A 56,844-nucleotide genomic window follows, 5' to 3' on the forward strand; every position below is an offset into this window, starting at 1 on the left:
GTCTGGCGGGCACAGGACGTCGAGAAGTGGATCGCCGAGCACCGGCCGTACCTTGACGAGGATGACGTTTAGGGCGGGGCCCACTCTCCACACCGACCCAGTCCCCAAGATCAGGTTGAGACGGGGGCGCTGCCCGATCCCGCCTCCGCACCCTGTGAGCGGGCGGAGTAACTCGGGGCAGACGGAAGCCGTGTCGCGCCGGCACGCCGAGGCAATGGCGTGGCAACTCGCAGGCCCAGACGCAACAACGCCCCCGGCGTGCTGTTGGGGGCCTCGTACGTGGCGGCGCGTCAGAGCGTCTTGACCAGTAGGACGAAGGACTGCCACGCCTGCGGCTCGAACCTCAACGCGAGCCCGTCCGGGTCTTTGCTGTCCCGGACACCGACCACGTCGGCCAGGTTGTCGGCCACCTCGACGCAGTTGCCCTGGTTGCTGCTACGGGTGCTCTTGCGCCACTGGGCGCCGGTCAGGTCACGCATCGCTACGCCTCGGTCGCTGGTGCACGTGCGGACGGCAATGGAAGCCATGCCTCGCCAGCCGCCGATTACGCCCCCTTCCGACGCACTCGCCGGCACGTCCGACGATCATCGGACGCAGGCCGACGTGGGACGGACCGACCGCCATCAACTGGAATCAGGCAGGGGTGCTGACGACCCCTGCGCAGGAGTGGCGGGCCAACGGGGGCCGCTGGTGATTACGCGTGCCGCGCCTCGTCCCCATGTCCCTCAGCGTCCACTGCGGCTGTGCCGTGCCTGCGCCCACCCGTGGCCATGCGGACCCGCCCGGCTCACTCTCACTGCGGAGTACGCCGAGGACCCGGTCGCGCTGTGCGTCTACCTGTGTGCGCAGCTCCACGAGGCCGTGTCAGACCTGCACAAGCTGAACCCGTACTCCGGGAAGAGGCTCGGGCGCTAGCACTCCCGCCCGACCGTGTCGACTCACCGTTGGCGGGCCGCCCATATGACCTGCGCGATGCCGGTGTCTCGCTTTGGCTCCAATGCGGGCTGCAGGCATCCGCTAAACCGTGTGTGAGGCCGCCTTGGTGGCGAAAGGCGGGCTGGGATCAGGGAGGAAACTGGGCCATACTGGCACCCATGAATATCACAGGTCGTGTCCGAACACACTTCGAGCGTGGCCAGGTATCAATAGCCGAGGTTCGTGCCGGTTTGTGGACCGCCATCGATGACGGAAGTTACACGGGATCTGGAGAAAAGTATCAGGCGGCGATCTTGGAGCAATACAAGATCTACGTCGAGATGACGGATCGAATCACTGCACGTCGCGGCCTTACCAACACGTTCTTCCTCACGGTGAACACCGCCATCGTCGCCGGTGCCGGTGCGTTTACGCAGACCCTAGCTCGAGGTCCCAGATTCTTCCTCATTGTTCCGCTGATAATGCTGCTTGTGCAGTGTGGCGCGTGGTTCTGGATACTAAGGTCCTATCGGCAGCTAAGCTCGGCAAAATACCGAGTGATCGGCGCCCTAGAAGAAAGGCTGCCCGCCTCGCCGTACTGGCTGGCCGAGTGGAAGGCGGTCGGCTCCGGCAAAGATAAAGCGCTGTATTGGCCGGTCACGCATCTGGAGCAATGGGTTCCACTCGCGTTCGTTTTTGCTTATTTGATCGTGTTTTGTGTCGCGCTGGCGACATAGCGACTGAAGCCGGATCAATATGCGGTTCGAGCGTCTGGCTTGCAGGCGGAGTTGATGTGCTGATACGAGGCTAATCTCGCGGCGCTGCGGTCAGGGAAATAGACCAGAATCTGGTAGGAGATCTTTCGATGGTGTCCCCAAAATGACAATGCCAACTCTCTGTTTGGTGTAACGTCGCTGAACCTGTCTAAGTCCGCCCACCATTGAAACCACCAACAACCATCCTCAACAGGGCCAAATCGGCAAGTTAGGAAGGACCAGCGTGGAACATCTCTTCTTCGGGTACAGCGCTAAGCCCAGCATCTTGAGAGAAACGATGCATAGCGTTGCGTCCGGTTTGACCGATGGCGCACATATAGCGCATTCAGTCTCCTGGGAAGATCTACTTGTCGACGGCCGGCTGATCGTAAACGAGGTCGAAAAGGCCATTGATCGTTGCACTGTTGGCCTATTTGAGTTGTCCACGCTTAGCCACAACGTGCTGTTCGAGTTGGGCCTGGCAATTGGCAAACGGAAACGGGTAGCGATTCTGATTGATTCCCAAGATGCCGGCGCCATCAAGGCTCTTCGGGATTTTGCACTACTTGTTACAACAGGAACCACTTCCTATCGCAACGCAGAAGACCTAAGTAAGGAAATTCAGAGAATATTGGATGCGCCGCCATTGTCCCTTTGGGACGATCTGACGGATGGTGCCGAACTTCCGCCACCCGATGAGTCAAAGTTGTTTTACATGCCCAGTTTCAAAGAAGACGAGGCGAGCCGAAGGCTTTCCCGCACCCTTGATTCCTACGAAAAGTTCGCCGTCACCAACGTGGATCTCGACGAATACGGCGGGACGCCATTGGCATGGTTTGCCGAGGAGCTATTCATGTCCAGGGTAGCGGTTTTCCACATGACCCCGGAACGGGCGTTCCTTTCCGATACGGCCAATGCCCGTGCGTCGCTGTTAGCGGGAATCGCTCGTGGACTTGGACGAGAGGTGCTTATAGTCATCGAAGACACCGCCAAGACAGCGATTGACTATCGAGACCTAGCACTTCGCTACAGGAACGCCGCAGACCTAGAAAAGCGAGCGGTGGGTTGGATGGAGAATCTTCGCCCACCAACCCAAAGGGCTGCCACGCGAGTTCGGAAGCATCTGAGTGTTGAGCTCGCCGCTCTCCGTTTCGGTAATCATGTCGCGGAGAGTGATCAGGAAGGTCTTGATCACTATTTCGTGGAGACGCGCGACTTTCGCGACGTTGTAGATGCGGCAGCCACGATTTTTACTGGGAAGAAGGGCACGGGAAAGACCGCCAACATGCTTCAGGCAGCCGAAGCACTGCGGTCCGACGCGAGAAACCTCGTTTGTGTCGTTAAACCGGCGAGCTATGAGCTTGAGGGTCTCCTGGAAGTACTGAAGAAAATCGAATCTAGACACTTGGGGGATTACCTGATCGAAGGGCTTTGGAAGTATCTCCTGTATACCGAAGTAGCCGCGCGGGCGGTAGAAGAGGCCGAAAGCCGTCCTGCCGGTGTACCAAGCGGTTCGCCCCTCGACCAACTTCGGCAATGTCTCGAAGACCAACACCGGGGTTCTGAAGCGAGCTTCTCGATACGTCTTGAACGCCTCGTCAAGTCGTTGGATGGCGCCTTGTCCAAAGGAGTCGACGAACACGACATAGAATCATCGCGGCAAAGCGTGAATGCTGCTCTTTACGGAGACACCCTGAAGACGCTTCGCAACTTGATCGGCAGTGCGCTATTCGAGCGAAACCGGATCGCAATTCTTGTCGACAATTTGGATAAGGCGTGGCATAGAGGCGCGGACCTAGAGCTACTCTCACGGCTCCTACTTGGACTACTAACGGTGGTTGGGAGAATTGTCGACGAGTTTAAGAAAGAAAGCTCTCGCAAGACTAGCGTGAACGTGACGCTCACAGTTTTTTTGCGCAGCGACATATACGCGTTCGTACGTGACCATGCACGTGAACCTGACAAGATTGCTACCACCGAGATCGAATGGAGGGATACTGAGCTACTCGCGCGGGTGTTAGAAGACCGGTTTCTGGCTTCGAGGACGAAAAGCCAGAATGCCAGCGATCTTTGGGATAATGCATTCGTTCGCACAGTTAGAGGCATTCCAACGCGGGACTATATGCTGTCACGCGTTCAGCCCCGACCGCGAGACCTGGTGTTTTTTGCGAACGCGGCGGTTTTGAGAGCAAGTAACGCGAAACATGAACGAGTGCAGGAGAACGACATTCTTGAGGCCGAAAACGCCTACAGCACTTTCGCGTTTGAGGCATTACTGGTGGAGGGTGTTGCGACACAGATCGATTTGGAGCCCGTACTAATAGAGTTCGCTGGGGAAAACTCGATAATTAATGAGCCTCGCTTAACCCGAATTCTCAAGGCTTCGTCGTCTATTAGCAGCAAGGACAACCTCGTGGTGATCCTCCGTCGCCTGGGCTTCCTCGGCATAGAGACGAGCGAGTCAGCTTTCGACTATGGAGGAACAGAGGGAGAAATGAGAAGGGCAAACGTGCTAGCGCGTAAACTGACTAAAGCGTTTCGTAAGCCACAGAGATACCAGATCCATCCAGCATACCGACCCTATCTTGAGATAGGTGAGATTTGATCGAGTTCATCTCTTTGTGGCTCAGAAACTTACCTACGTTGTTCGTACGCACCGATTGAGATAAGCATTCACTGCATGGCGAGTCGTTGTTGCCGTTTTGTGGACGCCGTCGTGCGCCGGCCGCTGGTCGGCGAATGCAGCGCGTGGCCCCCTCCCTCATCCTTACTGTCTGCCGTCGACAACCTCCCCCGGGGAGTGAGCCGCCGCTCGGCGCCGCCCACGTCAAGCAGGCCTTGACGGACATACGGACACTCGTGCGCCGGGCGATAAGCTGCTCGGCTTGCCCGCGCCGATGGCGGGTACCCGGCTGATCTTGAACTGCCGAGCACACGGACCGCCGTTTGCGACCCAGGAATGGAGCATTCGAAACAAGAAGCGGCAGGTCACCCGCATACGATCATGATTGCATCAGCTCATTGGGAAGCCGATAGTCGTGCCCGCTCCGGTGGCCCGGTCCTGAACCAGGGCCGGGCCACCGAACGGGCTCCTGCCTACGCCGACGAGGCAGGAGTTTGTGCCGGCACGGAGGCCGGTCCCGGCGCCGGCGTCCCGGCCAACGGCACGGTGACGCTGACGAAATTGCCGTCCCGCTCCATCGGCCCCGGCCGGCCCAGGCGTTGCAGCGTACGCAGCATGCCGACGTTGTCGGCCTGGGTGTGCGCGACCAGCGCGGCATGCTGGGACCAGCCGGCGTGCGCGGCCAGCCGGCGCAGCAGCGAGGTGCCGAGCCCCCGGCGCTGCCAACCGTCTTCCAGCAGCAGCGCCACCTCGCCGAGTTGCCCTTCGGCGATCAGGTTGGCCATCGCGACAACCCGCTCGGGATCAGCGGCCACGGCCAGCAGCGTCACCCCGTGTGCCGGCTCGAGCAGCCGGTTGAGCAGCGCCCGCGAGGGTGCGGAGGAGCCGCTCAGGTAGCGACGGTGCAGGGTGCCGGCCGAGCAGCGGTCGTGCATCGCCAGCACCGCGGGCAGGTCGTCGCTGGTCGCCGGTCGCAGGGTCAGCTCCGACCCGTCGGCGAGCATCACGGCGATCTGGTCGGTGCTGCGGCGCCCGATCGTCGCGGCCAACTCGACCAGGGCCTGGGCCCGGGCGTACTCGGCCGGGGTGAAACCGGGTGCGGCCCGGACGATCTCGAAGGAGCCGCCGGCGGGGTCCGGCAGCTTCATCGCGTCGTCGTGGAAGCCCTGCGACGGCGAGCCGGAGGTCGGTCGCCAGGTGACCGCGGTGGCGCCGAGGAGCACGCCGAGCACGTCACCGAGTGACTCGGGGTCGCGGACGAGTCGGTTCGCCAGCCCCAGCGTGCGGGTCGGCTGGTCCGCCAGCCCACGCGCCTCGGCCCGGGTCACCCACGGGTCACGCCCGCGTCCCCGCTCGACCGCCGCGACCAGTTCCGTCTCGGTCATCGCGTCGGGCGCGTCGACGAGGAAGTCGTCGACGGCGCCCACCTCCGTCGTGTGCACCTGCACCGCCAGGATGTTGACCGATTTCAGGGCCAGGCTCGCGGCGAGCACGGCCAGAAAGCCCGGCCGGTCGTCGACGGTCGCCCTGATCCGCCAGAGTGCCATGGGGTGTCCCCCTTCCACGCGTACCGCCTCGGGCCGCCCGCCGCCGGGCCCAACAAACCCGGTTCTGCGGCCCTACCTCTCAGGAGACCACCTTGTCCCAGCTCTAGCCTGGCTCTTTCCTGTTTCTCCCAGATTGCTCAGCCGTGACTTTTCATGATCGAAAAGTCGGGCGGCGCCGCGCTGACCAGGTCGAGCCGGTCGCCGAGGACGGTCGCGGCGGCCCGGACGAGCTGGGCGATCCGGTCGACCTCGCTGATGTGGAAGGCCGCCGCGGGCAGCCCGTCGCCGTCGTTGCGGACCACCATGAGCACCAGCCCCGCCCGACCGAAGGGGGCGACCGCGTAGCGCTCCCCGTCCGGTCCGTCCATGGCCCGGGCCCGCAGCGGGGTCACCTCGGGCAGCCGCAACGGCTGCGGCGTGCGCCAGCTCGCGTAGGTCACGGCCGGCTCGCACTCCGCCGGGTCGAGCTGCGCCCCGAAGGGGTCGGGCGGCCCGGCGACCGCGGGGTCGAACCGCGCCGCCCGGGGGGCGGCGCCGTTGCGCAGCGCCCAGTCCGCCGGCACGACCGCGGCCACCGCCCAGTCCGCGGCCAGCAGTCCGGGTACGGCGTCGACGAGCGTGGCCAGACCGTCCGTGGGATTGGCGGCGACCTGGCCGAGCAGTTCCGCGTCCTGCCCGCCGTTGCCGGGCGCGCCGATCGCCCGCCAGACGCCGTCCACCTGCACTCCGGGGATCGCGCCGAGGCCGCTGAGGAGCCGCTCCATGCGTGCCACACCCGGCCACACCACCGTGAAGTCGTCGATGGCCCGCCCTCCCAGCCGCTCAAGGACCACGACCTGGACGATGTCGGCGCCGGCGACACCGAGCGTGCGGGCGACCTGCCCGAGCGCTCCCGGCCGGTCCGGCAGCGTCACGCGAACCCTCAACAACATGTCAGCCCCTTCCTGTCGACAGGTCGACGCGCCCCCGCCGACCGACACCCAGCCTGGCCGTTGACCATTTCGCCCCTGTTGCGGCGGCATGTCCCGGCCGCAAAAAAACCGCACGCCACGCAGGTCATGCCCCCCATGGCAGTGCCCACTCACCGCGGTGCCGCACCTTGCCGTGGCCGGCTCTCGTCCGACGTCGCACCCGGGGCGAGGGCGGCAACGACCGGCACTCCGGACGGGGCGGCAACGACCGCACTTGACACTGCGACCTCGGTCCCATCAACTGTTCGGATGACCTACCGCCCGGTAACGGATCCCGTGCCAGCGGCGCCCGGACCGCCGCGCCGTCGTGTGCCGACGCGCGCGCCGGTCGGCGTCCCGACTCACGGATCGGGCCGCTGATGCCGGAGTCCGCGCAGCCCCCGGCGGGACTCGATCTCGACCGGCTCGCCGGCCACCTGGCCCGGCACCGCCCCGATCTGGTCGACGGCGCGCTGACCGCCCGGCTGATCGCCGGCGGCAAGTCCAACCTGACGTACGTCGTGCGCGGCGGCGCCCGCGAGTTCGTGCTGCGCCGCCCGCCGCTCGGTCACGTGCTCGCCACCGCCCACGACATGGGGCGCGAATACCGCGTCATCTCGGCGCTGGCCCCGACCGCCGTGCCGGTGCCGCAGACCCTGCTGCTCTGCGACGACGACTCCGTGCTCGGCGCGCCGTTCTACCTGATGGAGCGGGTCAGCGGCGTGGTCTACCGCACCCGGACGCAGACCGATGAGCTGAGCGCGGAGCAGCGCCGGGCACTCGCCTTCGCGATGATGGACACCCTGGCCGCGCTGCACACCGTCGCCCCGGACTCCGTCGGCCTGGCCGACTTCGGCCGCCCGGAGGGCTATCTCGCCCGGCAGGTCCGCCGCTGGGGCGGCCAACTCGACCGCTCGCGCAGCCGCCCCCTGCCCGGCATCGACGAGTTGCGCGAAGGGCTCGGCGCGACCGTGCCGGAAAGCTCGTCGACGGCGCGGCTGGTGCACGGCGACTACCGGCTCGACAACCTGATGGCCGACCCCGCGACGATGACCGTCCGGGCGGTGCTCGACTGGGAGATGGCCACGCTCGGCGACCCGCTCGCCGACCTCGGGCTGCTGCTGACGTACTGGGATGTGCTCGGCGGCGGCGACGCGGCGACGAACAACCCGGTCGCCGACGGGCTCGGCCCGCGCGCCGGCTTCCCTGCCGGGTCCGAGCTGATCGACCGGTACGCGGCCGGCAGCGGCATCGACATCGGCCCGCTGCACTGGCATATCGCGCTCGGCTGCTTCAAGCTCGCGGTGATCTGCGAGGGCATCCATTACCGCTACACGTTGGGCCAGACGCTCGGTGAGGGCTTCGACCGGATCGGCGACATGGTGGAGCCCCTCGTCGCGCACGGGCTGACCGCCCTCAAGGAGGACTAGATGGACTTCAGCTTCGACGCCCGCACCTCGGAGCTCTACGACGAGCTGCACGAGTTCCTCGTCGACCGGGTCTACCCGGCGGAGTCGGTGCACGCCGAGCAGGTGGCGGCGGCGGGCGACCCGTGGGCGCGCCCGCCGGTGATGGACGAGCTCAAGGCCGAGGCGCGCAACCGCGGCCTGTGGAATCTGTTCCTGCCCGACGCCCGCCACGGCGCCGGCCTGACCAACCTGCAGTACGCGCCGCTCGCCGAGCTGACCGGCCGCAGCCCGCACCTCGCGCCCGAGGCGCTCAACTGCGCGGCGCCGGACACCGGCAACATGGAGCTGCTCTCGGAGTTCGGCTCGCCGGCCCAGCAGGAGCGCTGGCTGCGTCCGCTGCTCGAAGGCGAGATCCGCTCGGCGTTCTGCATGACCGAGCCCGAGGTCGCCTCCTCCGACGCCACCAACATCGCCACCCGGATCCGCCGCGACGGCGACGAATACGTGATCAGCGGCCGCAAGTGGTGGTCGTCGGGGGCGATGGACCCGCGCTGCGAGATCTTCATCGTGATGGGGAAGACCGACCCCGACGCCGACCGGCACCGCCAGCAGAGCATGGTGCTGGTGCCGCGGGACGCCCCCGGCGTGACGGTGCACCGCGGCATGACGGTCTTCGGCTTCAGCGACGGCGCGCACGGCGGCCACGCGGAGATCAGCTTCGACGAGGTACGGGTCCCCGCCGGCCACCTGGTGGCCGGCGAGGGGGACGGGTTCGCGATCGCCCAGGCACGCCTCGGTCCGGGGCGCATCCACCACTGCATGCGGTTGATCGGCATGGCCGAGCGGGCGTTGGAGCTGCTCTGCCAGCGCACCTCCGACCGGATCGCGTTCGGGCGGGCCCTCGCCGAGCAGGGCGTGATCCGCGACTGGATCGCCGAGTCGCGCGTCCGGATCGAGCAGGCCCGGCTGCTGGTGCTCAAGACCGCCTGGCTGATGGACACGGTCGGCAACAAGGGCGCGCACACCGAGATCCAGGCCATCAAGATCGCCACTCCGGCAATGGCCGAGTGGGTGATCGACAAGGCAATCCAGGGCTACGGCGCGGCCGGGGTCAGCCAGGACACCCCGCTCGCCGCTCTCTGGGCGCAGGCCCGCACGCTGCGCCTGGCCGACGGCCCCGACGAGGTGCACCGGGCGTCGCTGGCCCGCCGCGAGCTGCGCCGCTGGGCCAGCTGACCCCCATGATCCCGACGATCTTGGAGTTATGGCTCGTTTCTGTCTGATTTGTGGAGCCATAACTCCAAGATCGTCAAGGATGCGGTTCAGTACGTGAAGCGCCCGACGAGCTGTTGGAGATCGCCGCTCATCCGCGCCAGGTCCTGGGCCGCGCGGCGTGACTCGATGACGCCGGCGCTCGTGCTCTGGGCCGCTGTGGCCACGCCGGTGATGTTCGACGCGATCTCGGACACGCCGGTGGCGGCCTCGGCCACGTTGCGGCTCATCTCGTTGGTGGTGACGCTCTGCTCCTCGACCGCGGCGGTCGAGTCACTCTGGATGGCCTGGAGGGGGGCGGGCGCGGCGGGCCTACCAGCCGCGGCGTCTTCCCCGGACACGATCCCCGGCAAATCTTGCATTTACCGTGGCGGACAAAAGGGATTACCCGCAGCATAAACGCGCCCGAAATTACGAGATCGGCGAGCCGGGGCCGGCCTGGTCAGGCGGATGCGCGGGGCACCATGTGGGTGTCGAGCAGCACGTACGGCGCGGCGAGCTCCTCGCGCCGGATCCGCGACACGAGCAGGCGCGCCATCTGCCGCCCCATCTCCTCCACCGGCTGATGCACCGTGGTCAACGGCGGGTCGGCCTGCTTGGCGATCGCCGCGTCCTCGAAGCCCACCACGGCCACGTCCTCCGGCACCCGCCGGCCGGCCTCGCGCAGCGCCCGCAGCGCACCGCACGCCATCAGGTCGGAGGCGACGAAGACCGCGTCGAGCTCCGGGCAGACCTCCAGGAGCCGGCGCATCCCGGCCGCGCCGCTCCCCTCGCTGAAGTCCCCGTAGGCGATGAGCTCCTCGCTCACCACGCCCCCGCGCTGCCGCAGCGCCTCGCGGTAACCGGTCAACCGCGCCAGGCCCGCGCCCATGTCCTGCGGTCCGGCGATGGTCGCGATCCGGCGGCGACCGCGCGCGAAGAGGTATTCGACCGCCTCGCGTGCGCCGCCGGCGTTGTCCACGTCAACGAAGTACGCCGGCTGCGCGCCGGGCTCCAACATCCGCGCGGGGCGCCCGCCCAGCACGGTCGGCAGCCCCCGCTCCTCCAGCAGGGTGGGGAGCGGATCGGCGTCGTGCAGGGAGAGCAGCAGCACGCCGTCGACGTGCTGGTTGGTGAGGTGATGCTCGACCCGCTCCCGCTCGGCCGGGGACTGGGCCATCGCGAGCCAGAGCTGCATCGGGGTGTCGAGCAGCCCCGAACTGATGCCGCGGACGATGCCGGCGAAGAACGGCTCCCCGAAGACCCGCTCCTCGGACTCGGAGACGACCAGCGCCACCGAGTCGGTCCGCTGGGTGACCAGCGCCCGCGCCGCCCGGTTGGGCACGTAGCCCAGCTCGGCGATCGCCGCTTGCACCGCCGCGCGCGCCTCCGGGCTGACCTGGGGCGAGCCGTTGACGACGCGGGAGACGGTGCCCCGCCCGACGCCGGCGCGGGCGGCGACCGCGTCGAGCGTGGGGCGCCCGAGCGAGCGGGTGCGCTGGGTTGTCATCGTCTGCTCCTCCGACGCTGTGCGGGCCGGCGCCAGCCCCGCGCGGGAGCTGGCGCCGTAAGCCCCATCAAAAACGGTGACCACGCCTATTGTGCGGCCAGACCGTTACGTCGGATCACCTCGGCGTACCACCTGGCACTGGACTTGGGGATGCGGAGCTGGCTGTCGTAGTCGACGTAGACCATGCCGAACCGCTTCGTGTACCCCCACGACCATTCGAAATTATCCATCAGCGACCACGCGAAGTAGCCGCGTAGCGGTATCCCGGCGGCGATCGCCTCGTGGCAGGCGCGCAGGTGGGAGTCGAAGTACGCGAGCCGGTCCGGGTCGTCGACCTCGCCGTCGACGACCTCGTCGACGAAGGCCGAGCCGTTCTCCGTGATGTAGAGCGGTAGCTCCGGGTATTCGCGGTTGACCCGCTGCAGGACCTCCACCAGCCCCGGCGCGTCGATCTCCCAGTCCATGTCGGTGACGGGGACGCCCCGGGTGACGAACCGGACGTGCTCGCTGCCGGGCCAGTTGGAGGGGGCCCGCCAGTACGGCTCCGGCTGCGCGCCCTCGACGGGCGCGGCGACCACGTGCCGACTGTAGTAGTTGACGCCGAGCACCGACAGCGGCGTCGAGATGGTCGTGAGGTCACCGTCGCGGACGTGCGAGAAGTCGGTCACCTCGCGCAGGTCCTCGATCACGTCGGCCGGGTAGGCGCCGTGCAGGATCGGGTCGAGGAAGACCCGGTTCGCCAGCCCGTCGATCCGACGCGCGGCGTCGGCGTCCGCCGGGGTGTCGGTCTGCGGCGACACCGCGTACAGGTTGAGGGTGATCCCCAGGTCGTGCTCGGGCCGCGCCGCGCGGAGCGCCTGCACGGCGAGGCCGTGCCCGAGCATCAGGTGGTGCGCGGCCCGCACCGAAGCCGCGGCGTCACTGCGGCCCGGGGCGTGCGCACCGGAGCCGTACCCGAGGAAGGCCGAGCACCACGGCTCGTTGAACGTCGTCCAGTAGCGCACCCGGTCGCCGAGGGCCGCGTGGGTGAGCTCGGCGTAGTCGGCGAAGCGGGCCGCGGTGTCCCGCAGCGGCCAGCCGCCCGCGTCCTCCAGAGGCTGCGGCAGGTCCCAGTGGTAGAGGGTCAACCACGGCTCGATGCCGTGGTCGAGCAGGTCGTCGACGAGGCGGCGGTAGAAGTCCAGGCCGGCCTGGTTGGCCGGGCCGGAGCCGCCGGGCTGCACCCGGGGCCAGGAGACGGAGAAGCGGTACGACTTCAGGCCCAGCTCGGCCATGAGCTTCACGTCGTCGCGGAACCGGTGGTAGTGGTCGCAGGCGACGTCGCCGGTGTGCCCTTGCACGACGCGGCCGGGCGTGTGGCTGAAGGTGTCCCAGATCGACGGCGTCCGGCCGTCCTCGGTCGCCGCACCCTCGATCTGGTAGGCCGCCGTGGCCGCGCCCCACAGGAAGCCGGTCGGGAAGGTGACCTGCCCACCCTTGTCGAGGAGTTGCGCGGTCTGCGAGCTGGCTGGGTTGGTCACGACTTGACGGCGCCTTCCATGATGCCGCCGATGATCTGGCGGCCGAAGAGGATGAACACGATGAACAGCGGCAGCGTGGCGATCAATGTCCCGGCGAAGATCTGCGAGGTGTCGGCGAAGTATGCCGAGTTGAGCGTACGCAGCGAGATCTGGACGGTCGGGTTGGCCGGGTCGGCCAGCACGACGAAGGGCCAGAAGAACTGGTTCCACTGCTCCATGAAGGTGAGTAGACCGAGCACGGCGGCCGCCGGGCGCAGCGCCGGCACGACCACGTGCCAGTAGATGCGCCAGGTGGAACAACCGTCGACCCGGGCCGCCTCGATCAGCTCGTTCGGGACGGCCTGCTCGGCGTACTGGCGCATCATGAAGATCCCGAAGCCGCTGATCAGAAACGGCACCGTCACCGCCGGCATGGTGTTGAGCCACTCCAGCTTCGCCATCAGCAGGTAGAGCGGCAGGACCCCGAGCTGGATCGGCACCATCATCGAGGCAAGGATGATCAATAAGAGCGCGTTCTTGCCGCGGAACCGGAGCTTGGCGAAGGCGAAGCCGGCGAGCGAGCCGAAGAAGACGGTCGCGGCGGTGATCGTGCCGGCGACCAGGACCGAGTTGAGCAGGCCCTGGACGATGTTGGCATCGGTATTGCCGAGCACCCGCCGGACGTTCTCGCCGAGGTTGCCGCCCGGCAGGAACGGCGGCGGCCAGGAATTGGCCGCGTCGTTGGAACGCGACGCGATCACGATCATCCAGTAGAACGGGAAGAGCGACAGGATCACGCCGAGGACGAGCCCGATCCAGGTCAGCGGGCTCGCCTTCCAGAGCCGCTCCGCGCCGTGCGCCGCGCGCCGCGACGCCGCGCCCGGGTTGACCGGCACCGGGGCGAAGGTGGTGGTGGTCATCGCGCCTCCCTCACGTGTCCGAGCTGATCCGACGGGCCAGCAGGTAGTTGACGATCGAGACCACCGCGATCAGCAGGAACAGCACGAGCGCGACGGCCCCCGCGTAGCCCCAGCGGAACCGGTTGTTCATCACGTCGAGCAGGTACATCGTGATCGTCTGGAACTGGCCCTCGGAGCCACCGGAGAGTCCGCCCGACCCACTCGTGAACAGCAGCGGCTCGGTGAAGAGCTGGAGCCCGCCGATGGTCGAGATGATGACCGTGAAGATGATCGTCGGGCGCAACTGCGGAATGGTGATGGTCCAGAACTGCCGGGTCCGGGAGGCCCCGTCGAGCGAGGCGGCCTCGTACATGTCCTTGCTGATCGACTGCATGGCGGCGAGGTAGATCAGGGCGTTGTAGCCGACCCACCGCCAGTCGACCATTGTGGAGATGGCGAACCAGGAGGCGTACCGGTTGGCCCGCCAGTCGAGCGGGGCGATGCCGACGAGGTCGAGCCCCCAGTTGACCAGGCCGAAGTCGCGCCCGTAGATGATGCTGAAGATCAATGCGACCACCGCGGTGGAGGTGATGATCGGCATCGCGATCGCCATCCGGAAGAAGGTCTGCCCCCGGATCCGCCGGTTGAGCGCGTTGGCCAGCATCAGCGCCAGCATCAGCTGCGGCACCGTGGCGAGGACGAACATGCCGAACGTGTTGACGACGGCGTTCCAGAACTGCGGATCCTCGGTGATCAGCTCAATGAAGTTGTCCAGCCCGACGAAGCTGATCGTCGCGTTCATCGGCGACCGGTCGGTGAGCGCGATCCACGCGGTGTAGACGATCGGGTAGGCGCCGAAGATCGCGAAGAGGACGAAGAACGGCAGGACGTAGAGGTAGGGCGAGAATCTGAGGTCAAGCCGGGTCAGCGAGCGGCGTGGGGCGCGCTGACGCCCGGGCTGCCGCCCCGCGCGGCGGCCGTGCCGACCGGCCGGCACGGCCGTGTCGAGGTCCAGGCTCATCAGGGGTCCTTCAGCTAGATGGCGGCGGTCCACCGGGTCCGGGGTCGCGGGTGGCGCCGGCAATGGGTCTGCCGGCGCCACCGCTCACCCCCCGTGACGGGTTACTTGCCGGCGGCCGCACCCTTGCTGAGCGCGTCCTGCCACGCCGCGTTCGCGGCCTTGCCCTGCTCTACCGAGCGCAGCGCGTTCTCCACGGCGTCCCGTACGGCCTGGTTCTTCGGCCCGAGGTAGACCGGCTTCAGGCTGCTCGCGCCCTCGCCGAAGATCCTGCCGGTCGGCGCGTCACTGAAGTACGGGTTCGTGGTGGCCAGCACCGCGGGGTCCTGGAGCGCCTGCGGCGAGGAGGGCAGGTTGCCGAGCTTCTTGAACACCTCGGTCTGGCTCTGCGTCGTGGTCAGGAACTTGGCCAGCTCCGCCGCTTCCTTCTGGTGCTTGCTCGACTTCGGCACCGCCAGGAACGACCCGCCCCAGTTGCCGCCGTTGCCCGGCGCCCTGGCGATGTCCCACTTGCCGGCCGCGCCGTCGCCGGCCTGCCCCTTGATGACACCGGTCATCCAGGCCGGGCAGCCGATGGTGGCGAAGGTGGCGTTCTTGAACCCGGCGTTCCATTCGTCGGAGAAGGAGCGCAGGTTGTTGGAGAGCTTCGCGTCGACCATCTTGGTGGTCAGGTCGAACGCCGTTTTGATGTCCGGGTTGCTCGCCAGGACCAGCTTGTTGCTCTTGTCGTAGTAGGTGTGGCCGCTGCCCGCGCCGGCGATCTGGCTGAGCATGGTGTTGTAGACGTTGGTCGCCGAGTCGAGGAACTTGTGCTTGCTGTCGGCGGCGGCGAACCGCCGGCCGGTGTCGATGAAGGCGTCCCAGGTCTGCCAGAGCTTGGCGACCTCCTCGCGGTCGGTCGGCAGGCCGGCGGCCTTGAACAGGTCGCTGCGGTAGCAGATCGCCATCGAGCCGACGTCGGTGCCGAGGCCCAGGACGGCGCCGTCGGGCGTGGTCCCCTGCTCCCACTTCCAGGGCAGGTAGTTGCCCTTCAGCTCGTTCGCGCCGTGGTCGGCGAGGTTCACGAACTTCGCCGCCTGCGCGTAGAACTGGACGATCGTGCCCTCCTCGAGCGCGACGATGTCGCCGGCCCCCGCGCCGGCCGTGATCTGCTGGGTCAACCGGGTGTTGTAGTCACCCAACCCCAGGCCCTTGCCCCGCTCCTGGATGGTGATGTTGGGGTGGGCCTTCTTGTACTCCTCGTAGAGCGTCTCGTACCCGAAGCCCTGGTCACCGAAGACGTCCACGGTGAGGGTGATCTTCTCGTTCGGGTCGGCGGACGACGGGTCGTCGCCGCAGGCCGCGGTCGCGCCGAGGACGGCGAGGGCGGCGGCTGCGAGCGCGGCGACGCGCCGGCGGCGGGGGATGACACTCATCGTGACCCCTCTCAGGTCTGTGCGTATGCGTGGTGGGGGTGGTCCGGTGCGGGAGGTCGCGCCCAGTAGGCGGATCGCCACACGATGCGGGAGCGCTCCCATGAGATTGCCGGCGCGTTTCCGGGGAGTCAAGGGTGACGTGGGAGCGTTCCCATTTCGTTACCGCGACCACGTCCACATCAACACGTGTCTCTTCACGGGTTGATCAAAGGATGCGCCGCAGGGCGGGCCGACGCCCGACTGTCAGCAGAAGCGACGCAGGAGGGTGGTGACGCGGTCGGGCTCGAACGCCCCCACCTGGAACGGCCGTCCGATCCAGCCGCGCATCGGCTCGTGCTCCGGGTGCCCGGGGTCGGCCAACGCCGCCAGGAACTCCCCGTAGCCGAACGCCCCGCCGACATCCTCCGGCGGGCAGGCCCACTCCCCGTCCACGCAGATCGGGTAGCGCTCGTCCGGCTCCGCGCCGAACACGTCCTCCACCACGACCTCGTGCTCCCACCAGTCGCCGAAGTCGTACGTGTAGAGGAACCGGCTCCCCTTCGCGGCCACCGCGTCCAGCCGGACGTCGAGCTCATCACGGAGCGCGAGCTCGCCATCGGCGTCCGGCTCCCCGAACTGCAGGCCGTCGATGTCGAACGAGTGCAGGTGGTAGTCCTGCCAACCCATCGACTGCTGGATGACCCGGTGCAGCCGGTCCAGCGTGTACCCGCCCGGCACGAGAACCCGCCGCCACACCCGCGGCGTGGCATCCGGCAACGACACCTGCAGCTGGAAGATCTGACGAGGCATCTCACCCATCCTCTGGCATAAGGTCAGTACATGATCTGCCGTGCGTGCCGCGAGAGACGACACGACGAATGTCCGGGCCGGAAATGGTGCGACTGCCAGCACCGTACCCCCGCACCGACGCCTCCCGTCACAGGTCCGGCGGGCGAATGACCGACTCCCCGATCCGGCAGGTCTGGCCGGGTCGCACGAGCGGCCCGCTCGACGACGAGGCGATCGCCGAGCTGTACGGGAGAGCCGCCCACCTCCGGGTCAACTTCGTCACCAGCCTCGACGGCGCGGCCCACCTGGACGGCTACTCCGCCGGCCTCTCCGGCGGACCCGACAAACGCGTCTTCGCCGTACTGCGGATGCTCTGCGACGCGCTCGTCGTCGGGGCCGGCACGCTGCGTCACGAGGGCTACCGGGCGCTGCGGCTCGACGACCGGCGCCGCGGCTGGCGGCGCGAGCGCGGGCTCACCGAGTTTCCGACCCTGGTGGTCGTCTCCGGGACGCTGGACCTCGATCCGGCGCAGGCGGCGTTCGCCGAGGCGCCGGTCCGCCCGCTCGTGCTCACCCACGCCGGGGCGCCGGCGCACCGACGGGCCGCCCTGGCGCCGGTCGCCGACGTACTCACCCTCGGCGAGGACGCCCTCGACCTGCCCGCCGCGCTGCGCGCGCTGCACGAGCGGGGACACCGGCAGCTGCTCTGCGAGGGCGGACCGGCGCTGCTCGGCGCGCTCACCGCCGCCGACCTGGTCGACGAGCTCTGCCTGACGGTCTCCCCGCTGCTGGCCGGCCCCGGCGCCAGCCGGATCACCACCGGCCCGCCGGGCCCACCACGGGCGATGACCCTGCGGCACGTGCTCACCGCCGACGACGTCCTGCTGCTCCGGCACAGCCGCTGAACCGACCACGTGTAGTGGACAGGACCGCCAATGACCACAAGAAGTGGTGGAAACATGTGCGCTGCGTCGCGTCGGATTGCGTCGCTGTCGTACTTGTCAGGCAGGATGCTCAGCGTGCGCCCTGACCAGAGCCTTCCCCTGACCGGATCCCGGCGATGAGCGAAGCCGTCCTGCCCGCGCCACCGACCGAGCCGACCGGCGACGCGTCGCCCGGCCAGCCCGTCGGTCGCGTGCTGGGCACCGCCGACGCCACCCCCCTGCAGTTCTGGACCGCGGTCGCGCCCGGCAGCTTCCTGCAGCTCGACGACGTGGTGGTCACCCGCCGCGAGATCCCCGGTCGCGGGACCGTGACCATCGCGGGCGTGGTGACCCAGGTGCGGGCCCGGCACGAGGGGGCGCAGTTCGACTCCGACGTCTTCGCCATCGCCGACGGCACGCTCCCCGCGCAGGTGCAGGAGGCCGCCGAGATCACCGCCACCCGGGTCGACCCCGAGATCTACGTGCCCCCGGCGCCCGGCGCGCTGGTGCACCGCGCCGAAGGGGACGCGCGGGCCCGGGCGCTGCACTTCGACCGGATGGAACGGCGCATCCCGATGGGCACCGGTCGCGACGGCGTCCCGGTCTACCTCAACGCGGACTTCCTCGACGGCCAGCGCGGCGCGCACGTCTCCATCTCCGGCATCTCCGGCGTGGCCACCAAGACCAGCTTCGCCACCTTCCTGCTCTACTCGGTCTTCCGTTCCGGGGTGCTCGGCGGCGACGCGGTCAACGCCAAAGCGTTGATCTTCAATGTCAAGGGCGAGGACCTGCTCTTCCTCGACCACCCCAACACCCGCCTCGACGCGGCCACCACCGCCGCCTACGCCAAGCTGGGGCTCCCCGCGGGCCCCTTCCCGGACGTCCGCGTCTACGCACCGCCGCGCGCCGGCGACTCCTCCGGCACCCCCGACGTGAGCAGCCGCCTGGCCGGCGTGGACAGCTTCTACTGGACCCTCACCGAGTTCTGCGCGGACCGCCTGCTCCCCTACGTCTTCGCCGACGCCGACGACGAACGCCAGCAGTACACGATGGTCGTGCACTCGGTCGCCGCCCACCTGGCCCGCGTCGCGCAGCCCGCCGACGGCGGGGTCAGCATCGACGGCACCCGCCTCGGCTCCTACCCCGACCTGGTCGACTACGTCGTCGAGCAGCTCAACGACGAGGAGTCGCGCTTCGAGTGGGCCGGTTCGGCGGTCGGGCTCGGCACCATCAACGCCTTCGCCCGCCGGCTCATCGGCAGCAAGAAGGACCTCGCCCGGCTGATCCGCGGCGACCTCGCCACCCGCCGCCCGCACGCGATCAACACCGCCGAGAGCGCCCAGGTCACCGTCGTCGACCTGCACAACCTGCCCGACCGGGCGCAGCGCTTCGTGGTCGGGGTGACCCTCAAGAGCGAGTTCGAGCGCAAGGAGAAGGCCGGCACCGCGAAACCGTTGCTCTTCGTCGTGCTCGACGAGCTCAACAAGTACGCCCCCCGGGAAGGCTCCTCGCCGATCAAGGAGGTGCTGCTCGATATCGCCGAGCGGGGCCGCTCGCTCGGCGTGATCCTGATCGGCGCACAGCAGACCGCGAGCGAGGTCGAACGCCGGATCGTCACCAACTCGGCGATCCGCGTCGTCGGCCGCCTCGACCCGGCCGAGGCGACCCGCCCCGAATACGGCTTCCTCCCCGCCGTGCAGCGGCAGCGCGCGCTCCTCGCCAAGCCCGGCACGATGTTCGTCAACCAACCCGACATCCCGGTCCCGCTCTGCCTGGAGTTCCCCTTCCCCGCCTGGGCGACCCGGGTCTCCGAGGCCGGGGCGGCCCCGTCCGAGACGCTCCGCTCCATCGTCCAGGCGGCCGACCCGTTCGCCGTCGTCGGCAGCGGTCCCGGCCTCTCCGACGACGACATCCCGTTCTGAGGCTGATCGTGAAGATTCTGCACACCTCCGACTGGCACGTCGGAAAGGTGCTCAAAGGACACTCCCGGGTGGAGGAGCACGTCGCGGTCCTCGCCCAGGTGGTCGAGATCGCCCGCGCCGAGCGTCCCGACCTCGTCATCGTCGCCGGCGACCTCTACGACACCGGAACCCCCACCTCCGACGCCACGAAACTGGTCACCCGCGCGCTCTCCGCGCTGCGCGGCACCGGCGCCCAGGTCGTCGCGATCGGCGGCAACCACGACAACGGGCCGGCGATGGACGCGCTGCGCCCGTGGGCGGAGGCCGCCGGCATCGTGCTGCGCGGCACCGTCCGCGACAACGCCGACGACCACGTCATCGAGGGGGTGACCGCCGGCGGCGAACGGTGGCGGGTCGTCGCGCTACCGTTCCTGTCGCAGCGCTACGCCGTACGGGCCACCGAGATGTACGACCTGACCGCGGCCGAGGCGACCCAGACCTACGCCGACCACGTCTCGCGGCTCGTCAGGCGGCTGACCGAGCGGTTCGGCGAGCCCGACGTGGTCAACCTGATCACCGCCCACCTGACCGTGGTCGGGGGTCTGATGGGCGGTGGCGAACGCGAGGCGCACAGCGTGCTCGGCTACGCCGTGCCATCCACGGTCTTCCCCACCAACGCCCACTACGTGGCGCTCGGCCACCTGCACCGCGCGCAGCAGGTGCTCGGCCCCTGTCCGATCCGCTACAGCGGCAGCCCCCTCGCCGTCGACTTCGGCGAGGAGGAGAACACCCCGTCGGTCGCCATCGTCGAGGTCACCGCCACGACCGCGGCCCGGATGCGCGACGTGCCGGTCACCGCCGCCACGCCGCTGCGCACCGTACGCGGCACGCTCGATGAGCTGGCCGCCAACGCGCACCCGGAGGCGTGGCTGCGCGTCTTCGTACGCGAGGCGCCCCGCGCGGGGCTGCGCGAGGAGGTCCAGGCGCTGCTGCCCCGGGCGTTGGAGGTGCGCATCGACCCGGAGATGGTGCCCTCCACCAACGCCGGAAGCCGTTCCGCGCAGCGCGCCGGCCGCTCTCCCCGCGAGCTGTTCGCCGACTACCTCGAGCAGCGCGGGCACGCCGACGACGGCGTACGCGGGCTGTTCGACACGCTCTACGAGGAGGTGAGCTCGTCGTGAGACCGCTGCGACTGGATCTCGCCGGGTTCACCGTCTTCCGCGACGAGACCACCATCGACTTCACCGACGCCGACTTCTTCGCCCTGGTCGGGCCGACCGGATCGGGCAAGTCGACCGTCCTCGACGCGATCTGCTTCGCCCTCTACGGCCAGGTGCCGCGCTGGGGCAGCAGCCGGGGCATCGCCAACGCGCTCGCGCCCTCGGCCACCGAGGCACGCGTACGGCTGGTCTTCGAGTGCGCCGGCGCCCGCTACGTCGCCACCCGTGTCGTGCGCCGCGACGGGCGGGGCAACGTCAAGACCGGCAACGCCGGGCTGCAGCTGATGCCCGCCGGCTTCGACGTCACCAAGCTCGACACCGGGATGAGCCCCGACGACCTCGGCGAGGTGCTCGCCGGCACCCCCGCCGAGATGGAGCAGGCAGTCCTCGACGCGGTCGGGTTGCCGTACGAGCAGTTCACCAGTTGTGTGCTGCTGCCGCAGGGGCAGTTCGCCGACTTTCTGCACGCGAAGCCGGCCACCCGCCAGCAGATCCTGATCAACCTGCTCGGTCTCGAGGTCTACGAGGAGATCCAGAAGCGGGCGGCGACCCGGGCGATGCACGCCGACGCGCAGCTCACCGCCGTCGACCAGGTGCTCGACGGGCTCACCGGGGCCGGCGACGAACACGTGGCGGCGGCCGACGCGCGGGCCGATGCGATGCGCGCCCTCGCCGACGCCGTCGAGTCCGCCGTACCCGCGCTACGGGAAGCCCAGCAGAACGCCGCCGACGCCGCCGCCGCGCTGACCGCGCTCGACGCGGAGATCGCGCAGCTGAGCGCCGTCCGACCCCCCGCCGACGTGGCCGCCGTCGCCCGCACGGTCACCGAGGCGCGGGCGATGGCCGCCGACGCGGGCACCGCGGTGGCCGCCGCCGAGGACGGCGAGGAGAAGCTGCGCGCCGCGCTGACCGGCGCGGGCGACGCCGCCGCCCTGCGGCTGCGGCTGCAGGCGCACGCCGACCGTGAGCGGCTGGCCACCGAGGCCGCGGCGCTCACCAAGGGCGTGGCCGGGGCCGGGTCCGAGCACGCCGACGCGGTGGCGGCGCTCGACCGGGCGCGCGCCGACGCGGCGCGGACGGTGGAGCAGCTCGAGGCGGCCCGCCGCGCGTACCAGGAGGCCCAGAGCGCCGACCGGGCCGCGGCGCTGCGGGCGCAGCTCGTCGCGGGCGCCGCCTGCCCGGTCTGCACCCAGCCGGTGCACACCGTGCCGCCGACCCCGGCCGGCTCCGCGGTCGCCGCCGCCGAGGCGGCGGGGCATGCCGCCCGCGCCGACAACGACGCGGCGCAGAAGGTGATGGCCGAGCGGGAACGGGCGGCACGCGACCTCGAACGCGTACTCGACCGGGCGCGCGCCCAGCACGAGCAGTTGGCGGCCCGCAGCGCGGAACTCGACCGGCAGCTCGCCGATTCCCCCGGCCCGGCGGTGCTGCGCCGTGAGCTGGATGCGATCGCGGCGCTGCAACGCGAACTCGACGACGCGGGCAGCGCGGTCCGGGCGGCGCGCGAGGCGCAACGGCGCGCGCAGGCCGGGGTCGAGATGGCCGAGGACCGGATGCGGACCGCGTGGCGGGAGTTCGACACGGCCCGCGACCGGATGGCCCGGCTCGGACCGCCGAGCGCCGACCGCGATGACGTCGCGGCGGCCTGGGCGGCGCTGCGCGATTGGACGGACGCCGAGGTGGCGCGCCGCCGTGCCGACCGTGTCGACGCGGCCGGCGGCGTCGACACGGCACAGGCGGCCGCGGGCGCGGCCGGTGAGCGGATCGCGACGCTGTTCACCGCGGCCGGACTCACCACGCCGGCCGGCGGCGCCGACGGCGCGGGCTACTCGCGTGCCGCCGCGGTCGCCGTCGAACGGGCCGAGGCCGAGCAGCGGCGCCTCACCGAGCGGCGCGAGCAGGCCCGGCGCCTCGCCGATCAGCGGGCCGTTCACGAGCGGGACAGCCAGGTCGCCAAGGCGCTGGCCGGGCACCTGCGGGCCAACAACTTCGAACGCTGGCTGCTGGAAGAGGCGCTCGACCTGCTCGTCGACGGCGCGTCGCGGATCCTGCGCGACCTGTCGTCCGGGCAGTACGACCTCGTCCACGACAAGGGCGAGTTCTATGTCGTGGACCATCACGACGCCGGCCTGCGCCGGGCGGTGCGCACGCTCTCCGGCGGCGAGACGTTCCAGGCCTCGCTCGCCCTGGCGCTGGCCCTCTCCGAGCAGCTCGCCGGCATGTCCACCACCGCCGCCAGCCTGGAGTCGATCGTGCTCGACGAGGGATTCGGCACGCTCGACTCCGCCACCCTCGACACGGTCGCGACGACGCTGGAGAGCCTCGCCGCCCGCGGCGACCGGATGGTCGGCGTGGTGACCCACGTGGCGGCGCTCGCCGAACGGGTCCCGGTCCGGTTCGAGGTACGCAAGGACGCGCGGACCGCCCACGTCGAACGGACCGGCCTGTGAGCGGCCGGCTCTTCGTCGACGCCTGGGACCCGGCGTACGGGGCATCGTTCGAGGCGACACCGGGTGGCCCGGCGGCACCGAGCAGCGCGCAGGTCGACGCCGGCGTCGAGCTACCGACCAACGCCTGGCGGCCGCTCACCGCGCCTCCCGACGTGCGGGCGCCGGACGTGGTACTCCTGGTCGACGGCGTCCGCCGCATCGACGCCGGGTTGTGGACGCAGGAGGACGACGGCGTCTCCTATCCGGGCCTCGCCGCCTCCTACGCGGCGGGCGTGGTCCGGTGCGACCTGCGGCGAGGGGCGGCGGAGCTGGCCGGGACGCGGGTCGCGCGCGGTCTCTTCACCGCCAGCCCGTCGGCCACCGACGTGGTCGCCGGGCAGATCCGCTACGCGGTGCAGCGCGTCTCGGGCACCGGCGAGCTGAGCAAGCTGCCGGCGGCGGTGCAGGGGCCGCTCACCGCGCTGGAGGTGGAGGTCTCCCACGCGGCGCGGGTGGACGGCGACCTGCTGGTGGTCGATGGCCCGCTGCGTAACCGACGGCAGCTGCCCCGTGCCATCGGCTACATCAAGACCCAGCACAGCCAGTACCTCCCCGCGGAACTCTCCACTGTGGTCACGTCGCTGCGAGCGGGCCAGCGCTCCCCCGTCTTCGCGCTCGGCACGGCGTGGGGTGGCTGGTCGTGGTACCTGCGGCTGCCCGGATCCGCGGGGGCGCCCTGGGCGGGCATCGTCCGGGTCGAGTGCTCCGCCGAGCTGACCCCGCAGGCGGCGATCGGGCTGGCCGACCTGTCGCTGGTGACGCTTCCCCGGTTCGCCTCGACGCCGTACAAGGACCCGAGGGCGCCGCAGAACCTGATCCCTATCGCCGGGCTGGAGCGCCGACTGCGGGGGCTGCTGGGGGACGCGCGGCTGCTGCACCGCGCGCTGAGCGTGGCGGCCGCCCGGAGCGCCCCGACGGCCGCTGACCGCTGACCGCTGCCGGACGTCGCGACCCGGACCATCGCGCACCACAATTCCCTAGTCGATCAAGGGCTTTCGCGTCGATCAAGGACGTATTCACACGATCCGAGATCAACTCGTGAGAATACGTCCTTGATCGACGGGGAGGCGGCGCGGGCGAGGCGGTGGCGGGTCGGTCCGTGACGCGCGCCGGCATACTGCTGGAATGGCACGCAAACGCGGGACGGAACGCGAGCTCATCCCCGTGGAGTCGGGCCTGGCCGAGCTGCGCCCCGACCCCGATCGGCCGCGCTCGTTCACCCTGCTGCTCGACGGCGCCCCGCAGTCCCACGTCGACCTCGACGACCCCACGCATCTGGAGTTCGAGTACATCCGGCGGATGGCCGCCGCCATCGATCTCGTCGCGCCGCCACGCCAGCCGCTGCGGGTGCTGCACCTCGGCGGCGGCGCGCTGACCCTGCCGCGCTACATCGCGACGACGCGTCCCGGCTCCACCCAGCGGGTCGTCGAGATCGACGGGGCGCTGGTCGAGCTGGTTCGGCGGGCACTGCCCTGGCCGGCCGACCCCCGGCTGCGGGTACGCATCGGGGACGCGCGCGCGGCCGTCGCGTCGGCCCGCGACGGCAGCTACGACCTGATCGTGTCCGACGTCTTCGCCGGCGCCCGTACGCCGGCGGCGTTGACGTCCGTGGAGTTCGTGCGCGAGGCGGCCCGGGCGCTCACCCCCGACGGCTTCCTGCTCGTCAATCTCGCCGACGGACCGCCGCTGCGGCACGCCCGCGCGCAGGTCGCCACGGTCCGCGCCGCGCTGCCGCGGATCTGCCTCGTCACCGACGCGGCCGTGCTGCGCAACCGGCGGTTCGGCAATCTCGTGCTGGTCGCCGGCCGAGTCGAACCACCCGTCGCCGCGCTGACCCGGCGGGCCGCCGGCGACTGGTTTCCGGGCCGTGTGCTGTACGACACGGAGTTGGAGCGGTTCATCGGCGGTGCGCGGATCACCACCGATGCGAGCGCGCAGCCATCACTGCCACCACCTCAGGGAACATTCGGCATCGCGCTTTGATCCGATCGCGGCTGCGCGCCGTACCCCTCGGTGGCCCCGGCCGCGGGCCGGCTCACTCACGTCGACGGAGGTCTACCATGCAGGCGGTAGCCAGCGGCTGGCACGGTGACCGACTCAGGTCGGCCCCGGTCTGGAGCACTCCGCAGCAGCGCGCCGCAGAGCGCTGGCAGACTCTCGACGGAAGGCGGGACGACCGCGATGATGTCCCGGTGACGTCCGGAACGGCTCGCCGCCGCCATCAAGCCGCGCCCCCCGAAACGAGCCATGAGGACAACCTGGTCCGGATGCTCTACGAGGAGCACGCGCGACCGCTGCTGATGTTCGTGCTCCGGCTCACCGGGGGCGACCGGCAACGGGCCGAGGACATCGTGCAGGAGACGCTGCTGCGCGCCTGGCGCAACGCGCATCGGCTCGGCGCCCAGGGCCAGCAGTCGCTCCGCCCCTGGCTGGTCACCGTGGCCCGGCGGATCGCCATCGACGACCACCGCAGCGAGCGGGCCCGGCCGGCCGAGGAATACGACCGTGACCTGGAGAGCTTCGCGGAGAGCGACAGCACCGATCGGGTGCTGCGGACGATGACGGTCACCGACGCGATGCGCACGCTGAGCCAGCCGCATCGCGAGATTCTCGTCCAGACGTACTTCCGGGGTCGGACCGTTCCAGAGGCCGCCGAGGAGCTCGGATTGCCGCTGGGCACCGCGAAATCGCGGGTCTACTACGCCTTGCGTTCGCTGCGGTCCGCCCTGCAGAAGCAGGGGGTGACGGAATGAGCCGCGCGGAGCACTGGGATGTCGGCGCGTACGCGTTGGGCGTGCTCGACGAGGCCGACGTGGAGCGCTTCGAGGGACACCTCGCGGGGTGCTGGGCCTGCGCCGCGGAGCTGGAGTCCATGCTCCCCGTCGTGGACCTGCTCTCCGACGTGGAGCTCACGGAGCTGGAGGAGTCGGAGCCACCGGGCCCGGACAGCGCGATGCTGAACCGGATGATCACGGTGGTCGCCGAGGATCGGCGTCGGCTGCGCAGCCGACGGCTGCTCGCCGCGGCGGCCGGCGTGGTGGCGATGGCCAGCCTCACCGGAGCGTCCCTCTTCGCCGGCGGGCAGTGGTTCGGCGAGTCGCCCGGCGGCGTCGTGGCCCAACCGCAGCCCACCGTGACCTCCGCGATCCCCCCGGAGTGGCGTAACGGTAAGCCCGGTCCCGGCATCGGCGGCCCGGAGGTGCCGGACGGGGCCGAGCGGTTCAGCGGCATCGACAACAGCAGCGGCGTCCGCGCCGACCTGGTGCTGGAGGCGGCGGCGTGGGGCACCCAGGTGTCGTTCGCGCTCAGCAAGCTGCCCGGGCCGATGCAGTGTCGACTCGTGGTGATGCGGGCCAGCGGCATCGCCGAGGTCCTGTCGACCTGGTCGGTGCCGGCGGCCGGCTACGGCACCGACGGTCAACCGATGCCGCTGCTGCTGCAGGCCGCGACGGCCGCGCCACGCGACGACATCGATCGGGTGCAGGTGCAGTCGGTGGATGCGAACGGCGTGGCGAAGGCACTGGTGACGGTGCCCGTCTGACGCGTTTTCCCTTCTCAGACGCTCGACCGAATTCGGGGCGCGTGGGCGGTCGCCCGCGCGCCCCGGAATCGTAGCCACCAGCATTGGGCGGCATTCGCGGCGACCACCGCGCAGACCCCCGCGATCTGCCACACGCAGCGGGCATCCGATCGGTTCAACGACCGGGTGTGAAATTGTCCACTGTCTATCAGGTAATCCGCCGGCAGGTGAGCTGCGTATTTCCCGTTGAGACCGAACGTGGACGATTGAGGGAGCGCACGTGGCACTGGTAAAGCGAACCGTCATCCTCGCCGGCACGCTGGCGGCCATGACTCTGGCGGGCTGCGCGCCGGCAGGTTACAACGCGGACGACGCCAGCGGCGCCGAGGCCCAGCCCGTGGCGAACGCGGCCGCGGAGGCGAGCGCGTCACCCGAGGCGGCCGCGGAGGCCCCGTCGGACGTCAAGCTCACCGACCAACTCGTGAACAAGTCCGTCGCCCGGATGGGCAAGGTGGTCACCGACGGGGAGGGGTGGACCCTCTACCGCTTCGACAAGGACACCAACAAGCCGCCCGCCACGAACTGCGCCGGCGAATGCGCCAAGATCTGGCCGCCGGCACTGACCGACGGCAACCCGGCTCTCTCCGGCATCGCCTCCGACAAGGTCGGCACGGTGAACCGGCAGGACGGTACGAAGCAGCTCACCCTCGACGGCTGGCCCGTCTACCGCTACGCGGGCGACGAGAAGCCGGGGCAGTGGAAGGGCCAGGGCGTCGGCGGCACGTGGTTCGTGGTGGCGCCGGACGGCAAGAAGAACCTCTCCTGCCTGCCGACCGGCACGCCGAAGGCGGTCGCCCCGCCGGCGGAGAGCGGCACCGGTGGCGACAGCGGTGCGAGCTCGGGCGGGTACACGTACTGACAGCACATCCCGTCCGCCACGACGCGGCGGCCGGCCGTTGCCAGGGAGGGCGCGGCCGGTCGTCGCCGCGTCATGGGTGGACGCCGATTACGCAGAAACAATCGCCGGACCACGGCGAGCGACATCAGGAAGAATGACACCCGGCCGGCCCGGCGATGACGGTTTTCGGCGGGGATCTGAACTCGGAACATCATCCGAACGGCTGATGCCGCGAGGTCGTCCACCTCGACATAAGTTTCTGTTAAGTGACACCTAAGACTTGCCTATTTTATTTGTAGCGAGTTGACGATTGTCCCGTCGCCTCAATACGGTTTTCTCCAGCAATCGTCAACCCATTGCCTGGGAGGTGGGAACATGGTGCCGGCATCACGGCTGCCGCGCGGGATGCGCTGGACCGCGACCGTCCTCGCCGGAATCGCCGGCGGGCTTCTCGGCGTCGTCCTCGTGGCTCCCGCGACGGCCGGGGCCGCACCCGTCGCAGCGGCGCGGGCGGCCGCCGAACCGATCAGCTCGGCGGACCAGGACCTGCTGGTCAAGGTCAAGCTCGCGGGCTTGTGGGAGCAGCCGGCCGGCCAGATGGCCGCGGAGAAGGGCGCCAACAAGCGGGTCCGCGAGATCGGCGCCGAGATCGCGAAGCAGCACGCCGAACTGGACAGGCTCACGGAGGTCGCCGCCGCGAAGGTGGGTGTGCCGCTGCCGGACGAGCCCAACGTCGATCAGCGGTTCTGGCTGCGGGAGATGACGGAGGCGTCCGGGGCACAGTTCGACACGATCTTCGTCGACCGGCTCCGCGCCGCGCACGGCAAGGTCTTCCCGGCGATCGCCACGGTCCGCTCCGGCACCCGCAACGACGTCGTCCGTGGGCTGGCGCAGGCCGCCAACGGCTTCGTGCTCAACCACCTGACCCTGCTGGAGAGCACCGGGCTGGTCGACTACCAGGGCCTGCCCCGGCCGGCCGGGCCGGCCGGGGCGCAGTACGGCACCGACGGGACCCTGCTGGAAGGGGCCGTCGCGCGGGCCAACTCCGACGGCATCAACGGCTCCATCATGACGGTCGTGCTGATCGCCGCGCTCGTCGCGGGCGCGGCCACCACGTTCCGCCTGATCCGCTCCCGCTGAACAGTTCCTGATTCTGCATCTGGTTCGGACGGCCGCATCCCTCGCCGTCCGGGAAGAAAGAGGTGGCACCACGTGAACAGATCACGACGGCAGGACATGTCGTACAGCGGCGAGAGTCGGTCGGCCCGCGGACGCATCGCGGCCGCCAAGCCGCGTACCCGCATCATCGCGGTCGCCGCCACACTGGCCGTCTTCGGTGGCATCGTCGCCGTGACGCAGGTGTCCAACGCCGGCACCCGGGGGCAACGCCCCCGGGGCGCGGTGTGCGCGACCCCCGGCGCGCCCGGCGCGACGGAGAGCCCGGCGCCGACCGTCGCGCCCGGCACCCCGCGCCCCGGCGCGAGCGCGGGAACGTACGCCGGCGAACGAGCGGGCGTGCGCCACCACATCGGTGACGGGCAGGAGCCGGCCAACGCGGAGACGCTGGCGCGGCGTGGCCGCGGGCAGGGCAACTGCACCCCGGCTCCGGGCAGCGGAAACCCCGGCTCGACCACCAGCCCCGGCACGGGCAGCGGCAACCCGGGCACCGGCAATCCGGGCGGCGGGCTGGAGATCCTCGGCAACAACTGCGAGGGCAGCCAGCGCCAGGCGCACGACGGCTTCCAGAACGGCGACCGCTGCGTGAGCACCCAGTTCGGTGAGGTCGGCAACGCCGACAAGAACCCGACGCTGCTGATCTCCTCCGCCCCGCAGCGGGTCCGGGTCAACCAGGCGTTCACGATCCGGGTCAGCACCCGCAACCTGGTCCGCGACCGGTTCCTGGCGGCCGGGCAGGGCGGCTACTACAAGGAGAGCTCGTTCCTCGACGCGAACGGCCTGGTGCGCGGGCACTTCCACAGCGCCTGCCGGATGCTGGACAGCACCCGCACCGCGCCCGACCCGGCCCCGGTGCCGGCGTTCTTCGTCGCGACCGAGGACGGTCGCGGCAGCGCCCAGCCGGACGAGGTCGCGGTGCAGATCGCGGGCCTGCCGGCCACCGGCCAGGCGCAGTGCGCGGTCTGGGCCGGCGACGGTTCGCATCGTGTGCCGATGATGCAGCGGGCCAACCAGATCCCCGCCTTCGACGTGGTACGGGTCACCGTGACCCGCTGACCCCGTCGCACCAGGAACCTTCCCGGAGCCGGAACGGAACCGCCCGCCCACCGCGCCGACGCCGCCACCCGTGAAGTGGAGAGCCGGATGACGACCGACGCGTAACCCATCCCCGGTGGACGGCTCCGTTTCACCGTTCCCCACGGTGCGGCCCGGCCGCGCCCCCGACGGCAGGAGGGAGGTGCCCGCGCAACAAGCGCGCCGGGTCGACAGACACGCAGATGGCTCCGGAAGGCGGCGCCGGGACGGGCGGGTGCTGCGCGACAACGACGTCGACGCGGTGTTCCTCGACATCCGCATGCCGGGGTGCAACCGACGGACGTCTGGCTGGAGATCACCGAGCACAGTTCGATCCGGACGGACGTGACCGTGGTTGGATCTTCAACCGTGTGAACACGTCCTTGATCGACGCGAAAGTCCTTGATCGACGGGGAGCGCAGCGAGCGCGCCCTGCGGCATGTGCGCGTGTGCGGTCAGCCTTCGACGCCGAGGCGGGCCAGGATCAGGTCCCGTACCGTCTTGGCGTCCGCCTGCCCGCGCGTGGTCTTCATGACCGCACCGACCAGGGCGCCGGCCGCCGCCACCTTGCCGTCCCGGATCTTGTCGGCGATGGCGGGGTTGGCCGCGATCGCCTCGTCCACGGCCGCGGTGAGCGCGCCGGTGTCGGAGACAACGCCCAGGCCGCGCGCCGACATGATCTCGGTCGGCGTGCCCTCCCCGGCGACGACCCCCTCCAGCACGGCGCGGGCCAGCTTGTCGTTGAGCTTGCCCTCGTCGACCAGGCGCTGCAGCTCGGCCACGTGCGCCGGGGTCGCTCCGACGGCGGCGAGCTCGACGCCGGACTCGTTGGCCCGACGGGCGAGCTCACCCAGCCACCACTTGCGCGCGCCGGCCGGCGTGGCGCCCGCGGCCACGGTCTCCTCGATCAGCTCGACCGCACCGGCGTTGAGCACCGACTGCATGTCGAGGTCGCTCAGGCCCCACTGCTCCTGCAGCCGCCGGCGGTGCAGCCGCGGCAGCTCCGGCAGGGCGCTCTTCAGCTCCGCGACCCATGCCGGGTCCGGGGCGATCGGCACCAGGTCGGGCTCGGGGAAGTAGCGGTAGTCCGTGGCGGTCTCCTTGGACCGACCCGGGGTGGTGTCGCCGGTGTCCTCGTGGAAGTGCCGCGTCTCCTGGACGATCCGGCCACCGGCGTCGAGGACGGCCGCCTGCCGCAGGATCTCCGACCGCACCGCCCGCTCGACGCTGCGCAGGGAGTTGACGTTCTTGGTCTCGGTGCGGGTGCCCCACTCGGCGCCCGGGAGGTTGAGCGAGGTGTTCACGTCGCAGCGGAGCGAGCCCTGCTCCATCCGCACATCGGAGACGTGGAGCGTGCGGATCACGTCGCGCAACTCGGTGACGTAGGCGCGCGCCACGGCCGGGGCGTTCGCACCCGTGCCCGGGATCGGCTTGGTGACGATCTCGACGAGCGGGATGCCGGCCCGGTTGTAGTCGACCAGCGACTCGGTGGCGCCGTGGATGCGCCCGGTCGCGCCGCCGACGTGCAGCGTCTTGCCGGTGTCCTCTTCCATGTGCACGCGCTCGATCTCGATGCGCACGAGCTCGCCGTCGACCTCCACGTCGAGCCAGCCGTCGACGCAGATCGGCTCGTCGTACTGGCTGGTCTGGAAGTTCTTCGGCATGTCCGGGTAGAAGTAGTTCTTGCGCGCGAAGCGGCACCAGTCGGCGATCGAGCAGTTGAGCGCGAGACCGATCCGGATCGTCGCCTCGATCGCCGCCTTGTTGGCGACCGGCAGGGCGCCGGGCAGGCCGAGGCAGACGGGGCAGACCTGGGTGTTGGGCTCGGCGCCGAACTCGGTCGGACAGCCGCAGAACATCTTGGTGTTCGTGCCCAGCTCGACGTGGGTCTCCAGGCCGATCACCGGCTCGTAGCGCTCGACGACATCGTCGTACGTGGGCAGCGCGGTCGTGCTCATCAACGCTCCTGCTCGCAGCGGCATCCGGACAGAACGTGCTCAAGCCTATCGGCTCGCCCGCGCCAGCCTGCGCGGGGTTTCGCGCGGAGGCCGTCGCGTCGGTCACGACGCGTCAAGCCACCGACCCGCCATGATCCCGACGATCTTGGAGTTGTGGCGCGACCCGCGTCTGCCACGCGGCCAAGATCGTCGGGATGGGACGGCTACAGGGCCGGCGGCGTGAGCGTGCCGATCGCCGACTCCAGCGCGGCGGCGACCCGGTACATCCGGTCGTCGGCCATCGTCGGCGCCATCACCTGCAGACCCACCGGCAGCCCCTCCGACAGCCCGCACGGCACCGAGATGGCCGGACCGCCGTAGAGGTTGGTCGGGATCGTGTAGAGGTCGGCCAGGTACATCTGGTACGGATCCGAGGTGCGCGCGCCCAGCGGGAACGCCACGAACGGCGTGGTCGGCGAAATCAGCGCGTCGACCTGCTCGAACGCCGCGGTGAAGTCGCGGGTGATGAGCGTGCGCACCTTCTGCGCCTGCCCGTAGTAGGCGTCGTAGTAGCCGCTCGACAGCGCGTAGGTGCCGAGCATGATCCGCCGCTTGACCTCCGGACCGAAGCCCGCGTCGCGGGTCAGCGACATAACCTCCTCCAGCGACTTCACCCCGTCGTCGCCGACACGCAGCCCGAACCGGACCCCGTCGAAGCGGGCCAGGTTGGACGAGCACTCGCTCGGCGCGATCAGGTAGTACGCCGGCAGGGCGTACTCGAAGTGCGGGCAGGAGACCTCGACCACCTCGGCGCCGAGCTTGGTCAGCGCGTCGACCGCATCGCGGAACGCGGCCATCACGCCGGGCTCCGCCCCCTCGCCGGCGAACTGGGTGACCAGGCCGAGCTTCATCCCGGTGAGGTCGCCGGTCGCGCCGCGCCGGGCGGCCTCCACGACCGCCGGCACCGGGGCGGGGATCGACGTCGAGTCGCGCGGGTCATGCCCCGCGATCACGGCGTGCAGCAGCGCGGCGTCCTCGACCGTCCGGGCACACGGCCCCGGGGTGTCGAGCGACGACGAGAAGGCGATGAGGCCGTAGCGGGAGGTGCCGCCGTACGTCGGCTTCGCCCCGACCGTTCCGGTCACGGCGCCGGGCTGGCGGATCGACCCGCCGGTGTCGGTGCCGATCGCGAGCGGCGCCTCGTAGGCGGAGATCGCCGCGGAGCTGCCGCCACCGGAGCCGCCCGGGATCCGGGTCAGGTCCCACGGGTTGTAGGACGGCCCGTAGGCGGAGTATTCGGTCGACGAGCCCATCGCGAACTCGTCCATGTTGGTCTTGCCGAGCATCGGCATGCCGGCCGCACGCAGCCGCTCGACGATCGTCGCATCGTACGGCGGGCGCCAGCCCTCAAGGATCTTCGAGCCGGCGGTGGTCGGCACACCGCGCGTGGTGACCACGTCCTTCACCGCGATCGGCACGCCGGCGAGCGGCCCGAGGGCCTCGCCGGCGGCGCGACGGGCGTCGACCGCCCGGGCGGCGTCGAGCGCGCCCTCGCTGTCGACGTGCAGGAAGGCGTGCACCCGGTCGTCGACGGCCGCGATGCGGTCGAGGTGCGCCCGGGTCACCTCAACCGCCGAGGCGTCGCCGCCGGCGATGAGGGCCGCGATCTGCGTCGCGGTCATCCTGGTCAGCTCGCTCACGCTCAGACCTCCTCGTCCAGGATGCGCGGTACGCGGAACCGCTCGTCCGCCACGTCCGGCGCGCCCGCGAGCGCGTCCTCGCGACTCAACCCCGGCACCACCACGTCCTCGCGGAGCACGTTGGTCAACGGCACCGAATGCGAGGTGGGCGGGATGTCCCCGGCGGTCACCTCGCCGACCCGGGCGACCGCCTGGAGGATCACATCGAGCTGGCCGGCGAAGGTCTCCAGCTCTTCCTCGGTCACGGCGAGCCGCGACAGGCGCGCCAGGTGCGCGACCTCCTCGCGGGAGATGGCAGCCATCCTGCCCCCTTGTGCGCTGGTGATGAGTGTGTCGGGTCCGGGTCAGGCGCAGCGTGGATCCGCGCCGTGACCCGAGCGAGTCTATTTGTCCCGCTCCGGGGAGCGTGCTCCGACTCCCCCGGATCAGTTCAACGGGGGCGGGCCGGGGTTGAGGGGACGGTACCGGGCGAGCCAGGTCACCAACTCGTCGGCGGGCATCGGCCGGGCGTAGAACCAGCCCTGCGCGACGTGGCAGCCGGCGTTGTGCAGCAGCCGCCACGTCCGCTCGTCCTCGACCCCCTCCGCGACCACCCGCAGCCCCAGCGCGCGGGCCAGGTCGATGATCGACCGCACGATCGCCGCGTCCTCCGCGTCGAGCGCCATGCCGAGGACGAACGACCGGTCGACCTTCACCTCCGCGAGCGGCAACCGGCGCAGATGCTGCATCGAGGAGTAGCCGGTGCCGAAGTCGTCCAATGCGATCTTCACGCCGATCTTGTCGAGCTGGGAGATGGTCGCGAGGACCCGCCGCGGGTCAGCCATCAACGCGCCCTCGGTGATCTCCAGTTGCAGCTGCCCGGCCGGTACGCCGTACCGCGACAGCCGCTCGGCGATCTGCTCGGCGATCTCGCCGGTGTGCAGGTCGCGCACGCTGACGTTGAGCGCGGCCCGCAGGTGCACCCCGGCGGCGGCCCACTTGGCGAGCTGCTCCACCACGTCATCGACCACCCGGCGGGTCAGCAGGCGCATCACCGCGCTCTGCTCCGCGACCTTGATCAGCTCCTCGGGATCGACCATGCCGCGCTGCGGGTGCCGCCAGCGCAGCAGCGCCTCGACCCCGACCACCTCGCCGGTGTCGATCTGGACCTGCGGTTGGTAGTACATGGTGATCTCACCGCCCCGACCGCTCGCCTCCGCGCTGTGCGCCCCGCCCGGGTCCAGCACGCGGCGCAGGTCGGCGAGGAGGCTCAGCCGCTCCGGCGAATTGTGGTCGGACTCCGGGGAGTAGACGGCCGAGGCGTCACCGCGGTGCTTCGCGTCGTACATCGCCACGTCGGCGTGGCGCATCAGCGTGGCGAAATCCTCGCCGTGCTGGGGGTAGAGCGCGATGCCGATCGACCCCCCGACGTCGAGTGGCAGCCCGTCGATCGCCACCGGCTCGGAGAGCGCGGCGATCACCTCGTCGGCGAGGTGCCGCGCGTCGTCGGTGCCGGCCAGGCGGGTAGCGAGGATCGCGAACTCGTCGCCGCCCAGGCGCGCCACGACATCCTGCCGGCGTACGGTCGCCGAGATCCGGTTGCCGACCTCGACCAGCAGCCGGTCGCCGACCGTGTGCCCCAGCGCGTCGTTGACGTGCTTGAACCGGTCGAGGTCGAGCAGGAGCAACGCGAGGTGCCGGTCGTGCGCCCCCTTCGTCGCCTGCTCCGCGTGGATCGGCACCTGCTCGGCCACCTCGCCGAGCAGCGCCTTGCGGTTGGCCAGGCCGGTGAGCGGATCGAGTCGGGCCAACTGCTCCTGCTCGGCGGAGAGCCGGGCCATCCGGTAGACCGCGTAGAGCGGCACCAGGACCAGCGGCACGAGCGCGGCGCTGGCGTGGGCCGCGGCCATGAGCACGGGGGCGAGCAGCAGCAGTGCCCCGGTCGAGAGCAGCTCGAACGCGAGCCCGTGCTGGAAGGTCGGCCACCACTGGCCGCCGAAGCGCAGCCGCACGGCGATGGTCACGGTGCCGTACTTGACGGCGAACCACGCCGCGGCCGCCGCGGCGACCACCGTCACGTCCGTCCACTTCGGTGGCCCGTCCGTGACGAAGGCGCGGTCGCCGGCGAGGCGGATCACCGCGTCGGCGGCCGAGAGCGCGAGCGCGTACTGGGCGATGTTGAAGACCGCGCGCCACAGCGTGTGCCGCAGCCGCCAGGCGGAGACGGCGACCGCCGCGGCCTGCACCGCGATCGCGGGCGCGGTCCCCCAGGCCAGCAGAATCGCGAAGGTGAAGCATATGGAGGGGAATACCGCCGAACTCTGCCGACGACCCGGCGGGGTGAATGGCCGCGCGTCGCAGACCACCGCCAACGCGCCCATTACCCAGAAGGCCGGCGGCAGCGCGGCGAGTTGATTCGGCAGGTCCAGCAACGGTACGGCGGAGACGACGGCGGCCGCCGCAATGACCGGCCAGACAAAGCTGAAGAACGTCACCGCCCGCTCGGAGGGAACGGAGTTCCGCAGCACGGCGGCCTCCATGCGACCTCCCGACATCTATCGGCCGACGCAGCCCACCGCCACGTCCCTGAACCGCTCCACCAAACGCTCCCACCATAGGAGTGCGAGGGTCTAGAGGCACGAATGGGACGTTGTCGTGACTAACTTGAGATACGTGGCAAGTTGCCGCCAAAATTCATGTTCACGTTGCATTAACTGAGCGATTACTCCTCGCTACTTTGTGCAACTTTACGTGCCGCTTCCGCGCCCTGGGACAGCAATGTCGCAAAGCCCGCCTCGTCGAGGACGGGGATTTTCAACGAGACCGCCTTATCGTATTTCGACCCCGGGTTCTCGCCGACCACCACGAAACTCGTCTTCTTCGATACCGAGCCGCTCACCTTGCCGCCGCGCGACTGCAGCGCCTCGGCCGCCTCGTCCCGCGAATAGCCGGCCAGCGAGCCGGTCACCACGACCGTGACGCCCTCCAGCGGGCGCGGACCCTCGTCGCCTCCCTCCTCGACCAGCCGCACCCCGGCCGCCCGCCACCGCTCCACGATCTCCCGCGCGCGCGGCATCGCGAACCAGTCCGCCGCCGCGGCCGCGATCGCCGGACCGACACCCTCGACCGCCACCAGTTCATCGAGCGGCGCGGCGGCGATCGCGTCGACCGACCGGAAGTGCCGGGCCAGCGCCTGCGCGGCGACCGGACCGACGTGCCGGATCGAGAAGGCGACGATGATCCGCCACAACGGGCGCTGCTTGACCGTTTCCAGGTTGAGCAGCAGGGTGTGCGCGTTGGCGCTCAGGGTGCCGTCCTGGTTGCGGAAGAACTCCACCCGGGCGAGCGCCTCGGCGTCCAGATCGAACAGATCACCGATGCTCGTCACCGCGCCGGAGTCGACCAGCGCGATCGCCGCCCGTTCACCGAGCGCCTCGATGTCCAGGACCCCGCGCCCGGCGATGTACTCGAGCTTGCGGGTCAGCTGCGCCGGGCAGTCAAGGTTGGGGCAGCGGATGTCCGCGTCGCCCTCCTTCTCGTAGCGCAGCTCCGTGCCGCACTCCGGGCAGTGGGTCGGCATCTCGAAAGCCCGCTCGGAACCGTCACGCAGATCGACGACCGGACTGACCACCTCGGGGATCACGTCGCCGGCCTTGCGGATCACCACCGTGTCGCCGATCAGCACGCCCTTGCGCGCCACCTCACCCGCGTTGTGGAGGGTGGCGAAGCCGACCGTCGAGCCGGCGACCTTGACCGGCTCCAACACCGCGTACGGAGTGACCCGTCCGGTGCGCCCGACGTTGACCTTGACGTCGAGGAGCTTCGTGTTGACCTCCTCCGGCGGGTACTTGAACGCGATCGCCCAACGCGGCGCCCGGCTGGTCGAGCCCAACCGGCGCTGGATCGACACCTCGTCGACCTTCACCACCACACCGTCGATCTCGTGCTCGACCGCGTGCCGGTGCTCCGCGAAGTAGGCGATGAACCCGCGCACCCCGTCGAGGTCCGGAACCACCTTCCAGCGCCTGCTGGTCGGCAGGCCCCAACTCGCCAGCGTCTCGTACGCCGCGGACTGCCGGGCCGGCTCGAAGCCGCGCCGGGCGCCGAGGCCGTGCACCACCATGCGCAGCGGACGCGAGGCGGTGATCCGCGGGTCCTTCTGCCGCAGCGAACCCGCCGCCGCGTTGCGCGGATTGGCGAAGGGGGCCTTGCCCTGCTCCACGAGGGTGGCGTTGAGCCCACCGAACGCCTCGACCGGGAAGTAGATCTCGCCGCGGACCTCCACCAGCTCCGGCACCTCGCCGGACAGCTGCTCGGGGATCTCCCGGATCGTCCGTACGTTGGGCGTGATGTCCTCACCGGTCCGACCGTCACCGCGGGTCGCGGCGCGGACCAGCCGACCCCGCTCATAGGTGAGGTTGATGGCGAGCCCGTCGACCTTCAGCTCGCACAGGTAGGAGACCGGACCGCCGGCGTCCCGCTCGACCCGCTCCGCCCAGCCGGCGAGCTCCTCGTCGTCGAACGCGTTGTCGAGGCTCATCATCCGTTCGGCGTGGGTCACCGGCGCGAACTGCGTCGCGTACGCGTAGCCGACCCGCTGGGTGGGCGAGTCCGGCGTGCGCAGCGCGGGGAACCGCTCCTCCAGCGTCGTCAGCTCACGGATGAGCCCGTCGTACTGGGCGTCGGAGACCTCCGGCGCGTCGAGCACGTGGTAGCGGAACTGGTGACGGTCGATCTCCTCGGCCAGCGCGGCGTGCCGCTCCCGCGCCTCCGGGGTGGGCTCCACCCCGGCCAACGCCTCTTGCGCGGCTGTGACCTGCTGCGGGACGGCTTCCTCAGACACCAATGACCTCCGTGCTCGCGGTTCTCCCGGCACCGTATCCGCCCCGGCCGACATCCTGCCCATGTGCCGTCCCGCCCCGGCGCGTCGCGCCCCCGCACCGCGATCTCCGCCCGCCCGGTCGCCCCGCCCGCGGCCGTCCCGACCCCGTTGACGTCGATCAAGGGCGCGTTCGCATGCGTTGATCTCCGATCGTGTGCATATGTCCTTGATCGACGGGGCATCCCTCGCGCCCCGCACGGCCCAGCCGAGCGTGCGAGGATCGCGGTTCGAACCGACGATGTGCGACGCGGCGTCACGCCGGAACGGACATCCGCGACTGGGGAGGCGCAATGTCGCAATGGCTGCCATGGCTGGTCGGCGTCGCCGCCGTGCTGCTGACACTGGCCGGGGGCGTGACGGCGCGGAACCGTCGCGGTCGCGGGACCCCTCCGACCAAAGGGCCCCGCCCGGGACCACCGCCCCGCCCGCGCGGCACCCGCCCACCGCGGGGCACGACCTCGCCGCGGGGCACCACACGGCAGCGCGGCGCCACGCCGGCGACCGCCCCGACGCGACAACGCGGCGGATCGCGTACGGCCACCGTCCAACCGCGTCCCGGCGAGATCTGGTGGGCCGACGTCCCCTACGAGGACGGCAGCGGATCGAAGGTGCGCCCCTGCCTGGTGCTGCGCAGCGGGAACGGTGGCGTCGAGGTGCTGAAGATCACCAGCCAGGACAAGAGCGACCGCACGGACCACGTGCGGATTCCCACCAGGGAGTGGGACCCCAGCGCGGACCACGACAGCTTCCTGGACCTGACCGATCCGATCCGGGTCGCCCCGGCGGCCTTCGAGGACCGGGCCGGGACCTGCGACGGACCCCTCTGGGCGCAGGTGCGCAAGCTGCACGGCGTGACGCGCTGACGGACCGGCCCCCCCTTACGGTGAGGGTGTGATGGCGCTGCCATCTGCCCTGTGCCGTAAGCGCCCCTGTCCGGGGCGTCCAGTGCTTACGCCCCGCAGTTGCGGGGCCGGCTGGTTCCTGCTTCGCCGGGCGGCACCACCGTGACCTGACTGGTCGCGACTGACACCCGCCCTCCACAGGCATGAGACCTTGCGATCCCTGACGGGCCGCCCGGGTGGCGGTCCCCGACCTGGGCATCCAAGCAGGGACACAGGCCCAACTCGTGCTCGCCCCAGGCGGCGAGGTTCGCGGCGGCGTTGACGTCCCGGTCACAGACCAGGCCGCACGCGCCGCAGCGGTAGGTGCGTTCGGCGAGGGTGAGCTTGGATTTCGCTACACCGCACGCAGAGCACGTCTTCGACGAGGCGAACCACCGGTCCGCCGGCAGGCTCCGCCCGCCGTGGCGGACGGTCTTGTACTTGAGCTGCCGGGCCAGCTCGGCCCAGCCCTGATCGCCGATCGCCTGTGCCAGGGCACGGTTGCGCATCAGGTTCGCCGTCTTCAGTCCCTCCACGACAACCACGGCGTGGTCGCGGGCGACCCGGGCGGTGAACGTGTGCAGCGCGTTCGCGCGTACGGCCGCGACCCGGGCAGACACTGGCCGAGCCGGGTGACGGCCTTGTGCCGGTTCGCCGAGCCCTTCTCCGCGCGGGACACCGCGCGTTGTAGGTGTTTGACGTGGCGCAGCGCGTCGCGCAGCGCCCGCACCGCGGGCAGCTCGTTGACGAGCTGCCGACCGCTGGTGGCCACCACAGCGGCGGTCTTCACCCCACGGTCGACGCCTACCACCGGCCCGGCCGGCGTGCTGTGCTGGTCGGCCGGCACCCTGAGTTCACCGCCGTAGCAGATGGTGGCGTACCAGCGCCCGTCGGAGTGACGGGCCACGTTGATGTTGACCAGCCGGGCGTGGCCGCGGCGCCACACGACGGTGATGATGACGCATGGGTACGACAGTGCATCACACCCTCACCGTAAGGGGGGCGGACCGGTCAGCGAAGGTCGACGAGCCGGAACGCCGCGACGCCGGCACACCACAGAAACACGATCGCCGCCAGCGCGAGCACGATCACCAACGCGAACATCCGGTATCGCCGCAGCGTCGCCCAGAGCCGGGCCAGCCGGCGACGCCGGGGCCGCACCGCCCGGCCCCGGCGATACAGGCCGGCCGGCGGGGCGTCACGTCGCTCACTCATCACCGGCAGGCTATCCAGCCCGCCGCGACGACCCGCCGGGATTACCGGTAGACCATCGGATCGGTCAGGCCTCCCAGACCAGACAGAACGGGTGGTTCGCCGGGTCCGCGTAGACCCGGAAGTCGTCGCCCTCCCCCGGCAGCCGCTTGGCGCCCAAGGCCAGCACCTTGGCCTCCGCCGCGTCGACGTCGTCGACCATCACGTCGAAGTGGAACTGCTGCGGCCGCTCCGGGTCGGGCCAGCGCGGCTCGCGCAGGTCGGGCGCCTGCTGGAACGCGACCCGGCTGGAACCGCCCTCGATCACCACCCAGTCGCCGCTGTCGCTGACGACCGGCAGGCCGAGCAGCTCGCTGTAGAACCCGGCGAGGGCCCGGGGGTCCGGGCAGTCGATCACCACGTTGTAGAGACGTCCAATCATGCCCGTCATCATGACTGCCGGGTCCGACGGTTGCCGGACGGTCAATCCGCCTCGTAGAGCCGGCGGCCGGCGTCCCGGCACGCGGCGAGCACCGCGCGGGCGTACTCGACGGGGGCCCCGGCCAGCCCGCAGGCCGGCGTGACGACGACCTGCCGGGCCAACTGGGTGGCGGGGAAGCTGAGGCGGTCCCAGACCTGCCGTACGCGCTGGGCGACCTGCGCCGACGACGGCGCGCGACCGCCCGGCGGCGGCAGCGCCGGCGCGGCCCCGGCGAGCAGGCCGAGCCCGGCGTCGAGCGCCTCACCGAGCGGGTCGAGGCGCTCGATCAGATCCAGGTCGAGCGCGACGGCGACGGCCCCGGACGCCTGGATGAGATCCAGCGGTACGTCGGGGGCGCAGCAGTGCACGATCAGCGGTACGCCGATGGCGTCCACGATTCGGCGCAGCGCGTCGGCGGCGGTGCTCCCCTCGACCGAACGGTAGCTGTGCAGCCCGCTCTCCGTCGGTACCCGGCCGAGGAGCACCGTGGGCAGCGACGGCTCGTCGAGTTGCAGCACGACGGTGGCGCCGGGAACGCGGCGGGCGACGTCGGCGACGTGGCCGCGCAGCCCCTCGGCGAGGGACTCGGTGAGATCGCGCACCGCGCCCGGGTCCCGCAGCACCCGGCCACCGAGCCCGAGGTCGAGGCCGGCCGCGAGCGTCCACGGCCCGGCGGCCTGGAGCTTGAGCGGCCCGGTGAACCCCTCGGCCTGTTCGGTGAGCTCGTCCAGATCGCGCTCGCGCAGATCGAGCGCGCGCCGCAGGTCCCGACCGGGGCGCGAGGCGACGCGCCAGGCGCCCGCGTAGAGCTCGACCGGAAGGTCGACGAGGAACGTGGCGGAACGGCCGATGAGGTCGGCGCCGGCACCGCGATCGGGCAGCTCGGGAAGATGGGGAAAATCGGGCAGCTCACCCAGCACGATTCGCTGTGCCTCGGCGGTGTCGGTGCCGGGCAGCGAGCCGATCCCGGTCGCCGATCCGGCGGGCCACGGCCATGTTTGCTCGGTCACGACCGCTGACTCTACCGACCTCGCGGCTCGCCGACCTTGGCGTGCCCTCAGTTGATGGTGGCGGAGCCGAGGACGATGTCGCCGGCCGGGTCGGGACGGTAGGCGACGACCGCCTGGCCGGCGGCGACGCCGCGCGCGGGGCGGCGCAGCTCGGCACGGAGGGAGCCGCCGTCGACGACGACCGTCGCCGGTACGGGGTCGCCGTGCGCCCGCAGCTGGACCTCGCACTCGATGGGCGCTTCCGGCAGCTCGCCGCCGGTCCACACCGGACGGATCCCGCTCACGACGGACACGTCGAGCGCCTCGGCGGGCCCGACCGTCACGGTGTTGGTCTTCGGCGTGATGGAGAGCACGTAGCGGGGACGACCGTCCGGCGCCGGCGTCTCCAGCCGCAGGCCCCGGCGCTGACCGACCGTGTACGCGTACGCACCCCGGTGTGCGCCGAGGACCGCGCCGGTCTCGGCGTCGACCACGTCGCCCGGCGCGTCGCCGAGGCGGCCGGCGAGGAAGCCCCGGGTGTCGCCGTCGGCGATGAAGCAGATGTCGTGGGAGTCGGGCTTGTCGGCCACGCCGAGGCCCCGCCGGTCGGCCTCGGCGCGCACCTCCGTCTTGGTGGAGTCGCCGAGCGGGAAGATCGACCGGTCGAGCTGGGCCCGGGTCAGCACGGCCAGCACGTACGACTGGTCCTTCGCGATGTCGACGCTGCGCCGCAGCAGCCCGTCCGGCCCGAGTCGGGCGTGATGACCGGTCACCACCGCGTCGAAGCCCAGGGCGACCGCCCGGTCCAGCACCGCGGCAAACTTGATCTTCTCGTTGCAGCGCAGGCAGGGATTCGGGGTACGTCCCGCCGCGTACTCGGCCACGAAGTCGTCGACGACGTCCTCATGGAACCGGTCGGCCATGTCCCACACGTAGAAGGGGATGCCGATCACGTCGGCGGCCCGGCGAGCGTCGCGGGAGTCCTCCAGCGTGCAGCAGCCGCGCGCGCCCGTGCGGTAGGTCTGCGGGTTGCGGGCGAGCGCGAGGTGCACCCCGGTCACGTCGTGTCCGGCCTCGACCGCCCGGGCAGCCGCCACCGCCGAGTCGACGCCGCCGGACATCGCAGCCAACACCCTCACCGCAGTACCTCCTTCACCCCTCGAGGTTAGCCCCCCGCCACGCCGATCTTGCAGTCGTGGTGGTGCGCGGAACGGGCCGGCCATCTCACACCGCGCAGACATCTGCAGGATCGCGCGGCAGGAGCGGCGCGTCAGGCGCGGGCGGAGCGGATGGCGCCGGCGCGACGCGCCCGCTCCACGGCCCCGGGGAGCGCCGCGACCAGGGCGTCCACGTCCTGCGCTGTCGAGGTGTGGCCGAGGGTGAAACGCAGCGACGAGCGGGCCCGGTCGTTGTCCGCCCCCATGGCGAGCAGCACGTGCGACGGCTGCGCCACCCCTGCCGAGCAGGCCGACCCGGTGGAACAGGCGATGCCCTGCGCGTCGAGCAGGAGCAGCAGCGCGTCCCCCTCGCAACCGGGGAAGGAGAAGTGGGCGTTGCCGGGCAGCCGGTCGACCGGATCACCGTTGTAGACCGCGTCCGGCACCGCCTGCCGGACCCGCCGCACCAGCTCGTCACGGAGCGCGCCGACTCGGGCGGCGTACTGCTCCTGGTTCTTGACCGCGCTCTCGACCGCGACGGCGAAGGCCACGATGCCCGCGGTGTCGAGCGTGCCGGAGCGTACGTCGCGCTCCTGGCCGCCGCCGTGCAGCAGCGGCGTGCAGGGCACCTCCCGGCCGAGCAGCAGCGCCCCCACCCCGGCCGGGCCGCCGAGCTTGTGCCCGGTGATGGTCAGCGCCGCCGCGCCGCTGGCCGCGAAGTCGACCGGCACCTGGCCGACCGCCTGGATCGCGTCGGTGTGGAACGGGACCCCGTGCCGGGCGGCCAGCGCGGCGAGGTCGGTCACGGGCTGCACGGTGCCGACCTCGTTGTTGGCCCACATCGCGGTGATCAGGGTGATCTGGTCGGCGTGCCGGTCCAGCGTGTCGGCGAGGGCGTCGAGGTCGATCCGACCGGCGCCGTCGACCGGGAGCCAGATCGCGGTCGCCCCCTCATGCCGGGCGAGCCACTCCACCGAGTCCAGCACGGCGTGGTGTTCCATCGCGCTGGCCAGCACGCGGTCGCGCGTCGGATCCGCGCCCCGTCGGGCCCAGAAGATGCCCTTGACGGCGAGGTTGTCGCTCTCCGTGCCGCCAGCGGTGAAGATCACCTCTGAGGGGCGCGCGCCGAGAGCGGCCGCCACCCGCTCGCGCGACTCTTCCGCCCTGCGCCGCGCGTGCCGGCCGGAGGCGTGCAGCGACGACGCATTACCCACCTCACGGGCGGTGGCGACGTATGCCTCCAACGCCTCGTCGAGCATCGGCGTGGTCGCGGCGTGATCCAGATAGGCCATCACCCTGCAGCCTATCGGCCGCTGCCGGAGGGCTCGGCGGCCATGGCCGACCGCGTGTCGTGATCGACAGCACGGCGCGGTCGTCGCGGCCCGGCCACCGATACGGCGAGGGCCGGCGACCGCCTCGCGGTCACCGGCCCTCGCCTCCCCAGGTCCCGCTACTTGCGCTTGCGGATCTCCTCGGCGGCCTGCGGTACGACCTTGAACAGGTCACCCACCACGCCGAAGTCGGCCAGTTCGAAGATCGGCGCCTCGGTGTCCTTGTTGACCGCGACGATCGTCTTCGAGGTCTGCATGCCGGCCCGGTGCTGGATCGCACCGGAGATGCCGAGCGCCACGTAGAGCTGCGGCGACACCGTCTTGCCGGTCTGCCCCACCTGGAACTGGTGCGGGTAGAAGCCGGAGTCGACCGCGGCGCGGGACGCGCCGACCGCGCCACCGAGCAGGTCGGCGAGCTCCTCGACGACCTTGAAGTTGTCGGCGTTGCCCACACCGCGACCGCCGGAGACGACCACGGACGCCTCGGTGAGCTCCGGGCGCGAGCCCTTCTGCTCGGCGACCCGCTCGACCACCCGGGCCAGCTTGTCGTTTTCGGTCACCTGGACCTCGACCTGCTCAACCGCGGGGGTGGCCGGCGCCGGGCTCGGGGTGACCGAGTTGGGGCGCAGGGTCACCAGCGGCAGGCCGCGGGTCACCTTGGACTTGACGATGGTCGACCCGGCGAACGCCACCTGGGTGGCGGTGCCGTCGGCGTCGAGCCCCACCACGTCGGTGAGGATGCCGTTGTCCAGCTTGACCGCCAGTCGCGCGGCGATCTCCTTGCCCTCCTGCGAGGAGGCGAGCAGCACCGCGGCGGGCTGCACCCGCTTGACCAGCTCGGCCACGACGGTCGCCTTCGGCGCGACCAGGTAGCCGTCGATCTCTTCGCCCTCCGCGGCGTAGATCTTCTCCGCGCCGTACTCACCCAGTTTTTCGCTCAGCTGCGCGGCGGCGCCGGAGCCACCGAGCACGACGGCGGCCGGCGTGCCCAGCTCGCGGGCCAGCGTGAGCAGCTCGAGCGTGACCTTCTTGACGCCGAAAGCCTGCGTGGCCTCGACGACGACGAGAACCTCAGCCATGACTCAGACCCCTCACACGAACTTTTCGGTGGCGAGGAACTCGACCAGCTTCACGCCGCCCTCGCCCTCGTCGGTGATCTTGGCGCCGCCGGAACGCGACGGGCGCTTGGTGTGCTCGACGACGGCGCTGGTCGCACCCTCGAACCCGACCTCCGACGCGGCCACGCCGAGATCGGCCAGGGAGAGCGTCTGCAGCGGCTTCTTCTTGGCGGCCATGATGCCCTTGAACGACGGGTACCGCGGCTCGTTGATCGTGTCCCAGACGGAGACGACAGCGGGGGTCGTGGCGGTGACCACCTCGTACCCCTCTTCCGTCTGCCGCTCAGCGGTGAGCGTCGAGCCCTCCACGGTGAGCTTGCGCGCACCGGTCAGGGCGGCGACACCGAGCCGCTCGGCCAGCATGTGCGGCATGACCTGCACCCGGCCGTCGGTGGACTCCGCGCCGCAGATGACGAGGTCGGCGTTGAGCGTGCCCAGCGCGGCGGCGAGCACCTTCGAGGTGGCCACCGCGCAGGAGCCGTGCAGCGCGTCATCGAGCACGTGTACGGCCTTGTCCGGCCCCATCGACAACGCCTTGCGGATCGACTCGGTGGCCCGGTCGGGACCCATCGTCAAGATGGTGACCTCGCCGCCGTTGGCCGCCTGGATCTTCAACGCCTCTTCGATGGCGTACTCGTCCATCTCGTTGATGACGTTGTTTGCCGACCCCCGGTCGACGGTGTTGTCGTCACTGCGCAGGTTGCGCTCCGCGCCGGAGTCGGGCACCTGCTTGACGAGTACGACGATGTTCATCGCGCTTCGACGACCCTCCTGTAGGTGTTGCGACGCTCGCCCGATATCGGGTTCTCGGGCGCAGCCTCCCGCTTTCCTGATTGCTCGGTCAAATGCGAGCGCCGCGGGATTGCCCACCAGCCACGTTACTCGCTAGTAGCATCCCGCCAACGGGCACCTAGCGTGACACAGCGCACCGCCGGGAAGATCAGTGGGGTCTGAGTGGATTTGACGGGAGCTAGCGCGAAACGTCCCTAAAGTCCGCACCGGGTACGCGCGTCCGACCACCCCCGCGGTCCGGTCAGTCGCCCCGGCCGAGGGCGCTCCTGACCTTGCTCAGCGCTGCCGCCTCGGGCGCGTCGACGCCCTCGGCCGCGCCGGCCGTACGCAGCGCCGCGGTGACGACGGTGTCCCGGTAGTTGTCGAGCTCGCCGGGTGCCTTCGCGCGCAGGATCTCCACCGCGCGCCGCAGCGCCGGCAGCGCCTCGCGCTCCACCTCGTCCGGCGTGCCCTGCCCCAGCCGCGGCAGATCACCCGTGGTCAACACCGCGTTGACCAGACCGGTGGAGCCGGCGAAGGCGTCGGAGGCGGCGAAGCTCTCCTTGACCATGGAGAGCAGACCGGGTTCGGCGCTGGAGACCAGGAAGACCGCGCCGAACGCGGCGGCCTTGAGTGTCATCCGCTCATCGTCGGTCAGCGACTCAGCCACAGTCACGGAGTGTAGACGTACGGGGTCGTCGTGGTGACCGCGACGAAGCCCAGCCGCTGCAGGATGGGGCGGCTGGCATCGGAGGCATCGACCTGCAGCATCGTGCACCCCCGCACGGACGCGAGCCGCGCACGGTAGGCGACCAGGGACCGGTAGATGCCGCGGTGGCGCCATTCGGGCAGCGTCGAGCCGCCCCACAGCGTGGCGAAGCCGCTGCCCGGGACGTAGCGGATCCACCCGGCGGAGACCACCTCTCCGTCGGGCGCGTCGTCGCTCTGGCCGGCCTCCGCCACCACCACGGTCAGCGCCTTGGGGTCCGCGGCGATCTCCTTCTCCAGCCCGTCCGCGAGCCAGCCGCGCGGCTCGTTCCAGACCACCTCCGTCATCGCCACGATCCGGTCCAGGTCCGCGCGGGCCGTCACCTCGCGCAGGCGTACGCCATCGGGCGGTACCGGCAACGTGTCGGCCAGCGGCGCGACCGGCCCGATCACGACCGTCTCCTGCTCCTCCGGCTCGAAGCCGGCCGCGCGCAGCCGGTCGGCGAGATCAGCCGGCTCGTCGTGGCCGTGCAGCTTCCATTCCACCGGCTCGTCCAGCTCGGTGAAGAGCGCGCGCTGCCGGGCGATCAGAGCGTCCAGGTCGGCGCCGGTGAGCCCGTCGAGGGTGCGGTAGGTGAGGAACCCGCCGTGATCGAGCCCCCGGATCCGGATCAGCGGACCGTCCCGCTCGACGCTGACGCCGGGCGGAACCGGATCGGGCACAGCGGCCCGCAGCCGGGCATCGTAGGCGTCGCGCAGCGTATTGACGTCCAAATCGGTCACCCGTCAAGGCTACGGCGAGCGGCAAACGGATAATCGGGGTTGTGTTCGACGCGATGCGGCAGTGGTTCGACGCGCAGGAGATGCGGCAGGTCGGCACCACGCCCGACTACCGGTTCTCCCTCGCGAACGAACGCACCTTCCTGGCCTGGATCCGCACCGCGCTGGCGCTCGTCGCCGGCGGGCTGGCAGCCGCGCAGTTCCTGCCGCCGATGCCGGTGCCGCATCTGCGCGAGGCGATCGCGGTCGTGCTGCTGCTGCTCGGCGCCACCGTCGCGGTGCGCGCCGTGGACCACTGGGCCCGCGCCGAACGGGCCATGCGCCTCGGTCACGACCTGCCCGCTTCCCGCTTTCCCGCGCTGCTCGCACTGGTGGTCGGCCTCGGCGCGCTGCTGCTGATCGCCGCGGTGCTGGCGCAGGCCGTCCATGACGCGTGACCCCGGGCTGCAGGCCGAGCGGACCCGACTGGCGTGGCGACGCACGGCGCTCACGCTGACCGCCGTCACGGTGCTCACGCTCCGGCTGTCGTTCGGTCGGGGCGCGGTCGGCGCGCTGCTCGCCGCGGCGGCGCTGCTCGGCTGGGCCGCGGTCGTCGGTGTCGGGCACCGCCGGATCAAGGCGATGGCGACGTGCGCCTCCGCCGGACGGGCGCTCCCGCTCTCCGCCCTGGTCATCGCCGGATACGCGGCGATCGGAACGCTCCTCGTCATCACGGGACTAGGCTCAGCGCCGCGTTGAGGCCATCATTGCGGGATGGCCCGCCTGTACGTCCTTGTCTTCATCGCACTGATCGTCCTCGGCGCGATCGCGTTGATCAGCTGCCTCTCCGCCGACGACGCCGATATCCGAGCCCTGCCCCGCATCGCCTGGGTGCTCGTCATCCTGTTCTTCCCGCTGGTCGGCCCGATCGCCTGGTTCCTCGCCGGGCGTCCCGCCACCGCGACCGGCGGCACACCCGGCACCTGGCGCATGGGGGGCGGTTTCCCCGAACACCGGCGACCACGGACGCTCGCCCCCGACGACGACCCGGAGTTCCTCGGCTCACTCAACCCCGAAAAGTCCACACAGGATCACGAGCTCTTCGAACGCTGGGAGGAGGACCTGCGGCGCCGCGAAGGTGAGCTGCGCCGCCGCGAACCGGGGGATCCACCCCGCGAGGAGCAGCAGCCCGAGGCGTAGCGGCTCACGATGCTGCCGCGCGGCGCCGACGCCGGCATCGATCCTGCCGGTCGGCCCCGGGCCCGGTGCCCGATTCGCCGTATCATGGCGCGGTTCCGTCCGCGTCGCTGGTTCCCGCCGGCGCGAAGACCCTGAGAGACGGCTTGATGAACCACGACGCAGAAGACGGGCCGGCGGAGACGACAGCGAAGAGAAGCCGGCGGCTGCCGCTGCTGACGCTGATCACGTACGGCCTCGCGCAGGCGGGTCTGCTGTTCTGGTGGGTGGCCTACCACCCCGGCCTGTTCAGCCCCGACTCGCTCAGCTACATCTGGCAGTCGACCACGGGCAACTGGAACACCCACCATCCGATCTCCTACACGGCGCTCGTGTGGTTGTCGCTGCAGCTCACCGGCGGGCTCGCGGCGCTCACCCTGGCACAGACCGTGGCGATGGCGGCGGGGCTGGCGTACGCGGTCACCGGCCTGCGCCGGCTCGGCGGTCCCGCGTGGCTCTGGTCGGCGGCCGCCGTCACGGTCGTGGCGCTGCCACCCGTCGGCACGTTCGTGATGGCCGTGTGGAAGGACGTCCCGTTCGTCATCTGCCACGTCTTCCTGCTCGGCACGCTCGCCCGGCTGGTCGCCCGTCGCCGCGACGGGGAGGAGTCGCCGTTTCCCCGCCCCCTCCTCCTCGCCCTGGCCGTCGAGCTGACCCTGATCTGCCTGTTTCGGCAGAACGGCTTCGTGATCGTGGCGATCATGGTCGTGCTCTGCGCGCTGCTGCTCCGTGGCGCCGCGGCGCGGATGATCGTCGCCGGGGTCGTCGCGGCGTCGGTCGCGCTGCTGACCAACTGGCTGCTGCTCCCCGCGCTCGGGGTGCGCGACAGCGACTCGATCGTGGCCCTGGAGGCGTTCTTCTCCGACATTTCGGTGGCCTACGCCGCCGATCCGGCCGCGTTCCCGCCCGCCGACACCGCCGTGATGGCCACCGTCGCGCCGCTGTCGCTCTGGCGGGAGTCTGCCAACTGCCACAGCGTCGACACCACGGTCTACGACCCGGCCTTCGACCGGCGGGCCGCCGCCGCCCACAAGGGCGAGCTGCTCGCCGTGTGGTGGGACGCCGCCCGCCGCTCACCCGGCACGATCATCGACGCGCGCATCTGCCGCGGCTCCATCGCGTGGCGCCCCACCTCGACCGGAGGCGTCAGTCGCAACCCCACCCCGTGGGGCATGCGGGTCTACGTCGCGCGCGACACCGCCTTCCAGCAGAGCCCGTTCCGCGACGCCGTCTACGCCGGGCCGCTGAGCGACCGGGCGCGCCGGCTCGCCGACCAGCTCACCGGCCACACGAACGAGCCGGAGTGGCTGCTGTGGCGGGGCGCGAACTGGGCTTACCTGACGTATCTGATCGTCGGCGTGGTCGCGTGGCGGCGGCGGGAACCCGCTCTGCTCGCGCTGGCCACCGTCGCCGTCGCGGGCCAGCTCTCCGTGCTGGTCTTCAACAACGTGCAGGCCGCCCGCTACATGGCCGCGCCGTTCGTGCTCGGCGTTCTCCTGCTGCCCCTGCTGGCGGTGGCCCGGCGGCCCGCCGATCCGGTCGGGTCGGCGACGCCGTCGGAGCCGGCCGCAGCGGAGGAACCCGCGGTCGCGGTCGGCTCCGACCCCGGTCAGGCCAGGTTGGAGGAGCGCGGGTAGGCGTCACCCGGGTCGGTCAGCACGTTGACCAGGTACGGCACGCCGGAGTCGAAGGCGCGCTGCAGGGCCGGGCCGAGATCGGCGGCCTTCCCGACCGTCTCCCCCGCACCGCCCATCGCCCGGACGACCTCGTCGTAGCGGAGTTCCGGCTGGAGGTCGGCGGCCACGTCGTAGCCGTACATGGCCTGCATCGGGTGCTTCTCGAGTCCCCAGATGCCGTTGTTGCCGACCACGATGACGACCGGCAGCTTCTGCCGGACCAGGGACTCGACGTCCATCAGCGAGAAGCCCGCGGCTCCGTCACCCATGAGCACGCAGATCTGCCGGTCCGGGTACGTCACCCGGGCCCCCATCGCATAGCCCATGCCCGTGCCGAGGCAGCCGTACGGTCCCGGGTCCAGCCAGGTGCCGGGGACCGAGGGCTCCAGGTAGCGGCCGGCGTACGAGACGAAGTCGCCGCCGTCGCCGATGGTCACGGCGTCGGGGGCCAGGACGCGGCGCAGCTCACCGTAGATCCGGGCGGGACGGATCGGGTCGGTCTCGGCCGCCATCTCCCCGGCGTCCCGCTCCTTCGCGGCGTCCTCGGCGGCCCGCAGGTCGGCGATCCACCCCGCGTGGTCCTCGCGGTCGCCGGCGTGGTCCGCGAGCGCGGAGAGGATGAGCCGCAGGTCGCCGGCGGGCGAGACGGCCGGCTGGACGTGGGTGGCGCGCTGGCTGGGCGCGTCGACGATGTGGACGACCCGGGCCGCGCCGAAGTCGCCGAAGCCGAGCCGGAAGTCGAGCGGGGTGCCGATCACCACGACGAGGTCGGCGCCGCGCAGTGCGGTGCGACGGGCCTTGGCGAAGGCGAGCGGGTGCTGCGCGGGGAGCGCGCCGCGCCCCATCCCGTTGGTGAAGACCGGGACCTGCAGCGCCTCGGCGGCCTCGCGCAGGGCGGCGACGGCGTCGCCGGCGTAGACGTCGGAGCCGGCGATGATGACCGGACGCTGGGCGGCCGCGATCAGTCGCGCGGCCTTGCTCACCTCGTCCGGGTCTGGTTCGACCACGGGGACGACGGGCGCGTCGGGCGCGGTGGCCTCCGCGACGGAGAAGACGACCTCCAGCGGCAGATCGAGGAAGACCGGGCCGCGGTGCGGGGTCAGCGCCGTGGTGAGCGCGCCCGTGACCGCGGCCGGGATCTCGTCGGTGGCGAAGACCGTCGCCGCGTGCTTGGTGACCGGTGCGACCAGGGGCAGGTGGTCCATCTCCTGCAGGCTGCCCGAGCCCCACCGGAACGCCGGCGCCCTGCCGCCCATCACGAGCACGGGCGAGGCGTTGAAGTAGGCGCTGGTCAGGCCGGAGATGCCGTTGGTGACGCCCGGGCCGGCGGTGAGGACGGCCAGGCCCGGCCGGCGCTGCAGCTTGGCGACGGCCTCGGCGGCGAAGACCGCGGACTGCTCGTGGCGCACGTCGATGATCCGCATCGCCGGCTCGCCGGTGCCGGGCACCGTCTCGTGCGCGGCGTCGTAGAGGGGGAAGACGTGCCCACCGGACAGGGTGAACATCTCGGTGATACCGGCGGCCCGCAGCGCGGAGACCGCGAGTACCCCGCCGTGACCCTCGATCCGCTCTGTCATCGGCCGCTCCCATCCGTCGTCCCGGCCGCCGCCGTCCGGCCCGCCGCGCTCCGGAGCAGGTTACCGCCCGGTCACTTCCACCGTGGACCGGCGGCCGGCCCGACCGCGGGCCCCAGGTGGCGTGCCCGGCGAGCCCGGAAACGCAACTGTGCTCCACACCTTTGCCCTGCTTCCCTCGCGGAAGCAGCAGCTGTCCGGAGCGCCGGCCGGCCGGCGCTTCCGCTGGTGCAGCAGAGCAAAGGCGGAACAACAGGTATCCGGTCGGGGAGCAAGCGGCGGGCCAGCCGCGGAACAGGGTCGGCGGACGGGCCTAGCGGCCGGTGAAGTTCGGCTTGCGCTTCTCGACGAAGGCGGACATGCCCTCGCGCTTGTCCTCGGTGGCGAAGAGCCCGGCGAAGAGCTGGCTCTCCCAGGCCAGACCGGAGGCGAGATCCATTTCCAGGCCGCCGTCGATCGCCAGCTTCGCCGCGCGCAGGGCCTGGGCCGGTCCCGAGAGGTACGGGCGCACGAGCGCGACCGCCGCGTCGTACACCTCGGTGGCCGGGACGACCCGGTCGGCGAGGCCGATCCGGAGCGCCTCGTCGGCGTCGACCATCCGACCAGAGAGGACCAGGTCCTTCGCGCGGGCCGGACCGACCAACCGGGCCAGCCGCTGCGTCCCGCCCGCACCGGGGATGATCCCGAGCTTGATCTCCGGCTGGCCGAGCTTGGCGTCATCGGCGACGACCCGCCAGTCGCACGCCAGGGCAAGTTCGCAGCCACCGCCGAGGGCGTAGCCGGTGATCGCGGCGACCACCGGCTTGGGGATGCGGGCGATGGCGTCGAAGGCGCTGGAGAGCCGGGCCGCCCGGGCGGACATGTCCACGTACGACATGTCGGCCATCTCCTTGATGTCCGCGCCGGCCGCGAAGACCTTCTCGCCGCCGTACACGATGACCGCACGCACCTCGGGCTCGGCGGTGGTCTCCGCCGCCGCGGCGCGCAACTCCTCCTGCACCTGCGTGTTGAGGGCGTTCATCGGCGGGCGTTCCAGCCGGATGGTGCCGATGCCGTCCTTGATTTCCACGCGTACGAAGTCGCCCACGCCCACACCTCCACGTTGAAGTCCGCGTGCGGGAAAGACTACTGACGGGCGCGGATGGGTAGGTACCCTGGTGCCCAACTGACGAGGACAGCGAGATGATCACCTACTACGACGACCGGTTCGTGCAGGTCACCTCGGCCGCCATCCGCGTGGGCGGGCGGAGCTATCCGCTCGCCGAGCTGGCCGGGGTGTGGCACCGACGTGGCTCACGCTCGTGGCGGGCGGTGGCCGGGCGGGGAGCGCTCGGGGCGGCGCTGATCGGGCCACTCGTCGCCGCCGCCATCGGTATCTCGATCGCGCTGAGCATCGACGCGTCGACCAACGCGACGGTCACGTTGGTCGGGGTCTCCTGCCTCGTGGGTCTCGCCGCCGGTCCCCTCGCCGACCTGCTGCTGGACCGGATGGACCGCTCGTACGACCGCGGGGCACACGATCTGCAGATCTGGGCCGATGTGCGGGGCACGCCGGTGTTGGTGCTGCAGACGCGAGACGCGCTCAAATTCGGCCAGATCTACCGCGCCCTGCAGCGGGCGATGGAGAGCGCGACCGTCGCTCGCCGCTGACCGGCCGCCACCTCGTTCGCTCCCGTCGATGCCGACGCTTCGCCCGTCGATCAAGGACGTCTTCACACTGTTTGATCACCATTCGCATGAATACTCCCTTGATCAGCCGCAAAGTCCTTGATCGACGAGCATCTGGCGGCAATTCGGCGCTTCCGGGCAACGCGACGGACAATGTTGCTCATGGCGCTTCCCATCCCTCGACCAACCGCCGTCCTCGACCTGACCAGGGCCGCCGTCGGCCAGGCCGCAGCGACCGCCGCCGCCTTCGCGGCGCTGCCCGGCCGCGCGTTCACCGTTCTCGATGAGATCGAATCCCTGGTCAACCGGATCAACCGGGTGGTCGACCGCGCCGAGACCCTGCTCCCCCGCGTCGATCTCGTCATGGACGAAGCGGAGGAGGCGGCCCGCCGGGTGGCGGTGATCGCGACCGCGGCCACCGCGGCGGTCGAGGAGGCGACGCGGGTCGCCGCCGCGGTCGGGGTGGTCGTCGCGGAGGCGCAGGAGGTCGCCGGGGCCGCGACGACGGTGATCGCCAGCACCAGGGAGACCGCGCACCGCGCGCAGGAACTGCTCTCGGCGTACGAGCCGACGCTGCGCCGGGCCGCCCCGATGGCGGGCCGGTTCGTGGAACAGCTGAGCCCGGAGGAGGTCGACGCGGCGATCCAGCTCGTCGACGAGCTGCCCCGGTTGACCCGGCACCTCACCGACGACGTGCTGCCGATCCTCGCCACCCTCGACCGGGTCGGACCGGACATCCACGATCTGCTCGAGGTCACCCGCGACCTGCGGCTCGCCGCCGCGGGCATTCCCGGGCTGCGGATGTTGCGCCGCCGCGGCGAGGACCGCCTCGCCGAGGAGGAGGCCGCCGAGCAGGAGCGCTGACTCGTCACGGCCGAGACCGGGCCCGCGCGGCGGGTCAGGCCTGCGCGTAGAGGGCGTCGATGTCGGCGCGCTGGGGCAACGACACCGAGGCGCCGAGCCGGCGTACGCACGCCGCCCCGGCGGCGCTCGCCCAGCGCACGGCGTCCACCAGGTCACGGCCCTCACCCCAGGCGACCGCGAGCGCCCCGGTGAACGCGTCACCGGCCGCGGTCGAGTCGACGGTCTCCACCCGGATTCCGGGCACGTGCACCGCGGTGCCATCGCGGTCGCCGTACCAGGCGCCGTGCGCACCCTGCGTGAGCACGGCCCGCCGGACGACCGCGAGCAGCGCCTCGGGATTGTCCCGTCCCGCACCGGCCAGCTCCTGCGCCTCGACCTCGTTGACCACCAGCAGGTCGACGGCGTCGAGCAGTTCGGCCGGCAACGTCCGGCCGGGGGCGGCGTTGAGGACGACCCGGGTGCCCGCAGCCCGGGCCTCGGTCGCCGCCCGGGTCACCGTCTCGACCGGGATCTCCAGCTGCGCGACCAGCACGTCAGCCTCGCGTACGGTCGAGAGCTCCGTCTCGGTCAGCCCGGTGTACGCGCCGTTGGCGCCGGGCGTGACGACGATCGTGTTCTCACCGTCGGCGTTGACGACTATCACCGCAACCCCGGAGGCCCCGTAGATCACCCGCAGGTGCGACGTGTCGACCCCCGACGCGGCGATCCGGGCCTTGAGCGTGACGCCGAAGGAGTCGGAGCCGATCGCGCCGAGGAAGGCACAGTCCGCGCCCGCGCGTACGGCGGCAATCGCCTGGTTGGCGCCCTTGCCGCCGGGGACGGTGACGAAGTCGGTGCCGAGCACCGTCTCGCCCGGTCGCGGCAGGGTCGGCGCCGTGGCGACCAGGTCCATGTTGGCGCTGCCCACCACAACCACCCGCGGACGCGTCATGGCCTTCCTCCGATCGACGGCTGCGGCGAGTGTAGGTCGCCGGATGCCGGTCGCGGAGATCTCTGGCAGGCTTGCCAACCATGGAACGGATGCCGATCGGTGTGATGTACCGCTGCGACAATCCGCCGGAGAACCTGCCGGCCTTCGCCCGGCTGGTCGAGCGGCTCGGCTATGACGAGCTCTGGGTCGTCGAGGACTGTTTCTTCGCGGGGGCGGTCTCGGCCGGTGCGGCCGCCGCGGCGGTCACCGAACGGCTGACCATCGGGCTCGGCATCATGCCCGCCGCCTTCCGCAACCCGGCGGTGGCCGCGATGGAGCTGGCGACGCTGGTCCGGCTCTTTCCCGACCGGATCCTGCCCGGCTTCGGGCACGGGATGGCCGACTGGCTGCGCCAGGTGGGCGCGGATCACCCGTCACCGCTGGCGGTGCTCCGTGAAACCGTCGCCGCGGTCCGGGCGCTGCTCGCCGGCGAAACGGTCACCACCGCGGGACGGCATGTGCGGCTGGCCGACGTGGCGCTGCGGTTCCCGCCCGCGGCACCGCCCCCGATCTCGACCGGGGTACGCGGCGAGAAGTCGCTGCGGCTCTCCGGCGAGGTGGCCGACGGCACGATCCTGGCCGAATGCGCGAGCCCCGCGTACGTGCGTTGGGCGCGCGAGCGGATCGATGAGGGGCGCCGGGCCGCCGGCCGCACCGACTCCCACCGGCTCACGGTCTACGCCCATTTCGAGTTCGACGAGGCGCGGTCGGGCGCGCGCCGGGAGATCGCCGGCCGGCTGCTCGACGGCCGGCCGCTGCCGCCGCCGGACGGGGACCTGACCGAAGAGATCACCGCCCTGCTGAAGGAGGCCGGCGACGTCGAGTCGTTGGCCGCGGCGCTCCCGGAGCGCTACGTCGACCGGTTCGCCGTCGCGGGCAGCGCCGAGCAGTGTGCGTCGGCGATCGGCGCGCTCGGCGCGGCCGGGGCGGACGCGGTCGTGCTCATACCGTCCGCCGATCCACAGCTGGCCGTCGCACAGGTGACGCTCGCCGCCGAGGCGTTGCTCCCCCGGCTGCGCGGCTGAGCCTGTCCGGTGTGGAGGATCGTCAGGCCGCCCGGGCGGCGAAGCGGTCCCCCACCCGCTCGACGACCAGCGGCAGCCCGAAGGTCTTCGACAGGTGCTCGCCGGTGAGCGTGTCGCCGAGCAGACCCTGCGCCACGACAGTGCCCTCCCGCAGCAGCAGCGCGTGGGTGAAGCCCGGCGGGATCTC

The 56,844-nt window shown here is 71.0% G+C and carries 54 protein-coding genes (1 of these 54 cut by a window edge); 24 read left to right on the forward strand and 30 right to left on the reverse strand.

All coding sequences use genetic code 11. The features are described 5' to 3' along the window. Positions 1-290: 290 nt before the first annotated feature. Positions 291-479, reverse strand: a complete 189-nt coding sequence (locus AB0J06_RS04605) for a DUF397 domain-containing protein (RefSeq protein ID WP_357424575.1) — start codon at positions 477-479, stop codon at positions 291-293. A 211-nt stretch (positions 480-690) separates the two neighbouring features. Between AB0J06_RS04605 and AB0J06_RS04610 the strand changes: the two genes are divergently transcribed. The 3 genes from AB0J06_RS04610 (at position 691) to AB0J06_RS04620 (ending at position 4,275) form a co-directional block, all read left to right on the forward strand. Further along, positions 691-915 (forward strand): hypothetical protein, encoded by a 225-nt coding sequence (locus AB0J06_RS04610; protein WP_357424577.1) that lies wholly within the window; start codon positions 691-693, stop codon positions 913-915. A gap of 179 nt (positions 916-1,094) precedes the next feature. Then, entirely contained in the window at positions 1,095-1,652 is a 558-nt protein-coding gene (locus AB0J06_RS04615; protein ID WP_357424579.1) for a hypothetical protein, read from the forward strand. Between the two features lie 262 nt (positions 1,653-1,914). Beyond that, entirely contained in the window at positions 1,915-4,275 is a 2,361-nt protein-coding gene (locus AB0J06_RS04620) for a hypothetical protein (RefSeq protein WP_357424581.1), read from the forward strand. 491 nt (positions 4,276-4,766) lie between these two features. Here AB0J06_RS04620 and AB0J06_RS04625 read toward each other — a convergent pair whose 3' ends face one another. Both AB0J06_RS04625 and AB0J06_RS04630 read right to left on the reverse strand, forming a co-directional pair. Then, positions 4,767-5,840 (reverse strand): GNAT family protein, encoded by a 1,074-nt coding sequence (locus tag AB0J06_RS04625; protein WP_357424583.1) that lies wholly within the window; start codon positions 5,838-5,840, stop codon positions 4,767-4,769. A gap of 137 nt (positions 5,841-5,977) precedes the next feature. Continuing rightward, a complete protein-coding gene (locus AB0J06_RS04630) occupies positions 5,978-6,772 on the reverse strand; it encodes an amino acid-binding protein (RefSeq protein ID WP_357424585.1) in 795 nt (264 codons plus the stop codon). Positions 6,773-7,170: 398 nt separating this feature from the next. On the opposite strand from AB0J06_RS04630, the gene AB0J06_RS04635 reads away from it, so the two are divergent. Further along, positions 7,171-8,220 carry a phosphotransferase family protein gene (locus AB0J06_RS04635; protein ID WP_357424587.1) on the forward strand — a complete coding sequence of 350 codons (1,050 nt, stop codon included), beginning with the start codon at positions 7,171-7,173 and terminating at the stop codon, positions 8,218-8,220. Next, entirely contained in the window at positions 8,221-9,435 is a 1,215-nt protein-coding gene (locus AB0J06_RS04640; protein ID WP_357424589.1) for an acyl-CoA dehydrogenase family protein, read from the forward strand. An 86-nt stretch (positions 9,436-9,521) separates the two neighbouring features. On the opposite strand, the gene AB0J06_RS04645 is transcribed toward AB0J06_RS04640, so the two are convergent. From AB0J06_RS04645 to AB0J06_RS04675, 7 genes are all read right to left on the reverse strand, one after another. Beyond that, entirely contained in the window at positions 9,522-9,812 is a 291-nt protein-coding gene (locus AB0J06_RS04645) for a hypothetical protein (RefSeq protein ID WP_357424591.1), read from the reverse strand. Positions 9,813-9,913: 101 nt separating this feature from the next. Further along, positions 9,914-10,960, reverse strand: coding sequence for a LacI family DNA-binding transcriptional regulator (locus AB0J06_RS04650; RefSeq protein WP_357424593.1), 1,047 nt, complete (start codon positions 10,958-10,960; stop codon positions 9,914-9,916). Positions 10,961-11,046: 86 nt separating this feature from the next. Beyond that, positions 11,047-12,480, reverse strand: a complete 1,434-nt coding sequence (locus AB0J06_RS04655) for a GH1 family beta-glucosidase (RefSeq protein ID WP_357424595.1) — start codon at positions 12,478-12,480, stop codon at positions 11,047-11,049. Continuing rightward, positions 12,477-13,379 carry a carbohydrate ABC transporter permease gene (locus AB0J06_RS04660; protein ID WP_357424597.1) on the reverse strand — a complete coding sequence of 301 codons (903 nt, stop codon included), beginning with the start codon at positions 13,377-13,379 and terminating at the stop codon, positions 12,477-12,479. Before AB0J06_RS04660 ends, AB0J06_RS04655 begins: the two co-directional genes overlap by 4 nt. A gap of 10 nt (positions 13,380-13,389) precedes the next feature. Beyond that, the gene (locus tag AB0J06_RS04665) at positions 13,390-14,379 is read right to left on the reverse strand and encodes a sugar ABC transporter permease (protein ID WP_357424599.1); all 990 of its coding nucleotides are present in this window, start codon (positions 14,377-14,379) and stop codon (positions 13,390-13,392) included. 101 nt (positions 14,380-14,480) lie between these two features. Further along, positions 14,481-15,791, reverse strand: a complete 1,311-nt coding sequence (locus AB0J06_RS04670) for an extracellular solute-binding protein (protein WP_357424601.1) — start codon at positions 15,789-15,791, stop codon at positions 14,481-14,483. Between the two features lie 243 nt (positions 15,792-16,034). After that, a complete protein-coding gene (locus tag AB0J06_RS04675; RefSeq protein WP_357424603.1) occupies positions 16,035-16,580 on the reverse strand; it encodes a plasmid pRiA4b ORF-3 family protein in 546 nt (181 codons plus the stop codon). A 146-nt stretch (positions 16,581-16,726) separates the two neighbouring features. Here AB0J06_RS04675 and AB0J06_RS04680 point away from each other — a divergent pair, with 146 nt between their 5' ends. From AB0J06_RS04680 to AB0J06_RS04730, 11 genes are all read left to right on the forward strand, one after another. Next, positions 16,727-17,464, forward strand: a complete 738-nt coding sequence (locus tag AB0J06_RS04680) for a pyrimidine reductase family protein (RefSeq protein ID WP_357424605.1) — start codon at positions 16,727-16,729, stop codon at positions 17,462-17,464. A 155-nt stretch (positions 17,465-17,619) separates the two neighbouring features. Next, positions 17,620-19,404 (forward strand): ATP-binding protein, encoded by a 1,785-nt coding sequence (locus tag AB0J06_RS04685; protein WP_357424607.1) that lies wholly within the window; start codon positions 17,620-17,622, stop codon positions 19,402-19,404. Between the two features lie 8 nt (positions 19,405-19,412). Beyond that, a complete protein-coding gene (locus AB0J06_RS04690) occupies positions 19,413-20,564 on the forward strand; it encodes an exonuclease SbcCD subunit D (protein ID WP_357424610.1) in 1,152 nt (383 codons plus the stop codon). Beyond that, on the forward strand, positions 20,561-23,053 hold the full coding sequence (locus AB0J06_RS04695) for an SMC family ATPase (RefSeq protein ID WP_357424612.1): 2,493 nt from the start codon (positions 20,561-20,563) through the stop codon (positions 23,051-23,053). Before AB0J06_RS04690 ends, AB0J06_RS04695 begins: the two co-directional genes overlap by 4 nt. After that, positions 23,050-24,024 carry a hypothetical protein gene (locus AB0J06_RS04700; protein ID WP_357424614.1) on the forward strand — a complete coding sequence of 325 codons (975 nt, stop codon included), beginning with the start codon at positions 23,050-23,052 and terminating at the stop codon, positions 24,022-24,024. Before AB0J06_RS04695 ends, AB0J06_RS04700 begins: the two co-directional genes overlap by 4 nt. Positions 24,025-24,217: 193 nt before the next feature. Continuing rightward, entirely contained in the window at positions 24,218-25,075 is an 858-nt protein-coding gene (locus AB0J06_RS04705) for a fused MFS/spermidine synthase (protein WP_357424616.1), read from the forward strand. A 77-nt stretch (positions 25,076-25,152) separates the two neighbouring features. Beyond that, positions 25,153-25,845, forward strand: coding sequence for a sigma-70 family RNA polymerase sigma factor (locus AB0J06_RS04710; RefSeq protein WP_357424619.1), 693 nt, complete (start codon positions 25,153-25,155; stop codon positions 25,843-25,845). Then, complete coding sequence (locus tag AB0J06_RS04715) at positions 25,842-26,633, forward strand: zf-HC2 domain-containing protein (RefSeq protein WP_357424621.1); 792 nt, start codon at positions 25,842-25,844, stop codon at positions 26,631-26,633. The genes AB0J06_RS04710 and AB0J06_RS04715 overlap by 4 nt, the downstream gene beginning before the upstream one ends. A 259-nt stretch (positions 26,634-26,892) precedes the next feature. Next, positions 26,893-27,531: a hypothetical protein gene (locus AB0J06_RS04720; RefSeq protein WP_357424623.1), complete on the forward strand. Its 639-nt coding sequence runs from the start codon at positions 26,893-26,895 to the stop codon at positions 27,529-27,531. 354 nt (positions 27,532-27,885) lie between these two features. Further along, positions 27,886-28,650: a DUF4142 domain-containing protein gene (locus AB0J06_RS04725; RefSeq protein ID WP_357424625.1), complete on the forward strand. Its 765-nt coding sequence runs from the start codon at positions 27,886-27,888 to the stop codon at positions 28,648-28,650. Between the two features lie 72 nt (positions 28,651-28,722). Continuing rightward, positions 28,723-29,742, forward strand: coding sequence for a Pecanex-like protein 1 (locus AB0J06_RS04730; RefSeq protein ID WP_357424627.1), 1,020 nt, complete (start codon positions 28,723-28,725; stop codon positions 29,740-29,742). Positions 29,743-30,215: 473 nt separating this feature from the next. Here AB0J06_RS04730 and gatB read toward each other — a convergent pair whose 3' ends face one another. The 5 genes from gatB to ligA all read right to left on the reverse strand — a co-directional run bounded on the left by gatB (position 30,216) and on the right by ligA (position 38,219). Beyond that, positions 30,216-31,718, reverse strand: coding sequence for an Asp-tRNA(Asn)/Glu-tRNA(Gln) amidotransferase subunit GatB (gatB, locus tag AB0J06_RS04735; protein WP_357424629.1), 1,503 nt, complete (start codon positions 31,716-31,718; stop codon positions 30,216-30,218). Between the two features lie 203 nt (positions 31,719-31,921). Continuing rightward, entirely contained in the window at positions 31,922-33,397 is a 1,476-nt protein-coding gene (gatA, locus tag AB0J06_RS04740; RefSeq protein ID WP_357424631.1) for an Asp-tRNA(Asn)/Glu-tRNA(Gln) amidotransferase subunit GatA, read from the reverse strand. A 2-nt stretch (positions 33,398-33,399) separates the two neighbouring features. Continuing rightward, on the reverse strand, positions 33,400-33,699 hold the full coding sequence (gatC, locus tag AB0J06_RS04745) for an Asp-tRNA(Asn)/Glu-tRNA(Gln) amidotransferase subunit GatC (protein ID WP_357424635.1): 300 nt from the start codon (positions 33,697-33,699) through the stop codon (positions 33,400-33,402). Positions 33,700-33,822: 123 nt separating this feature from the next. Next, positions 33,823-35,916 (reverse strand): EAL domain-containing protein, encoded by a 2,094-nt coding sequence (locus tag AB0J06_RS04750; RefSeq protein ID WP_357424637.1) that lies wholly within the window; start codon positions 35,914-35,916, stop codon positions 33,823-33,825. 182 nt (positions 35,917-36,098) lie between these two features. Next, entirely contained in the window at positions 36,099-38,219 is a 2,121-nt protein-coding gene (gene ligA / locus AB0J06_RS04755) for an NAD-dependent DNA ligase LigA (protein ID WP_357424639.1), read from the reverse strand. A gap of 329 nt (positions 38,220-38,548) precedes the next feature. Between ligA and AB0J06_RS04760 the strand changes: the two genes are divergently transcribed. Next, the gene (locus AB0J06_RS04760) at positions 38,549-39,121 is read left to right on the forward strand and encodes a type II toxin-antitoxin system PemK/MazF family toxin (protein WP_357424641.1); all 573 of its coding nucleotides are present in this window, start codon (positions 38,549-38,551) and stop codon (positions 39,119-39,121) included. Between the two features lie 86 nt (positions 39,122-39,207). On the opposite strand, the gene AB0J06_RS04765 is transcribed toward AB0J06_RS04760, so the two are convergent. The 11 genes from AB0J06_RS04765 to AB0J06_RS04815 all read right to left on the reverse strand — a co-directional run bounded on the left by AB0J06_RS04765 (position 39,208) and on the right by AB0J06_RS04815 (position 47,668). Next, positions 39,208-39,759, reverse strand: a complete 552-nt coding sequence (locus AB0J06_RS04765) for an RNA-guided endonuclease TnpB family protein (protein WP_357424643.1) — start codon at positions 39,757-39,759, stop codon at positions 39,208-39,210. Continuing rightward, positions 39,663-40,085, reverse strand: a complete 423-nt coding sequence (locus tag AB0J06_RS04770) for a hypothetical protein (RefSeq protein WP_357424644.1) — start codon at positions 40,083-40,085, stop codon at positions 39,663-39,665. Before AB0J06_RS04770 ends, AB0J06_RS04765 begins: the two co-directional genes overlap by 97 nt. Positions 40,086-40,150: 65 nt before the next feature. Further along, on the reverse strand, positions 40,151-40,354 hold the full coding sequence (locus AB0J06_RS04775; protein WP_357424646.1) for a hypothetical protein: 204 nt from the start codon (positions 40,352-40,354) through the stop codon (positions 40,151-40,153). Between the two features lie 64 nt (positions 40,355-40,418). Then, on the reverse strand, positions 40,419-40,772 hold the full coding sequence (locus AB0J06_RS04780; RefSeq protein ID WP_357424648.1) for a VOC family protein: 354 nt from the start codon (positions 40,770-40,772) through the stop codon (positions 40,419-40,421). 41 nt (positions 40,773-40,813) lie between these two features. Then, positions 40,814-41,821 (reverse strand): methionine synthase, encoded by a 1,008-nt coding sequence (locus tag AB0J06_RS04785; RefSeq protein ID WP_357424650.1) that lies wholly within the window; start codon positions 41,819-41,821, stop codon positions 40,814-40,816. A 47-nt stretch (positions 41,822-41,868) separates the two neighbouring features. Further along, positions 41,869-42,939, reverse strand: a complete 1,071-nt coding sequence (mnmA, locus tag AB0J06_RS04790; protein WP_357424652.1) for a tRNA 2-thiouridine(34) synthase MnmA — start codon at positions 42,937-42,939, stop codon at positions 41,869-41,871. Positions 42,940-43,070: 131 nt separating this feature from the next. Continuing rightward, the gene (locus AB0J06_RS04795; protein WP_357424655.1) at positions 43,071-44,249 is read right to left on the reverse strand and encodes a cysteine desulfurase family protein; all 1,179 of its coding nucleotides are present in this window, start codon (positions 44,247-44,249) and stop codon (positions 43,071-43,073) included. A gap of 158 nt (positions 44,250-44,407) precedes the next feature. Further along, entirely contained in the window at positions 44,408-45,367 is a 960-nt protein-coding gene (locus tag AB0J06_RS04800) for an electron transfer flavoprotein subunit alpha/FixB family protein (RefSeq protein WP_357424657.1), read from the reverse strand. A gap of 12 nt (positions 45,368-45,379) precedes the next feature. Beyond that, positions 45,380-46,159, reverse strand: coding sequence for an electron transfer flavoprotein subunit beta/FixA family protein (locus AB0J06_RS04805; RefSeq protein WP_357424659.1), 780 nt, complete (start codon positions 46,157-46,159; stop codon positions 45,380-45,382). Positions 46,160-46,439: 280 nt separating this feature from the next. Next, complete coding sequence (locus tag AB0J06_RS04810; RefSeq protein WP_357424661.1) at positions 46,440-46,853, reverse strand: hypothetical protein; 414 nt, start codon at positions 46,851-46,853, stop codon at positions 46,440-46,442. Next, complete coding sequence (locus AB0J06_RS04815; protein WP_357424663.1) at positions 46,850-47,668, reverse strand: GNAT family N-acetyltransferase; 819 nt, start codon at positions 47,666-47,668, stop codon at positions 46,850-46,852. The genes AB0J06_RS04810 and AB0J06_RS04815 overlap by 4 nt, the downstream gene beginning before the upstream one ends. A gap of 41 nt (positions 47,669-47,709) precedes the next feature. Here AB0J06_RS04815 and AB0J06_RS04820 point away from each other — a divergent pair, with 41 nt between their 5' ends. The 4 genes from AB0J06_RS04820 (at position 47,710) to AB0J06_RS04835 (ending at position 50,517) form a co-directional block, all read left to right on the forward strand. Continuing rightward, positions 47,710-48,102 (forward strand): DUF202 domain-containing protein, encoded by a 393-nt coding sequence (locus AB0J06_RS04820; protein ID WP_357424665.1) that lies wholly within the window; start codon positions 47,710-47,712, stop codon positions 48,100-48,102. Beyond that, positions 48,092-48,403: a DUF202 domain-containing protein gene (locus AB0J06_RS04825; RefSeq protein WP_357424667.1), complete on the forward strand. Its 312-nt coding sequence runs from the start codon at positions 48,092-48,094 to the stop codon at positions 48,401-48,403. Before AB0J06_RS04820 ends, AB0J06_RS04825 begins: the two co-directional genes overlap by 11 nt. Before the next feature lie 15 nt (positions 48,404-48,418). Further along, a complete protein-coding gene (locus AB0J06_RS04830) occupies positions 48,419-48,844 on the forward strand; it encodes a PLD nuclease N-terminal domain-containing protein (protein WP_357424669.1) in 426 nt (141 codons plus the stop codon). Positions 48,845-48,990: 146 nt separating this feature from the next. Beyond that, positions 48,991-50,517, forward strand: coding sequence for a DUF6020 family protein (locus tag AB0J06_RS04835; protein ID WP_357424671.1), 1,527 nt, complete (start codon positions 48,991-48,993; stop codon positions 50,515-50,517). Here AB0J06_RS04835 and AB0J06_RS04840 read toward each other — a convergent pair. Together AB0J06_RS04840 and AB0J06_RS04845 are read right to left on the reverse strand one after the other, a co-directional pair. Further along, the gene (locus AB0J06_RS04840; RefSeq protein WP_357424673.1) at positions 50,490-52,133 is read right to left on the reverse strand and encodes an acetolactate synthase; all 1,644 of its coding nucleotides are present in this window, start codon (positions 52,131-52,133) and stop codon (positions 50,490-50,492) included. The genes AB0J06_RS04835 and AB0J06_RS04840 overlap by 28 nt on opposite strands. Before the next feature lie 310 nt (positions 52,134-52,443). Further along, positions 52,444-53,217, reverse strand: a complete 774-nt coding sequence (locus AB0J06_RS04845) for an enoyl-CoA hydratase-related protein (RefSeq protein ID WP_357424675.1) — start codon at positions 53,215-53,217, stop codon at positions 52,444-52,446. Between the two features lie 95 nt (positions 53,218-53,312). On the opposite strand from AB0J06_RS04845, the gene AB0J06_RS04850 reads away from it, so the two are divergent. Beyond that, entirely contained in the window at positions 53,313-53,780 is a 468-nt protein-coding gene (locus AB0J06_RS04850) for a DUF6232 family protein (RefSeq protein WP_357424677.1), read from the forward strand. 180 nt (positions 53,781-53,960) lie between these two features. Beyond that, positions 53,961-54,662 carry a hypothetical protein gene (locus AB0J06_RS04855; RefSeq protein ID WP_357424679.1) on the forward strand — a complete coding sequence of 234 codons (702 nt, stop codon included), beginning with the start codon at positions 53,961-53,963 and terminating at the stop codon, positions 54,660-54,662. Positions 54,663-54,696: 34 nt separating this feature from the next. Here AB0J06_RS04855 and AB0J06_RS04860 read toward each other — a convergent pair whose 3' ends face one another. Continuing rightward, positions 54,697-55,593: a ribokinase gene (locus AB0J06_RS04860; RefSeq protein WP_357424681.1), complete on the reverse strand. Its 897-nt coding sequence runs from the start codon at positions 55,591-55,593 to the stop codon at positions 54,697-54,699. 89 nt (positions 55,594-55,682) lie between these two features. Between AB0J06_RS04860 and AB0J06_RS04865 the strand changes: the two genes are divergently transcribed. Then, a complete protein-coding gene (locus tag AB0J06_RS04865; protein WP_357424683.1) occupies positions 55,683-56,657 on the forward strand; it encodes an LLM class flavin-dependent oxidoreductase in 975 nt (324 codons plus the stop codon). 22 nt (positions 56,658-56,679) lie between these two features. On the opposite strand, the gene AB0J06_RS04870 is transcribed toward AB0J06_RS04865, so the two are convergent. Further along, positions 56,680-56,844: the end of an ABC transporter ATP-binding protein gene (locus AB0J06_RS04870; protein WP_357424685.1), read on the reverse strand. 645 nt of this gene lie beyond the right edge of the window; the window shows 165 of its 810 coding nt (coding positions 646-810); the start codon falls outside the window, past its right edge; its stop codon occupies positions 56,680-56,682.

The organism is Micromonospora sp. NPDC049679, assembly GCF_040659735.1.
Lineage (GTDB): Bacteria > Actinomycetota > Actinomycetes > Mycobacteriales > Micromonosporaceae > Micromonospora_I.

What these genes read in the sequence shown, in the direction of transcription:
- AB0J06_RS04625 (WP_357424583.1), bottom strand. Translation starts at nt 5,840, where the DNA reads ATGGCACTCTGGCGGATCAGGGCGACCGTCGACGACCGGCCGGGCTTT.
- AB0J06_RS04795 (WP_357424655.1), bottom strand. Translation starts at nt 44,249, where the DNA reads ATGGCCTATCTGGATCACGCCGCGACCACGCCGATGCTCGACGAGGCG.
- AB0J06_RS04680 (WP_357424605.1), top strand. Translation starts at nt 16,727, where the DNA reads ATGACCGACTCCCCGATCCGGCAGGTCTGGCCGGGTCGCACGAGCGGC.
- AB0J06_RS04800 (WP_357424657.1), bottom strand. Translation starts at nt 45,367, where the DNA reads ATGGCTGAGGTTCTCGTCGTCGTCGAGGCCACGCAGGCTTTCGGCGTC.
- AB0J06_RS04850 (WP_357424677.1), top strand. Translation starts at nt 53,313, where the DNA reads ATGATCACCTACTACGACGACCGGTTCGTGCAGGTCACCTCGGCCGCC.
- gatB (WP_357424629.1), bottom strand. Translation starts at nt 31,718, where the DNA reads ATGAGCACGACCGCGCTGCCCACGTACGACGATGTCGTCGAGCGCTAC.
- AB0J06_RS04805 (WP_357424659.1), bottom strand. Translation starts at nt 46,159, where the DNA reads ATGAACATCGTCGTACTCGTCAAGCAGGTGCCCGACTCCGGCGCGGAG.
- AB0J06_RS04830 (WP_357424669.1), top strand. Translation starts at nt 48,419, where the DNA reads ATGGCCCGCCTGTACGTCCTTGTCTTCATCGCACTGATCGTCCTCGGC.
- AB0J06_RS04615 (WP_357424579.1), top strand. Translation starts at nt 1,095, where the DNA reads ATGAATATCACAGGTCGTGTCCGAACACACTTCGAGCGTGGCCAGGTA.
- AB0J06_RS04725 (WP_357424625.1), top strand. Translation starts at nt 27,886, where the DNA reads ATGGTGCCGGCATCACGGCTGCCGCGCGGGATGCGCTGGACCGCGACC.
- AB0J06_RS04715 (WP_357424621.1), top strand. Translation starts at nt 25,842, where the DNA reads ATGAGCCGCGCGGAGCACTGGGATGTCGGCGCGTACGCGTTGGGCGTG.
- AB0J06_RS04835 (WP_357424671.1), top strand. Translation starts at nt 48,991, where the DNA reads ATGAACCACGACGCAGAAGACGGGCCGGCGGAGACGACAGCGAAGAGA.
- AB0J06_RS04865 (WP_357424683.1), top strand. Translation starts at nt 55,683, where the DNA reads ATGCCGATCGGTGTGATGTACCGCTGCGACAATCCGCCGGAGAACCTG.
- AB0J06_RS04840 (WP_357424673.1), bottom strand. Translation starts at nt 52,133, where the DNA reads ATGACAGAGCGGATCGAGGGTCACGGCGGGGTACTCGCGGTCTCCGCG.
- AB0J06_RS04855 (WP_357424679.1), top strand. Translation starts at nt 53,961, where the DNA reads ATGGCGCTTCCCATCCCTCGACCAACCGCCGTCCTCGACCTGACCAGG.
- AB0J06_RS04750 (WP_357424637.1), bottom strand. Translation starts at nt 35,916, where the DNA reads ATGGAGGCCGCCGTGCTGCGGAACTCCGTTCCCTCCGAGCGGGCGGTG.
- AB0J06_RS04635 (WP_357424587.1), top strand. Translation starts at nt 7,171, where the DNA reads ATGCCGGAGTCCGCGCAGCCCCCGGCGGGACTCGATCTCGACCGGCTC.
- AB0J06_RS04775 (WP_357424646.1), bottom strand. Translation starts at nt 40,354, where the DNA reads ATGAGTGAGCGACGTGACGCCCCGCCGGCCGGCCTGTATCGCCGGGGC.
- AB0J06_RS04710 (WP_357424619.1), top strand. Translation starts at nt 25,153, where the DNA reads ATGCAGGCGGTAGCCAGCGGCTGGCACGGTGACCGACTCAGGTCGGCC.
- AB0J06_RS04675 (WP_357424603.1), bottom strand. Translation starts at nt 16,580, where the DNA reads ATGCCTCGTCAGATCTTCCAGCTGCAGGTGTCGTTGCCGGATGCCACG.
- AB0J06_RS04650 (WP_357424593.1), bottom strand. Translation starts at nt 10,960, where the DNA reads ATGACAACCCAGCGCACCCGCTCGCTCGGGCGCCCCACGCTCGACGCG.
- AB0J06_RS04780 (WP_357424648.1), bottom strand. Translation starts at nt 40,772, where the DNA reads ATGATTGGACGTCTCTACAACGTGGTGATCGACTGCCCGGACCCCCGG.
- AB0J06_RS04660 (WP_357424597.1), bottom strand. Translation starts at nt 13,379, where the DNA reads ATGACCACCACCACCTTCGCCCCGGTGCCGGTCAACCCGGGCGCGGCG.
- AB0J06_RS04665 (WP_357424599.1), bottom strand. Translation starts at nt 14,379, where the DNA reads ATGAGCCTGGACCTCGACACGGCCGTGCCGGCCGGTCGGCACGGCCGC.
- AB0J06_RS04640 (WP_357424589.1), top strand. Translation starts at nt 8,221, where the DNA reads ATGGACTTCAGCTTCGACGCCCGCACCTCGGAGCTCTACGACGAGCTG.
- AB0J06_RS04630 (WP_357424585.1), bottom strand. Translation starts at nt 6,772, where the DNA reads ATGTTGTTGAGGGTTCGCGTGACGCTGCCGGACCGGCCGGGAGCGCTC.
- AB0J06_RS04605 (WP_357424575.1), bottom strand. Translation starts at nt 479, where the DNA reads ATGCGTGACCTGACCGGCGCCCAGTGGCGCAAGAGCACCCGTAGCAGC.
- AB0J06_RS04825 (WP_357424667.1), top strand. Translation starts at nt 48,092, where the DNA reads ATGACGCGTGACCCCGGGCTGCAGGCCGAGCGGACCCGACTGGCGTGG.
- gatC (WP_357424635.1), bottom strand. Translation starts at nt 33,699, where the DNA reads ATGGCTGCCATCTCCCGCGAGGAGGTCGCGCACCTGGCGCGCCTGTCG.
- AB0J06_RS04670 (WP_357424601.1), bottom strand. Translation starts at nt 15,791, where the DNA reads ATGAGTGTCATCCCCCGCCGCCGGCGCGTCGCCGCGCTCGCAGCCGCC.
- AB0J06_RS04760 (WP_357424641.1), top strand. Translation starts at nt 38,549, where the DNA reads ATGTCGCAATGGCTGCCATGGCTGGTCGGCGTCGCCGCCGTGCTGCTG.
- AB0J06_RS04685 (WP_357424607.1), top strand. Translation starts at nt 17,620, where the DNA reads ATGAGCGAAGCCGTCCTGCCCGCGCCACCGACCGAGCCGACCGGCGAC.
- AB0J06_RS04705 (WP_357424616.1), top strand. Translation starts at nt 24,218, where the DNA reads ATGGCACGCAAACGCGGGACGGAACGCGAGCTCATCCCCGTGGAGTCG.
- AB0J06_RS04860 (WP_357424681.1), bottom strand. Translation starts at nt 55,593, where the DNA reads ATGACGCGTCCGCGGGTGGTTGTGGTGGGCAGCGCCAACATGGACCTG.